The sequence below is a fragment of the Pseudomonas sp. Irchel s3a12 genome (assembly GCF_900187485.1).
GTDB lineage: Bacteria > Pseudomonadota > Gammaproteobacteria > Pseudomonadales > Pseudomonadaceae > Aquipseudomonas > Aquipseudomonas neuropathica.
Genome location: NZ_FYDN01000002.1, coordinates 460160 through 517093, shown reverse-complemented (window position 1 = coordinate 517093; position 56934 = coordinate 460160). Strand labels below are relative to the sequence as shown.

The window sequence follows — 56934 nt, the reverse complement described above, 5'->3', positions numbered from 1 at the left end:
CTACTGTGAGGCGCTGGGTGCGCAGGGCGGGGTGCTGCGCACCGATGATCTGGAGAGCCTGCGTGATTTCGGGCCGTTCAATGTGATTCTCGATCCGGTCGGCGGCAATTATTCGGCGCTGAACCTCAAACTGATGGCGCTGGACGGCCGTTGGGTGTTGATCGGTTTGATGGGTGGCCGTGAGGCCAAACTGGATCTGGCGCAGGTCTTGGCCAAGCGTGTGCAACTGCTGGGCTCGACGTTGCGCAGTCGTGACGATCAGTTCAAGGCGGATCTGTTGAGTGATCTGGGCCAGCAGGTGTGGCCGTTGTTTGCCGAAGGGCGGTTGAGTCCGCAGTTGGCCAAGGCGTTTGCGGTGAAGGATGCCGAGGCGGCGTTTACGGAGCTGGCGAGCAACAAGGTGGCTGGCAAACTGGTGTTGGTGATTGACGAAAGTCTGAGCTGAGACCAGGGCAAAAAGCCCCTCACCCTAACCCTCTCCCAAAGGGAGAGGGGACTGACTGAGTTGTTCTGTCGAGGTACATCGACCTGACACATGGTGTCGAACTCGGGTTCGGAATGTCAGCCTGCAATTGCAGATTAAATCTTTGTCATTTCCACAGGTGGATTGGCCAGCCGGCTTTTTCGGCGTGCTCCAGAAGCACTGGATCCGGATTCACCACGTGTGGGAAATCCACCTTCAGCAACAACGGCAAATCATTACGCGAGTCGGAATAGAAACTCGCACCCTCCAGGTTTTCCTCTTCAGCATCCAGCCATTCCAGCAAACGCGTGATCTTGCCTTCGCGGTAGGTCAGGGTGCCGACGGTGTGGCCGCTGTAAACGCCATGGGCGACTTCCAGTTCAATCCCCAGAACTTCATCAATGCCCAATCGATCGGCAATCGGTCTGACCAGATGCGTGCCCGACGCCGAGATCACCAGAATCCGGTCTCCCGCCTTGCGGTGGGCGGCGATGGTCTTGGTCGCGTCGCTGAAGATGATCGGTTCGATAAAGTCTTCCACCCACGGCCCGACCAGATGATCGACTTCTTCTGGCGTACGGCCGATCAGCGGTTCGAGGCTGAACTCCATGTACTCTTCCATGCGCAATTTGCCATGGCTGTAGGCGTCCATCAGTTCGTTGTTCTTGCGCATGAACGACTCGGGATCGACCCAGCCCAGGCGCCCCATCTGCTCGCTCCAGAGGGTGGCGCAGTCGCCGTGGATCAACGTTTCGTCCAGATCAAAAATTGCCAGGGCCATCAGTGCAGTTCTCTCTTCAACGTCAGCAAAGTCATCAGGCTACCTCACACAGGGCCGTTGGATCGATGGAAAGTGCCAGTCGCTGACCGTCGGGATGCAGATCGGCCGCCGAGCGGTTAAGCACATCCACCACCAGTTCTACGCCGCGCGCTTCGATCCGGTAGCGGATGACATTGCCGAGCAGGCTGTGGCTGCGGATCTGCGCGTCGAGTTCGCCGTTGAAGCTCAATTCGATGGCTTCCGGGCGAATGGCGATGCGGTGGTTGATCGGGCGCTGCAACAGCTTTGATGCGTCATCAGCATCAAGCAGGTTGTAGTTGCCGATAAAGCCGGCGGCGAACACATCGACCGGTGCGGTGTACAGGGTTTCGGCGTCGCCGCTCTGGACGATTTTTCCCTGATTCATCAGGAAAATCCGGTCGGACATGGTCAGCGCTTCTTCCTGATCGTGGGTGACGAAAATCGTCGTCAGGCCGAGTTCGCGCTGAATCTGGCGGATCTGTTCACGCAGGTGTTTACGAATCCGCGCATCGAGCGCCGACAGCGGCTCGTCCAGCAGCAACAAACGCGGACGGGTGACTAGCGAGCGGGCGAGGGCCACGCGCTGACATTGTCCACCGGACAGTTGATGCGGATAGCGGCTGGCGAAGTCGTTCAGTTCAACCAGTTTCAACACTTCCGAAACGCGTTTATGGCTGTCGTCGGCGTTGACTTTCTGCATGCGCAGACCGAAGGCAACGTTCTGCTCGACGGTCATGTTGGGGAACAGCGCATAGCTCTGAAACACCATGCCGATCCCGCGTTTCTGTGGGCTCAACGGCACGATGTCGACGCCATCCAGCAGGATCTTGCCGCCATCCACTGGCGTCAGTCCGGCAATGCAACGCAGCAGGGTGGACTTGCCGCAACCGGACGGGCCGAGCAGGGTGACGAACTCGCCCTTGTTGATTTCGCAGTCGATATCGCTGAACACGGTGGTGCCGGCGTAGCTTTTCTGCAGGTGTCGGACGCTGACATAGCTCATTCGCTTTTGTCCTTGTTCAAGATGTTGGCGATCCAGGTCAGGACCAGCACGAAAAAGAAATACGAGATGACCAGCGCACTGGTGAAGTGACCGCTGCTGTTGCGCATGTTGTTCAGATAAACCTGCAGGGTTTCGTAGCGCGTGCCGACCAGAATGTTGGCGAAAACGAACTCCCCGAACAGGAACGAGAACGACAGCAGCAACGCGACCATCAGGCCTTTGCGCAGATTCGGCAGCACCACCAGAAACGCCGCTTGAAAGGTGCTGGCGCCAAGCAGTTGCGCAGCGTCCATCAGGTCGCGCAGGTTGATCGCTTGCAGATTGTTGGTGATCGCCCGGTACATAAACGGCAGGGCCACGGTGAAGTAGCAACCGATCAGAATCCACGGCGTGCCGACCATCGCCATCGGCCCCGAACCGTAGAGTTGCAACAGTCCCACCGAAGACACCACCGGCGGCACCGCGAAGGGCAGCAGGATGAGGATGTTCATCAGCGCATCGAGTTTCGGAAAGTGGTAATGCACCACGAACAGCAGCGGCAGGATCAGCACGACTGAAAGCACCAGCGCGCCAACGCACACCAGCAATGACTGGCCGAATGCGTGCAGGAAACGCGGATCGCTCCACAACTGGATGTACCACTTGAAGGTGAAGCCGCTGGGCAGAATGGTCGCCGACCAACTGCTGGCGATCGAATAAACCAGCGTGCCTACGAGTGGTAGCAAAAGGATCGCGAACAGCAGATAAACCACGACGCGGTGGTAGAGGCCGGCCGGGCCGGATTCAGCGCGAGACATGGTAGCTCCTCTTCAACAGCAGTTGATGCACGACGGTGACGATGGTCATCAGCGCCACCAGCACCACGGCCAACGCGCTGGCCAGATTCGGGTCGAGGGAAATATCGCCGGAGACCATCGCAGCAATACGGATCGGCAGGACGTTGAAGTTGCCCGTCGTCAGCGCATACACCGTGGCGTACGCACCGAGGGCGTTGGCCAGCAGGATCACGAACGTACCGAGCAGCGCCGGGGTCAGCACCGGCAAGCCGATATGCCGCCAGAATTGCCAGCCATTGGCGCCGAGCAATGCGGCGGACTCGCGCCAGTCTTCACGCAAGGCGTCGAAGGCTGGGTAGAGCAGCAGCACGCCGAGGGGAATCTGGAAGTAGGTATAGAGGATGATCAGGCCGGTTTTCGAGTACAGGTTGAAGTCCTGAATGATCCCCGACTGCTTCAACATGATGGTGATGCTGCCGTTGAAACCGAGCAGGATGATGAACGCGAAGGCCAGAGGCACCCCCGCGAAGTTGCTGGTCATGTTGGCGAAGGCGTTGACGAAGTTGCGCAATTTCGAGTCGACCCGGCGCAGCGAATACGCACCGAGTACTGCGATGATGATGCCGAACACACTCGACCAGAAACTAATCTCCAGGCTGTACTGAATCGCCTGCAAGTAAAATTTCGAGCTGAAGATTTTGCTGAAGTTGGCGAAGCCCCAGCCGAACTCTTCCGATTGCAAGCTGTTGATCATCACCCAGACCAGCGGGGCGATTTCAAAGACGATAAAGAACAGCGCGAAGGGCACCAGGCACAGCGCCGCCAGCCATTTGCCGCGAGTCATCGAGTTCACTTGAGCAACTCCCGGCACACAGGTTTGTCGTGGGGCACGCCGAGCAGTTCGCAGACGGTGCCGCAGATTTCGGTCTGCTTGGGTGCGGCGCCAGCGTCGAGGCTGAACGCGTCACCGAGGACAAACAGCGGCACCTGGCGTTCTTCCGGCAACAGGCCGTTGTGCGAGCGATCGTTGTTCATGCCGTGATCGGCGGTCACCAATACCTGATAGCCCGCGTCGAGCCAGCTTTGCAGATAGTCGGCAAGGATGATGTCGGCGAAGCGCGCGCTGTTGCGGTATTGCGAAGAGTCGAGGCCGTGCTTATGCCCGGCGTCGTCGATGTTCATCGGGTGGATCAACAGGAAATTCGGATCGTGGCGCAGGCGCAGGTTTTCCGCGTCGGCGAACAGATGCGAATCCGGGTAGTGATCGCTCCAGTAGAAATGCCCGTGCTGGATCGGCAGCGACAAATTGTCGGTGTGGCGGTCGCGGGCGGCTACGAACGGCGAACGGTTATACAACTCGCTAACCCAGTGATACGCCGCTGCAGCAGTCTTCAGACCGGCATCGCGGGCGTAGTGATAAATGCTGCGCTGATTGGACAAGCGCGAGACGTTGTTGTGGACGATGCCGCTGTCGATCGGCGGCACGCCGGTGAGGATGCATTCATAGAGGGGGCGGGACAGGGCCGGCAGTTCGCACTCCAGTTGATAGAGCGCGGCGCGTCCTGCGCCAACATAAGCCTGCAGATGCCCCATGGCGTGACGCGCGACTTCATAGTTGAGGCCGTCGAGCACGACAAGGATGACGTTGTGCTTCATAGGGGCAAAAACTCCGCGAAAACAGGAAATTTCAGATTCAGCCGAGATCCCCTGTGGGAGCGAGCCTGCTCGCGAATGCGGCAGATCATTCAACATTGATGTCGACTGACACGACGCCTTCGCGAGCAGGCTCGCTCCCACATTTGGATCTTCAACAGATCACGCAGTAGTGAACAGCCGGTTTATTTCATCTCGACGATGACTTCCTCGTTCCACTGCTGTGGCAGGGCTTTGGAGGTCTTTTCCCACGCATCGGCATCTTTGATCGGCGTGACTTTCTTGTACTGCTCGTTCGGCAGCAGTTTGGCTTTCACGTCTTCCGGCAGTTGCAGGTGTTCGGCGCGGATCGGACGCGCATTGCCACGAGCGAGGTTGGTCTGGCCGGCGTCGCTGAAGATGTATTCGCGGGTCAGCTTGGCGGCGTTCGGGTTTTTCGCGTACTTGTTGATGATCGTGGTGTAGCCGGAAATCACCGAACCGTCGGATGGGATCAGCACGACGTAGTCATCTGGATTGGCCATCTTGGCCTTGTAGCTGAGGCCGTTGAAGTCCCAGACCACACCGACTTCGATCTCGCCTTTTTCCATGGTGGCGATGGTCGGGTTGGCCATCGACAGGCGACCTTGCTTGGCGATGTCGGCGAACAGCAGCAGCGCAGGCTTGATGTTTTTCTCGTCGCCACCGTTGGCCAGTGCCGCAGCGAGAACGCCGTTGGCGGCTTGGGCGGCGGTGCTCACGTCACCGATCGAGACTTTGTATTTGCCGCCCTTGAGATCAGCCCATTTGGTTGGCACTTCGGAGCCGTGCAGCAGTTTTTTGTTGACGATGAAGGCGATGGTGCCGGTGTAGGCCAGCGCCCAGTTGCCGTCCTTGTCCTTGGCCCAGTCCGGGACTTGATCCCAGGTGCTTGGCTTGTACGGTTGCACCACGCCTTGCTTGACCGCGATCGGGCCGAAGGCCGCACCGACGTCGCCGATGTCAGCGGTGGCGTTGTCTTTCTCGGCGGCGAACTTGGCGATTTCCTGGGCAGAGCTCATGTCGGTGTCGATGTGTTTCAGGCCGTAGGTTTTGGCCAGGTCTTCCCAGGTGCCTTTCCAGTTGGCCCAGTCATCGGGCATGCCGACGCTGTTGACGGCACCTTCCGCTTTCGCAGCGGCTTCGAGGGTTTTCAGATCGGTGCCGGCCGCCATGGCGGAGGTGCACATTGCAATGGTCGAGCCTAACAGTGTTGCCAGGAAAAGCTGTTTCATTCCGAAGCTCCTTGGTCGTGTTCAACGCTGCGATTGCGGTGTGTGTTGGTCTAGGTCAGCAATACCTGAGCCAATTTAAGGGGGCTGGATGACACTTTGATGTCGGCGGCCTTGTGGCAGGCCTTTTATTTGCCCGGTATTGGCGGGTGTCAGATAAGCGTAGACCATGCTCAAAGGCCCGCAGGGCAAGGGACTTGGCCGATGTATTGCAAGTCGTGAAGACGACCGTTCGGTAGTTTTGTCATCTCTCGGTCATCTGCACTGCCTAGGCTTGCAATATCAGGAAACGGCTCGATTGCCGTGCGGTTTTGCCCCGAAACAGTGCTGGTCTAGTCCAGATAGGTAACGTTGATGCGCGATGAGGCAACAAAAGCGGTGACAGCGATTGGCCAGGTGTTGCAGGAGCAGCTTGATCACGGGTTGCTGGCGGCGGGCAGCAAGTTGCCGGCCGAGCGCAAGCTCAGTGAGTTGTTCGGCACGACACGGATTACCGTGCGTGAGGCGTTGTTGCAGTTGGAGGCGCAGGGGCAGATTTATCGCGAGGAGCGCCGTGGCTGGTTCGTCTCGCCGCCGCGTCTGGCCTACAACCTGATGCAGCGCAGTCACTTTCACGCGATGGTCAGTGCGCAGGGGCGGGTGCCGTCGACCGAGGTGATTTCGGCGCGTTTGCAGCCGGCTTCGGCGGCGGTGTGTGCGTGGTTGCAGTTGCCGGCGTTGTCGAGCGTGATTCAGATTTGCCGGTCACGACGCATTGATGGGCGGTTGGTGTTGTATGTGGAGCACTATTTGAATCCGCAGTTTTTTCCGGGGATTCTTGAGTTTGATTTGAATCAGTCGATGACCGAGTTGTATGCGCGGCATTACGATTTGCACTATGGGCGGGTGCGGTTTGAGATTGTGCCGACGTCATTGTCGGTGGATGCGGCGGCGGCTTTGCGGGTGTCGGTGGGGAGCCCGGGGTTACGGATTGCTCGGGTCAATTATGATCAGCATGAGCGGTTGATTGATTGTGATCTGGAGTTTTGGCGGCATGATGCGATTCATGTGGGTGTCGATGTAGTTTGATCATCAGTCAACAGAAGGACAACGAGACCGCTTGTCCTTCTGTTTCGATGTTTTATTTATTCAAAATTCGGTTGAGCAGAAACTCCAGCCCTTCCCCTTGTTTGAATTTCCAGTCGACTGGTACTCCTCCACCTGAATCAAATTTTTTCGTGTCGCTACCTTTATAAAAGGGTAAGGATAGTTGGCAGAATGCGGTCAGTCTGGCGAATATATCCCGGTACTTGCCGGATGAAACTTTTGCCAGGAAGCCGTCTGTCAAAAAGGCCGAGTAGGTCAGCTCCCTATGATCGAGTAATTTACTGTGTGAAGGACTATCTGGGTCTTTGAGCGCATCGTTGAACGTTAGGTACTTTTTCAGTGCAGATTGAGGGCACCAAAATGACCATATCCCGCAAACGATGATTGGCACGTTGCAATCTGCGGTGCGTGGATGGGCTAGGGGGGTCTCCCACGCTGGTGAAATATCTTCATACCGCAGTTCATTAAGGTCCGCATTGCTGCGATACTTGAAATATTCTGGAAAACAGTCGATTGCATCTTTCAGTGCTTCGGCAAAAAAGCTTGCGTGGAGATTGCTGGTCAGAGCGTCATTGGCTTCATCAATTATTTTTTGTTTGTTGGGCTTTTTTCCTGAATGCAACCCGCCAAACGGACCGTCTAAAATCCAGGCACTAGGCGAAGTGTTTTTCAAGTCGCTTAATTTGTAGTGCTGAATGGGCACTACGAATTTTCTGAATAAGTTGGAATAGCTTTTTGGAAAGTATCTCGCGGCAAACAGCCAGCCAACGATGCTGTCTTTGTCGAGTAGCTTTGATTCGATGTCAGAGTTTTTTAGAATTTCGTAATCAAAGGGGATGGTTCCACTGTTTTTAATTCCTTCCAGTTTGGTTACAAGTGCGGAGCTTGGGGCTGAGGAGTAAAAGCCAATAAATTTCGAGCAGCCATTGGAATAAACTGCGGAAAGCGGGTCTAGTTCTTGATCAGCCCCTACGGCATTATCTGAGTGAGCATAGTGCTTGCAACTAATCAGTACTTTTATGCCGTTTATAGATACCTTGAGGTCCAGGTCGTTATCGGGGCCTCGAGTTGTTCTATTGATAATAGTGGCCCCGACTATTTTTTCAAAATACTCTTCTGCGAACTTTTCAAAGGCATCAAGATCCTCTTTTTCCAAGTTTGCTTTTCTCGCTTTTCGTAACTTTCCACTGGCGGAAGGGATCTCGCGAAAATCTAAAATTCCCATATTATTTCCTTATGATTGACTGAGTTATTCCTTCGGCTGGCCACCACCGGCGGTGATCACTTGTACGCTCATGCGTGGGGTCGCCAGATCCAGTCCCGCCTCATCCAGATGCCGCTTGAGCGACAAATTGAATGCCCTTGAGACTTCCCACTGTTTGATCGGAGCAGTCTTGAACCGCGCCCGCAGAATTGCGCTGCCGGACTCGAAACTCTCGACGCCTTGGATCTCCAGCGGCGACCAGATGTTGCGCCGCTGCAACGGATCGGTGCGCATCTTCTGGCCTACTTCGCGCATCAGTTTGATCGCGTCGTCGATTTCCATGTTGTACGGCACTGCGACGCGGAAGATCGCGTAGCCGAATTCCCGTGAGTAGTTCTTGATGCTTTTGATTTCGCTGAACGGGATGGTGTGGACGATGCCGTCGATATCGCGCAGGCGCACGGTGCGGATGGTCAGGCCTTCGACAGTGCCGAGGTGGCCGCCGACGTCGACGTAGTCATCGATGGCCAGCGAGTCTTCGATGATGATGAACAGACCGGTGATCAGGTCCGCGACCAGTGACTGCGCACCGAAACCGATGGCCAGACCGATCACACCGGCACCGGCCAGCAGTGGCGTGACGTTCATGCCCATGTTCGCCAGCGCGACGATCAGCGCAATGATGAAGATCGCCACGAACAGCACGTTGCGGATCAGCGGCATCATCGTCTGCGCCCGCGCATTGGCCAGGCCTTTGCGCGAGCGGGTCAGGGCGTGGTGCACGGCGGTGTCGGCGAGGATCCAGATCAGCCAGGAGAAAACCAGTGTGCCAATCAGGCTGAACAGTTTGACGCTGATGTCATGGCCTTCGCCTTCGGCAAAACCGATCAGCGACTGGCCCCACACGCGCAGGCCAAGTTCGATGAAGACCAGCCAGACCAGCAAGTGCGCGAGCGTGTAGAAGAAGTTTTTCAGGCGTTCGGAGTAGAGCGCGTGACGTTTCGGCCCGCGTTGCGGTTTCAAGGAATGACGGCGCACGAGGCCGTTGATCACCATGCACAACACCAGCAGCACGGTGCAGATCAGCGACTGGCGCAAGGCGGTGCTGGTGTCGCCGGCGGAGACGAAGGTGGCGAATAGCGAGATGCCGACCAGCACCAGCGCCGGCACGTACCAAAAGGTGCCGAGGATTTCGATGGTATCGCTGAGGGCGCGGCGGGTCAGTCGTCGTGACAGCGGCTGATTGCGAATCAAGTGTGCGATCGGCCGGCGGAAACGCAGGATGAACAGACCGGTCGACAGTGCCGCGAGGACATTGGCGATGGTCGCGGCGGTGTGGGCCAGATGCACGCCGAGGCTTTCGATCAGGCGTGGATCATTCAGCGCCTCGCCGAACGCGGCGAAGCTGCCGATCAGCCAAAGCGGCCGGAACGCCTGATGACGGAGGATGTACAGTGCACGATGGCGGTGCGGGCCGTCGAGCAGGGAAAACGCAATCACGCAGATCGCCGAGAAACAGGTGCCGACCACCAGCGCATAGGCCAGCACCATCGCCAGGCTTTTACCTAGAGACGACGGCAAGGCGTAGCTCATGTAAACGGTCATCACTAAAGCGATCAGCCATGGCCCGAGCTTGCGTAATGCAAAGCGCAGCATGTCGAGGGCTTTGGGGTGTTGCGGCAGTTCTTCGGTGAGGCCGAAACGCATGCGTACCCGGTGACCGAGCCAGATCAGTGCGGCGGCGAGCAGACTCCACACCGCGAGGATCATGGCGAAGCCGAAGATGATCGGCAGCCATTCGTTGGCCGGCAACATCATGCCGCTCAGCTCTTCCTTGGCCAGGTCGAACTCGTTGCCCCAGCGGTTGAGCGGGCTGTCGGTACCGGTGAATTGCTTTTCGAAGTTGGCGAGGGTCCCGCCGATCAGGCCGAGTACGCCTTCTTCGGGGCTGGCCTGGGCCTTTTTGGTGGCGTCGCGCAGCTTCTTCAGGTCGGTCAGCAGTTGCGCGCGTTGCTTGTCGTTTTCCAGCGACTTGATGACTTCGTCGAGGGACTGGCCGAGCGGTTCCTGGGCTTCGGGTTGCGCCTTGTTGGTGTTGAGCAGGCCCGGCAGACCGACCGCGTGGGCGGACGCCATCGGCAGCAGTGTCATCAGGCAGACAAGGAACAGACTGGGCAAAGCAAAAAGACGAGCGAACACTAGGCGGTCAACCTCGCAAGGGGCGGATTCGCTGGAGTGTACGAGGCCCACCCATTCAATGCGAGCCGGGCGCGGATTTATTCGTTGAGTTTGGCGAGGATCTTGTAAACCACGGTGGCGAGGATCGTCAGCATGCCGATCCACATGGCGAACACACCGGCGTTCTTGTCGCGGAAGTTGAAACCGATGGCCAGCAGGATCATTCCGCTCAGAATCGGAATGAGCATGGCGTGGAACGAAGACATCGAGATCATGGAGACTGCCTTGTCGAAATGAATGATGTAAGTCTAGGTCGGTTTCTGCCGACCGCTATTGATCTGAGTAGGAGCTGCCGAAGGCTGCGATCTTTTGATTTTGTTTTTAAGATCAAAAGATCGCAGCCTTCGGCAGCTCCTACATTGAATCGCATTTTGCCGAAGCTTTTAAGGCAATTCGCGGCAGGCGTAGAACGCGCTCAGCACTTTGACCAGGTGCGCCAGGTCATGGCTGCCGCACAGTTCGCGGATCGAGTGCATGGCGAAGGTCGGCAGGCCGATGTCGACAGTGCGCACACCGAGGTGGCTGGCTGTGATCGGGCCGATGGTCGAGCCGCAGCCCATGTCGCTGCGCACCACGAAGCTCTGTACCGGGACTTCTTCGGCCATGCACAGATGGCGGAAGAAGCCGGCGGTTTCGCTGTTGGTGGCGTAGCGCTGGTTGCTGTTGACCTTGATCACCGGGCCAGCGTTGAGTTTCGGGCCGTGGTTGGCATCGTGCTTTTCCGCGTAGTTGGGGTGCACGCCGTGGGCGTTGTCGGCCGAGACCAGCAGGGATTTCTGGATGGTGCGGACGAACTCGTCACCTTCCGGCAACAGACGGCGCAGTGTCTGTTCGAGCATCGGGCCGTCGGCACCGCAGGCCGAGCAGGAGCCGACTTCTTCGTGGTCGTTGCACACCAGCACGCAGGTTTCGTCGGTTTCAGCGGTGAGCAAAGCTTGCAGGCCGGCGTAGCACGACAACAGGTTATCGAGGCGCGCGCCGGCAATGAAGTCGCCATTGAGGCCAATCACTGCAGCACTTTGCGTGTCGTAGAAGCTCAGCTCGTAATCGAGTACGACATCGGCGTTCAGGCCATGTTCGCGGGCCAGTTGATCGGTGAGCACGGCGCGGAAATCGACGCGCTCGTCACCAGCAAATTGCGCAAGGATTGGCGGCAGTTCGGTCTGTGCGTTGATCGCCCAGCCTTGATTGGCTTCACGATTGAGGTGAATCGCCAGGTTGGGAATGATCGCGATCGGCGCCTTGAAATCGATCAGTTGGCTTTCAACCTTGCCGTCGCGGCGAAAGGTCACGCGGCCGGCCAGCGACAGATCACGGTCGAACCACGGTGCCAGCAACGCACCGCCGTAGACTTCAACGCCCAGTTGCCAGAAGCCCTGACGCTGCAGTTCCGGCTGCGGCTTGACCCGCAGGCACGGGCTGTCGGTGTGCGCGCCGACCAGGCGGATGCCGCCGTGCAGTGGCGAAGTGCGGCCCATTTTGATCGCGACAATCGAGGAGTCGTTGCGGGTGACGTAATAGCGGCCGTTTGGCTCGGTGGTCCATGGCTCGCGCTCGTCGAGGCGCACGAAACCGGCAGCCTCAAGACGCTGCACCAGACTGGCAGTGGCGTGGAACGGGGTAGGGGAGGCCTTGAGAAAGTCGATCAGGCCTTGGTTCAACTCTTCGCGCATAAGAAACTCCAGACAGCAATGGGCGGGAGTTTAACGCATCGGCCGGGGAATTGAATCTGCACCGGGTCCCTTCGGCAGCTCCTACATGGTTTCGGCGGTGTCCGTCAGAACGGCGCGGGGCACTCGAAGCGCAGGCGTTCGCCGGTTTGCGGGTGGGTGAAGCTGAGCATGCTCGCGTGCAGGCACAGGCGCGGCCATGCCGCCAGCGCTTGCTCGTGGGCGTAGAGGCCATCACCGAGCAGCGGATGCCCGATCGACAGCATGTGCACGCGCAACTGATGCGAACGGCCGGTGATCGGCGTCAGCTCAACGCGGCACCAGTCACCGCAACGCTCCAGCACTCGCCAGAAGGTCAGCGCATGCTTGCCGAATTCGTGGTCGACGACATGGCGCGGTTTGGTCGGCGGGTCGTAACGCAAGGGCAAATCGATGCTGCCACTGTCGAGTTCCGGCTGACCCCAGGCCAGTGCGGTGTAGGCCTTTTCAGTTTCGCGGTCATGAAACTGGCGCGACAGTTCGCGATGCGTATCGGCGTCACGCGCCAGCAGAATGATGCCGGAGGTTTCCCAGTCCAGGCGATGGACGATGCGCGCTTCCGGGTAGCCGTTTTCCTGCAGGCGGGTAATCAGGCAATCCTTGTTGTCGTCGGCGCGACCGGGCACCGAGAGCAGCAAGGTCGGTTTGTCGACCACCAGCACGGCGGCGTCCTGATGGATGATGCGGATGTTGGACAGCGGCATTAAAACAGCCTCGTAACAAATGCCAACGGCGGTTCAGGGCCATCCCGCATGGGGATGGCCCTGAACCGCCGTCGTACCTGCCGGATCGACTCAGCGATCAGGCAGGGTGATGTTGAGTTCCAGAATCGAGCAACTGCCCTGGCTTTCCAGTGCAACATGTACGTCGTCGTTGCCGATGTTGACGTACTTGCGGATCACGTCGACCAGTTCCTTCTGCAAGGCTGGCAAGTAATCCGGCGTGCTGCGCTGGCCGCGCTCATGCGCCACGATGATCTGTAGACGCTCTTTCGCTACCGAGGCGGTACTTGGCTTTTTGTTGGCACGAAAGAAGTCAAAAAGGTTCATTACCTACCTCCAAACAGGCGCTCGAAGAATCCCTTCTTCGTAACATCGAGGAAACGATGTTCTTTTTCTTTGCCCAGCAGACGATCAACGGCATCGCTGTACGCCTGACCTGCATCGCTCTGGTCGTCGAGAATTACCGGGACGCCCGAGTTGGACGCCTTGAGGACGGCTTGGGATTCCGGAATCACGCCAAGCAGGGTGACGGCTAGAATTTCCTTCACGTCTTCGACGCCCAGCATCTCGCCGTCGCTTACGCGTTGCGGGTTGTAGCGGGTCAGCAGCAGGTGTTCCTTGATCGGCTCTTCGCCTTTTTCGGCACGACGCGATTTGCTGGCCAGCAGGCCCAGCATACGGTCGGAGTCACGTACCGAGGACACTTCCGGGTTGGTCACGATGATCGCTTCGTCGGCGAAATACATGGCCAGGTGAGCACCTTTCTCGATGCCGGCCGGGGAATCGCAGACGACGAAATCGAAGTCTTCCTTCAACTGCATCAGGACTTTTTCCACGCCTTCGACAGTCAGCGCGTCTTTGTCGCGGGTCTGACTGGCGGCCAGTACGTAGAGGTTTTCCAGGCGCTTGTCTTTGATCAGCGCTTGTTGCAGGTTGGCTTCGCCGTTGACCACGTTGACGAAGTCATACACCACGCGGCGCTCGCAACCCATGATCAGGTCAAGGTTACGCAAGCCCACGTCGAAGTCGACGATCACTGTTTTGTGGCCGCGCAGAGCGAGGCCGGTACCGATAGCGGCGCTGGTGGTGGTCTTACCCACACCACCCTTGCCGGATGTAACCACGAGAATCTTGGCCAAGGTGTTTCACCCCTAAGGAAGAAGGACTTTTTAGCCCCTGAAAAACATCTCTTGAAAACTACTGCAGTCGGACAGCCTTGGCTGGAATTTGGCTTTGAGCCTTTTTCCTACTTCGTTTGAGCCGTTTTCGCTACGTTTTAGAGATGCTTGGAAAATGCGGCAGTATCCGTTAAAGCCGAATGATGTTCAACACGTCGCCCGACAGGCTGACCTGTACGCCCGAGCCCCACATAGGGTCGCGACGCAAATCTTCGGAAACCTTGTAGTGACCGGCGATGGAGATCAGTTCAGCGCTCAATTGCTGACAGAAAATCCGTGCCTTGGTGTCACCCTTCACGCCGGCCAGCGCCCGACCACGCATCGGGCCGTATACATGGATGTTGCCATCGGCGAGAAGTTCCGCCCCCGGACTGACCGAAGACACCACGACCAAATCGCCACCCTGGGCATATATCTGTTGGCCACCACGTACTGGCGTGGTGATGACGCGGGTCGGTTTGACCGTTGGCTCAGGCGGCTTTTCCGGTTTCTTTTTGACTTCGGCTTCGGGTGTTTCCAGCGGCCGTTCGCGGGCGCCCGACGGCGGCAGCACCGGAATGTCGATAGCGATGGCGGCGGCAATGTCTTCGATGCGACTGGCGCGAATCGCCAGGGTGCGCAGGCCATGTTGACGGCAGACGCGCATCAGGCCTGGCAGATCGACGGCGCCTTCGCTCGGCGGCAGTTTGTCCAGCGCCAGAACCAGCGGCGCGTTGCTGAAGAAGTTCGGCGCCTGGGCAACTTTGGCGGCCAATTGCCGATCGAGGCTTTCGAGGTCGTTACGGGCCAGTTCCAGCACAGTAATGGCCAGCATGCTGCCCTTGAGCTGGAATACGGGATCTTGGTCTAACGGTTCGGTTTGGCTCATGTCGGCATACAACGGCTTGTCACTAAAAGTGCCGAGACTTATAACGAGAACGCCCGCAGGCCGCAAGCCGGGTCGAACGATGTAGAATGCGCGGCCACTGTATTTACGGAAGCTTTAATGGATCGCCCGCGTTTTCGAAAAGCATTTCTTGCTCCACGCTTCTGGCCGCTCTGGTGCGGTCTGGGGCTTTTATGGCTGATCGTGCAGTTGCCGTATCCGGCCTTGCTGACCATCGGTCGAGTTTTGGGCGCGCTGATGTATCGCGTGGCCGGCGACCGGCGGCGCATCGCCAAGCGCAATCTTGAACTGTGCTTCCCGGAAAAATCCGCCGCTGAGCGCAAACGCCTGCTCAAGGAAAATTTCGCCTCCACCGGCATCGCCTTTTTTGAAATGGCTATGAGCTGGTGGTGGTCGCGCGAGCGTCTGGCCAAGCTGGCCCACGTTGAAGGCCTGGAGCATTTGCAAAAGGCCCAGCGCGAAGGCAAAGGCGTGATTTTGATGGCGGCGCATTTCACCACGCTGGAAATCGGCGCGGCGTTGCTCGGCCAGCAGCACACCATCGACGGCATGTACCGCGAGCACAAGAATCCGTTGTTTGACTATGTTCAGCGTCAGGGCCGCGAGCGGCACAACCTCGATTCGCTGGCGGTGGAGCGTGACGACGTGCGCGGCATGCTCAAGCTGCTGCGTTCCGGTCGCGCGATCTGGTACGCACCGGATCAGGACTACGGCGCCAAACAGAGCATCTTCGTGCCGCTTTTTGGCATTCAAGCCGCGACCGTGACTGCGACCACCAAGTTTGCTCGTTTGGGTAAAGCGCTGGTGGTGCCGTTCACGCAGGAGCGTCTGGCCGACGGCAGCGGTTATCGCTTGGTGATTCATCCGCCGCTGGAAGATTTCCCCGGCGAAACCGAAGAAGCTGACTGCATCCGCATCAATCAGTGGGTCGAGAGCGCTTTGCGTGCCTGCCCCGAGCAGTACCTGTGGGCGCATCGGCGCTTCAAGAGCCGGCCACCGGGCGAGCCGAAGCTGTACGCCAAACGCGGTTGATTCCCCCATCCTTTCAAGCACCATGGAGTGTTGCGATGAGCCCAACTGAACCGGTCACAGGTTTGATTCTTTCCGGCGGCGGGGCTCGGGCGGCGTATCAGGTGGGGGTGCTGGCGGCGATTGCCGAATTGCTGCCGTTGGGCGCGGACAATCCGTTTCCGGTGATCGTCGGCACCTCGGCCGGTGCGATCAATGCGGTCAGCCTCGCCAGTGGCGCTACCGATTTTCGCGCTGCGATCGAGCGTCTCACCTTGTTCTGGCAAGGCTTTCGCAGCCATCGCGTGCTACGCAGCGACTGGCCCGGGGTTATCCGTCAGGCCAGCCGTTTTGTCAGCCACAGCCTGCTCGGCCTCGGCCGGCAACTGCCGGTGGCGCTGCTCAACAGTTCGCCGCTGCGCGCACTGCTCAATGAAAAGCTGCACATGCCCGGTATCGCCGAATCGATCGCGCGCAAGCAATTGCATGCGGTGGCGGTGACGGCGTTCGGCTACGAATCCGGGCAAGCGGTGACGTTCTATCAGGGCGGCGGCAAGATCGATTCATGGCTGCGGCATCGGCGCATTGGTGTGCCGACGCAGCTGTCGGTGGATCACCTGCTGGCCAGCTCGGCGATTCCGTTGTTGTTCGCGCCGGTGAAAATCGGTGATGAATATTTCGGTGACGGTGCGGTGCGGCAATCGGCGCCTATCAGCCCGGCGCTGCACTTAGGGGCGAGCCGGGTGCTGGTGGTCGGTGTCAGCGGCAACCCGCGCGGGTTTGATCCGCAGCAGCCGCTGGAGCGCGCCTACACGGGGCAACAGCCGACGCTGGCGCAGATTGGCGGGCACATGCTCAACAGCACGTTCATTGACAGCCTCGAGAGCGACATCGAGTTGCTGCAGCGTCTCAACCAGTTCAGCCACTTGATGCCTGCCGGCACGCCGACGCGCGAGTTGGGCGTGGCACCGGTGGAGGTGTTGGTGATTTCGCCGAGTCAGCCGATCGATGAGATTGCGGCACGGCATCGCCAGGAGTTGCCGGCGGCGTTACGTCTGTTTCTGCGCGGGCCGGGGGCGACCAAGACGAGTGGGGCAGGGGTGTTGAGTTATCTGTTGTTCGAGGCGGGGTACTGCAGCGAGTTGATTGATCTGGGGCGGCGTGATGCGTTGGCCAAGCGCGAGGAGTTGTGCCGGTTTTTGGGCATATCCAAAGCGGTGGTTCCAGCCTGAGATCGGTGGTGCGGCAATCGCTGGCAAGCCAGCTCCCACAGGGCTTTGCGTCGTAAACAGATTTTGTCTACACCAAAGAACTTGTGGGAGCTGGCTTGCCAGCGATGGCGTCCTCGCAGACGCCACTTACACCCGCATCAGAAGTGGAACTTCACCAGGAAGCTCGTGGTGCTCTGATTGGTCTTGAACGCACCGGTGTCGTCGATGCCGTACTTGTCTTTCCAGTAGTCGTACTCCACACCGACGTACAACTGCTTCTCGCCGAAGCTCAGCGCCTTGCCCAGGTCGTATTTGACTTGCGGGTTGAAGTGCAGGTTGGCGTGGTAATCACCCTTGGAGTTGGAGTCGTTGTCGGTGACCCAGTCCATGAAGCCGTCGATCAGGATATCCGACTTGCCGACCGGGATGGTGTAGGACCAGACCGGGGTAATCTGCCAGACGTTGTCACCGGCGCGAGCACCCTGGGTGTGGCGCTGGTAGAAGTTCAACTGGAAGTAGTCGAAGCCCGGGATCGCCAAGTCGAAGCCTGGACCGATCAGGTACGACTCGGTGTCGCCTTCGCCGAACTCGTAAGTCATCGCCACCAGGACGTCTTTGATCGGGCCGAACTCGATCTTCTGGTCGAGCACTTTACCCAGCGAGATGCGCGGGCTGAACTCACCGTAGTAGGTGTTCGGACCATTGCTGAAGTCCTTGCCACCGTTGTAGAAGATCTTGTCGAGGAAGAAGAAGTTGTCCCCGTACTTCCACGCATCGGCGTGCTCGAAGGTGACGGTCTGCTGGATGCGCGGGTTGACCTGGAAGTCCTTGCCATACAGGTAGGTCAGGCTGTTGTTCTGCCACTGCAGCAGGCCTTCGGCCATGGCCTGGCCGCCGGCCAACATCGATCCCGCGAGCATCAGGCTGGTGCACATACGTTTCATTCGGTTGCTCCCAAAGTAGGTGTTCCACGTTATTTTTTTAAGATCGGCGCTCTGGTGTGGCGCCTTTTTTCGTTGCTGCAAAAAACTCATCCGATCGGTCAGCTTCGTTGCTGTTAGCAAGAGCTGAGCCAAGGCTTTCGAAAAGCAAAAAAACACCCGCTCGGCTGCTAAAAAACAGTCGATTGAGTGTGTTTTCGGGATGCCTCGGTACTGACCGGGGCCGGGATAAGTTGGCTTTTCGGTCAGGAATTAAATCCGGGCTTTTTTTTAGACCGAATTCAGGAGGCCGCGGAGAATACTGACTCCTCGGCCAGCTCTCAAGTGCCCCGCAACAGAGCACCGACGACAGGTATGGGGCACGGTTGCGGGCCATCTTAGAAGTGCACCTTGACCAGCAGGCTGGCGGTGTTCTGATTGGTGTCGAAGTTGTGGGTGTTTTCGACGCCGTATTTATTTTTCCAATAGCTGTATTCGGTGCCGACATACAGTTGCTTGTGGCTCCAGCCCAAAGCTTTGCCCAGGTCATATTTGATCTGCGGATTGATGTGCAGGTTGGCGTGGTAGGTGCCGCGTGAGTTCTCATCGTTGTCGACTACCCAATCGAGGTAGCCGTCGATCAGCACATCGGAATTGCCCAGGGGAAAGCTGTAGGACCAGCCGGGGGTGATCTGCCAGACGCCATCGCCGGGACGCGGGCCTTCGGTCTGGCGGCGGAAGATGTTCAGGGTGACGTAGTTGAAGCCGGGCACTTTGAGGTCGAAGCCTGGGCCGATCAGGTAGGCCTCGCTGTCGCCTTCGCCGTACTCGTAAGTCATGGCGAGCAGCACGTCTTTGATCGGGCCGAACTCGAGCTTCTGGTCGAAGATCTTGCCGAACGAGAAGCGCGGGGTGAATTCACCGTAGAAGGCGTGCGGGCCTTTGTTCGCGTCTTCCTTGCCGTTGTAGAAGATTTTGTCGACGAACAGGAAGTTGTCGCCGTACTTCCATTTGTCGGCGTGCTCGAAGGTCAGCGTCTGCTGGATCGACGGGTTGATCGCGAAGTTCTTGCCGTACAGATAGCTCAGGCTGTTGGTCTGCCACAGCAGTAAATCGCCGGCCATGGCCTGACTCGCGGCCAGCAGGCCGCCACTCAACAGAACGTTGGTTTGTGTGCGAATCATCTGTTGCTCCCTCTTGTTTTTATTGTTTGAGGCGCAGAGCTTTTTTTGCCCTTGTAGGAGTGAGCCTGCTCGCGATAGCGGTATGACATTCAACACATCAGTTGACTGAAAAAATGCTATCGCGAGCAGGCTCACTCCTACAGGGGGTACATCGGTGTTGCTGTTAGTGCTGGTGTGCGTGGCAGTCGTTGATCGCCGCGCGCTCTTTGCCGCCGAGAATGTTGAACAGCAAGTTCAGCGTCAGCGCGCTGAGCGTTGCCATGGCGATGCCGCTGTGGGTAATCGGGCTCATCCACATCGGCAAATGCGCAAAAAACTCCGGACGCACCACCGGGATCAGGCCCATGCCGATGCTCACCGCGACCAGCAACTGGTTGCGACGGTCACCGATGTCGGCTTCCTGGAGAATCTTGATGCCGGTGGCCGCGACCATTCCGAACATCGCAATCGCTGCGCCGCCGAGTACCGCCGGCGGAATCGACGCCACCAGAAACGCTGCTTTCGGCAGCAGGCTCAACACGATCAGCAAGCCACCGGCAACGATGGTCACCGAGCGGCAACGTACTCCGGTCATCTGCACCAGACCGATGTTCTGGGCGAACGAGGAGTGGGTAAACGTGTTGAAGAAACCAGCGACAAACGAGGCGCCGGCATCACACAGCAAGCCGCGACGCAGCATGCGCGGGCAGACTTCCTGGCCGGTGATCTTGCCCAGCGCGAGGAACATCCCGGTGGATTCTACAAAGATGATCACCACCACCAGACACATCGACAGGATCGGTGCCAGTTCGAATTTCGGCATGCCGAAATGCAGCGGAGTGACGAACTGAACCCATGGCGCGTTGGCCATGCCGCTCAGGTCGACCATGCCAATCGCGCCGCACAGGATGTAGCCGAAGCACATGCCGATCAGTACTGAAATGTTGACCCAGAAACCGCGCATGAAGCGGTGGACCAGCAGAATAGTGCCCAACACCAATGCGGCGATGGCCAGATAAATCGGTGAGCCGAATTGCGCAGCGGCAGCGCCACCACCGGCCCAGTTCACGGCCACGGGGAACAGCGACAAACCGATCGAGGTGATGACCGTGCCGGTCACCAGCGGCGGGAAAAAGCGCACGACCTTGGACATGAACGGCGCGATGAGCATGCCGAAGAAACCGGCGGCGATCGTGGCGCCGAAGATGCCTTGCAGGCCGATACCGGGCATGCCGGCCATGGCGACCATGCTGCCGACGGCAGCAAAACTGGCGCCCATCATCACCGGCATGCGAATGCCCATCGGGCCGATGCCCATGGACTGGACGATGGTGGCGATACCGGCGACCAGCAGGTCGGCGTTGATCAGGAAGGCAATTTCTTCACGACTCAGGCCAGCGGCCTGTCCAATGATCAGCGGCACCGCGATGGCACCGCCGTACATCAGCAGAACATGTTGCAAACCGACCAGGATCAGTTGCAAAAGGGGCAATCGCTGAATGGCGGGTGCGTCGGGGATGCGCGCTTTGGACAGCTCGGACATGCAACACCTCGGATCTTTTTATTCTTGTGATTGAACAGCTGTCGGGTTGCTCACAGCTGTTTCTGTGCATCAGGTAACAACCGCGTTGCGGCGAATCGCTGGCAAGCCAGCTCCCACACAGGCAGTGCAAAACCCTGTGGGAGCTGGCTTGCCAGCGATGCTTTTACTGCTTAGTTGGTCTGTGCTCCCTGGGCGATCCATGCACCGATCAGGTCACGTTCCTGCTGGGTCATCTGCGTGATGTTGCCCAGTGGCATGATCTGCGTGGTGATGGCCTGCGCCTGGATGCGCGCCGCGTTCTGGCGGATCTGCTCAGGGGTGTCGAGCATCACACCCGCCGGAGCTGCGCTGAACAGCGGGCTGGTCGGTTTGGCCGAGTGGCAAACCGCGCAACGTTCTTGAATCACGTTGTGCACTTTGTCGAAGGCCGGACCTGCGTTGGAGGCTTGCGCCGGTGCTGCTGCAGGTTCGGCAGGGGCTGCCGGTGCTGCTTCAGCCGGTTTCGCGCCACCGCCCAGTGCCGTTTCCGGCAGCGGTTGGTACTCGATTTTGGCTGGCGCCTTGGCCACTTCCGGCGCGGTCGACATTGGCATCGGGCCGGTGACGTACGCCAGACTGATCATGCCCACCGCTGCCACAGGCAAGGTCCAGGCAAACTTGTGGCTGTCATGACGGGTGTTGAAGTAGTGACGCACCAACACCGCCAACACCGCGATCCCGGCGAGGATCAACCAGTTGTACTGGCTGCCATAGGTGCTCGGGAAGTGGTTGCTGATCATGATGAACAGCACCGGTAGGGTGAAGTAGTTGTTATGACGCGAACGCAGCAATCCTTTGGCTGGCAGCGCCGGATCCGGCGTACGGTTTTCGGCAATCGCCGCGACCAGGGCACGCTGCGCCGGCATGATGATGCGGAACACGTTACCGACCATGATGGTGCCGATGATCGCGCCGACGTGCAGGTATGCACCACGACCGCTGAACACTTTGCTGAAGCCATACGCCGCGCCGATGATCAGCACGAACAGAATGAAGCCGAGCAGAGCAGGGCGTTTGCCCAGTGCCGAGTCGCACAGGAAGGAGTAGATGAACCAGCCGATAAACAGCGAGCCGATACCGATGGCCACGCCTTCAGGGCCGCTCAGGGTGCTGCCCGGAGCCAGCAGGTAGAGCGTTGGATTGGAGTAGAACACCACGCACAGCAGCGCGATACCCGACATCCAGGTGAAGTAGGCTTCCCATTTGAACCAGTGCAGGTTCTCCGGCATCGCCGGTGGGGCCAGTTTGTATTTTTCGAGGTGATAGATACCGCCACCGTGGATCGCCCACAGGTCACCGGCCAGGCCGGTTTTCGGGTTGACGCGGTTGAGGTTGTTCTCCAGCCAGACGAAGTAGAACGACGCGCCGATCCAGGCCACGCCAGTGATCATGTGAACCCAGCGCACGCTCAGGTTCAGCCATTCCAACAGATGTGCTTCCACAGTCTTTACCTCTCGCCTGTCACTCTTGTTGTCGAGTGATCAGACCTTCTCTTATTGGTGGGGGGCGAGGATCAAACGCTCATCCTCTTTGAAAAAATGCTCATCGCAGTTATTGCCTGTGCCACTGCGATCAACCACCAGGAAGTCATCCCGCTTTTCGATCGTCAGCACCGGATGGTGCCAAACGCCGCGATGGTAATTAATGCCCTGCCTGCCGTTGGTGACGAAGGCGCGGACCAAGCCTGATACAGGTTCATCGCCAACTGGCGCGACCACGATCAGAAAGGGGTTGCCGAGCAGCGGAATGAAAGCCTGGCTGCCCAGCGGATGGCGTTCCAGCATGCAAACGGTCAGCGGCATGTCCTGCGCGTCGGCGCGGAAGATGCTGATGATCGCGTTGTCCTCAGGCTGAGCGGTTTCGACCGTCGCCAGTTTATGGAAGCGCATGGTCGAACCGTTGTTGATCATGAAATGATCGCTGCCGTCGGTTTCGATCACGTCACCGAAAGGGGCGAAGGCTTCTTTGCTCAGCGGTTCAATCGTTAGTGTGCGCATGCTGTTCTTCTTTTCGTTGAGTGATCGTTCCCACGCTCCGCGTGGGAATGCAGCCGGTGACGCTCCGCGTCACATCCTGAGTGGACGCAGAGCGTCCAGTGATGCATTCCCACGCAGAGCGTGGGAACGATCATTGCGTTGTTATTTAGCGACCTTGCCGAGAACGCGCAGGCGGCTCACACCACCATCCGGGAACACGTTCAGGCGGATGTGGGTGATCGGGCCCAGCGCCTTGATCTGCTCGACGAAGGTGTGTTCGGCGTGCATTTCCAGTTTCTGGCTTGGCAGCAGTTCACGCCAGAAGAGCGACTGGGTTTCGATCTGGCTGTCAGTACCGCCTTTGACGAACGCGCCCTGGATCGAGCAAGTGTCCGGGTAGTTGCCTTTGAAGTGCAGGGTGTCGACGACGATCTTCTCGATCTCGCCCGGGTGACCCAGCGCGACGATGACCCAGTCATTGCCTGGCGTGCGACGACGTGCAGTTTCCCAGCCGTCGCCCATGTTGATGCCACGGCCCGGGTTGAGGATGTTGCTCATGCGGCCGAAGTGTTCGTCGGAGCAGGCGAGGGCGCGGCCACCATTCAGGGCCGCAGCCAAGTCGACTTGCTCGTTGTCGCCAACCGCCGACCAATCGCGGAACGGAATGCCGTACACGCGCAGACGGGCAACACCGCCGTCCGGGTAGATGTTGAAGCGCAGGTGGCTGAAAGCTTGGTCGTTGCTGATTTCGTGGTAGTGATGGCTGTTGCCCTGCAGCTCGACGGCCGACAGCACTTCAGTCCACTGGGTGTTTTCATCAGGCTCGCCCGACGCCAGGAAGCACGCTTCCAGAGAGGCCGATGGCGGGAAGTTGCCGGTGAAGAATGAAGTATCGATGTCCACGCCTTTGATCGAGCCCGGTACGCCCAGACGAATTACGGCGCTGTCGAAGCCTTCGAAGCGCTTGCGGCGTGATTCCCAGCCGTCCATCCACTTGCCGTTGTCATCGAACACGCCCTCCTTCCATACGGCCGGGGTCGGTTGGAACAGACGATTGGCGTCTGCGAACCAGTCATCGGTGACCGAAATGATTTTGGTGCCCAGACGGGCATCGGCCAGGTTGACGAATTTTTCGAAAGGTACGGCGTAAGCTTTCATTCTTCTTGTCTGCCTTTAAAAAAGTGGCTGGGGATGCTTGCAGGACCCTGGGTACTCTCCGCGTTTGATGTACTCGGGTCAGGCTTGCTAAAGAGTCAGTAAACGGAACAGGGCGATCTTGTTGATCTCCGCCAGCGCGCATTTGAATTCGGTATCGACCGAGTTGTGAATGCGCGTTTCGAACGCCGCGAGGATCTGATGCCGGTTGCTGCCTTTTACCGCCATGATGAAGGGAAACTTGAACTTGGCTTTGTAGGCGTCGTTCAGCTCGGTGAAGCGCTGGAACTCTTCGGCCGTGCATTGGTGAATACCGGCGCCAGCCTGTTCATTGGTGCTGGCTTCGGTCAGTTGGCCCTGGACGGCGGCTTTGCCGGCCAGGTCCGGGTGAGCGTTGATCAGGGCCAGTTGACTGGCATGATCGGCGCTCAACAGGATGTCGCTCATGCGCTGGTGCAGGGTTTCGATCTCGTCGATCGAGGCATCTGCGCCCAGGTCGTAGGCCTTCTCGGCCACCCATGGCGAATGTTCGTAGATGTCGGCGAAGGCGTTGACGAAAGCGTCGCGGCTCAGGGTCGACGGTTGCAGGGTTTGAAAGCGGCTCATTTCGCGGCCTCTTGGTACGGGTGAGTTTCGTGCCAGTGACGCGCGATGTCGACGCGACGGCTGAACCACACCTGTTCATGACTTTTGGCGTATTCGATAAAGCGTTTGAGCGAAGCGAGGCGACCCGGACGACCGATCAGGCGGCAGTGCAGACCGATCGAGAGCATCTTCGGCGCTTCGGCACCTTCGGCGTAAAGCACGTCGAACGCGTCTTTGAGGTATTCGAAGAAGTCGTCACCCTTGTTGAAACCTTGCACCTGGGTGAAGCGCATGTCGTTGGTGTCGAGGGTGTACGGGATCACCAGATGCGGCTTGCCGGTCGGGTTGTTCGGTTCCCAGTAGGGCAGGTCGTCGTCGTAGGTGTCGCAGTCGTAGAGGAAACCACCTTCTTCCATGACCAGGCGACGGGTGTTCGGGCCAGTGCGGCCGGTGTACCAGCCCAGTGGGCGCTCGCCGGTGATTTCGGTGAGGACGCGGATCGCTTCGAGCATGTGCTCGCGCTCCTGCGCTTCGTCCATGTACTGATAGTCGATCCAGCGGTAGCCATGGCTGCAGATCTCGTGGCCGGCATCGACCATTGCGCGGATCACGTCCGGGTGGCGCTGGGCGGCCATGGCCACGGCGAAGATGGTCAACGGAATGTCGAATTCCTTGAACAGTTTCAGAATCCGCCAGACCCCGGCGCGGCTGCCATACTCGTAAAGCGATTCCATGCTCATGTTACGCGCGCCTTGCAGCGGCTGAGCGGCCACCATCTCGGAGAGGAAGGCTTCGGACTCTTTATCGCCGTGCAGAATGTTGCGCTCGCCGCCTTCTTCGTAATTGAGTACGAAAGACAGGGCGATGCGGGCATTGCCCGGCCAGTGTGGGTGAGGAGGGTTACTGCCGTAACCGATCAGGTCGCGTGGGTAGTCAGCGCTCACTGCAGTCTTCCTTCTTATTCGTTGACAGATGGGTGTGGCGGCCTGGCAGGCTGGCGTCACAGCGATGGGCTGATTGTATACAACTTTATTCGCAATTTGTAAGCCTGAATTTTCGCATTTTTCGCCGACTGTCATCTTTTCCTGGTATTGGCGTGAGCCTGCAAGAAACCTGCCTGACCAGTCAGTTAATGGATAGAAGGTGCAATGTATAGGCGTGTTACTGGCAGAACGCGGGGAAACCCCCGATTGGCGGGGGTGGTGTGAAAAATGTCGTTTTTATTGTGTACAATTTTTTTGAAAAGTGTCTTAATCAGTCGCTCGCCGCAGCTTTTCGTGCTCCGAATCGGTGCGGTCTCCTTTTTATCTGACTTCGGGAGGCGCGAGGTCTGACTGCTTCCACGCAGGCAGGCGCGCAGAATCAATGGGACGTTTGACAACACACGTTTTGGACGCTGCACACGGTTGCCCGGGCAGTTCGATCAAGGTCGAGCTGTACCGCGTTGAAGGTTCGCACCTGGAATTGGTCGCCAGTGCGATAACCAACAGCGATGGCCGGGTCGATGCGCCGCTGCTGCAAGGCGATGATTATCGTACCGGGGTTTATCAGGTTCAGTTCCACGCTGGCGATTACTACCGCGCCCGCGGCGTTCAGTTGCCGGAGCCGGCATTTCTGGACGTGGTTGTACTGCGCTTCGGCATCTCTGCCGAACAGGATCACTACCACGTGCCATTGCTGATTTCGCCTTACAGCTATTCCACGTACCGGGGCAGTTGACCCCCAAGCAGCTGCCCCCCGCCGGGAAGCGACTGCGCATATAGCTTCTTTGGTCTTTCGCCCGCTCACACTGCGGGCTTTTTTATGCCTGAGTAATCTGCCCGCCTGTGCTGCAGAGAACTCCGGAGCTCATTCAGCTGTGTCGGGTGACAATAAGGTTATGTTCGTGAGTGGGGAGAGGCTCGTTGGTGCCCAGCAAAAAAATGATTCTGTTGGTGTGCAAATGCACCATCAACTCGTCTTTGACCTGCACGTCCATGTTGTCGACAAAGACTCTTTTCTTGAGCCAGGCAACTGGATCAGGGAGAAAAACAGTGTTGTTTTGAATCCTGTCCATGAACAGGATGAAAACAGGATCAACCCCCGTTCGCTTGATCAATAAGGCATTCCCCTGGTTGGCGCCGAAATCATGGGCAATGTAGTAGCCGTGTGCGCTAAGAAGATCTTTGAACAGTGTTCGCGTTGTTCGGCGACCCCTTTGGTGTTGCGAGCCGGAGAACAATTTCGGGTTGAAGTCGATTCTTCGCAGACCTTCAGCGGAAGGTAGCGGCATACGCATGTAGCCATTTACGTCAGTCGCAAGCGGCGAGAGGAGCATCAGCGGGTCGCTCAAGTCTTGACGAGCGACTCTGTTATCGCCCGTGAAAATAGAGCGATTTTCCCAGTACTTGAAAGTCTCGAACAATGCACTGATCCCGGACCCTGTTATTTTCTCGGAGTGACTGGCTCGATTGAACATCTCCCGTGCGGCTTTACTTGCAGAGTGATCGGAAAGGTAGGGGAACTGATCGCTGACATATTGCGTCAGGGTTTTTTCAAATGGCCGACTCTCCACGATTCTCCATGCCGGATTGCCATGCCCCGTATTGCCCTCCCACTTCACCGCCGCCCTGGGTTGCAACTCAGGATTGGTCAGCAGCAACTGTTCGAAAGCATCGAAACGAGTAGCAGAAAACTGTGGCGGCTTGATGAAGGCAAAGGTGTCAATGGCGTGGCTCGGCTGGTCAAGTATCGCAAAGTGCTTGCCGCCGATTTCGATGGAGTCGCCGGCTGACGGTTTCGTCGTGGTTCCCCAGCCTTTCCATAATTCACTGATGCCCATGAGTACGAAGGGATTGAGAGGATCACTGTCTTCTGGCAGTCGAGGGCGTTTACTTGGGCTCGGGCCGGGCCTTTCCGACCGGGGGAGGGCACGGGAACTGCCTGCTTTTGGAGCTTGTTGTGTATCTGTAGTCGTCTGCAATTTACGGCGCCAGACGAATTGCCCGGGAATCTGCTCGAACGCTATATCCGGCACATTGATCGTTGTTGCTGAAGCCAGTTTGTATTCGCCTTGTTCGTTCCTGCGAACCAGAACGGTTCCTTCGGCGATATCGACATAGGTTTTCCCACGCGGCCCTTTGCGAATACCGTCCAGGGACTCCCGCGCGGCAGGCAGAAGGGTCGCCAGGTGCGGGTCGACGAGGATGATCGCTTGTAGTGGTTCGGCAGTCCGTTGCTGCGCAGACAGACTCCTCTGTCTGGAGTGAGCCGCGTACCACTGTGCCTCGATGCGCCAACGTGACTGGCCGTGGATTTTTTTCAGAATGGGTGGTGTCACGCCCGGGGCCGCGGGCCAGGGAATCTGGTAGTGACCGGCGGTGTTGAGTTCAACCCGGTAATGCCGGCCGTCTTCCAGGTGCGCGTAAATCTGGCCGCCCGGGGTCACGAATAACCCGTCGACGGACATGTGCGGCTGTAGAAGAGCGGTTTGTAATACCGGCAGGGATATCTCGGCCAGTCTGGCATTGGTTTCGGTGAGCAGCGGATCCGTTATGTAACTCACCACCACGCGTGGGGCGCCTGCCATTTCACTGCCAGACGTATTGGGAGTGGAAGTGTCGGGCGGTTGCTTCGTACCTGGCGCAAAAATGTCAGAACCCTGGGTGTTTTTGAGGCTGCCATTGCCAGCGGTAGATCTGTTGATCGCGGAGGTGTCGGGCGAAGCAGGGCGGACTGTAGTCTTTGTGGGTTTGGTCATTGAAGTGTCTCTTAGCTGTTCATGTTTTTTGGTTGACTGTCCTGTGCGGTCATTGGTCTTTGAAAATGAACAGCGTTGTCTGCCCCAGAACATCTGTTTGGGTGCCGCCGAGCAGGTAGCTGATCTTTTTTTCTGTGCGGTAAGTCGACAAAGGCTTTGATTCGCTGCTGGATGTTTGCAGCACGACTTCATTGTTCTCAAAAGGCTCAGGCCGAAATCGCTGCAGGCGCCCGTCGTTAAGAGGTGGCAGTTTCAGTACGAACACGTGATCGATTTTCTCGCGGTGAAACAACAATTCGTTTTCCGCAAGCGTGTTTGTCGGGCTGCTCACCACGTAACCGTCATCCTCCAGAACCTGCCTGAACAGCCTTCGCAGATTGGCCGCAGTGGGCGTCGTGGCGTACTCGTTCCAGTGGCGAGAGAAGCGCCCGGGATCAAAACCCAGGCGCATCAGGCCTTCACCCAGCGAGGCAGGAATCGCCAGGGTTGGTTCCGGTCCGGACAGAGGGCGCAACATGAGGAGCGGGTCGGCCAGCTCTCGATTCGGTGCTCTGCGCCGATCCCTGTTGGCCCAGTAACGAAACACTTGGTTCATCAGCGCCAGACCGGGGGCAATGATGATTTCCGATCGGTTCGCCTGATTGAACATGGCCCGGGCGAGTGAATTGACGGATTGATCCGACAAGTATTTGAAGGTTCTGGCGATGTACCGGGTGATCGGCATCTCGAAGGGCACGACACTGTCGAGGACCGTCCATTGGTGGTTTTGTTTAACCGCCCACTTAGGCTGCAGCGACGGGGTGTCCCGCAGCATGTATTCGAAAGCGTCATACAGGGCGGGTGAGAACAACGGATGCTGCAGGTAAACCAGTCGCGGGTTGGTATTCAGGTCTTGTTGCATCACCCGGTAATACTGCCCGTCGATCTCGATATGCTGGCCCAATGCTGGTCGGACACTGTGTCCCCAGTTTCGCCATAAACCGAAACTCAAGTTGATCGCGTCGGGGTTGTCCGAGAGCAGGCTTTCGGTCAGCGCCCGGGTGGCGTCTGTCCCCTCTTCCTGATGCGGGCGTTGTGTAGCCAAATCGGTTAGCCCGGTCTTGCGGCGCCACAGTCGCGTCCCGGGAATCTGTTCGAACAATAGAGCGGATACTTTGCGCGCCGTCGCGGAGGTCTGCTGATAGTGACCGTTGGCGTTTTTACGCACCATGACGGTTCCTTCTGCGGTATCGATATAGGTTTTTCGGTGCTTGTCGTAGCGAACGCCGTTCGGTGTTTGCAGGCGGGGGGAGAGCAGGGCGGCGGCATCGGGGGCGAGGTAGATCGGCTGTTCCCCGGGGATACGCTCAGCGGCTGCAACTGGCCCGTCATTGTCTGGGTTGTGCGCCAGCCAACTGGGTCGTTCGAAGGTCCAGACTGGCTGGCGCTCGGTTTTGATCAGGAAAGGACCCGCCAGATGCGGAGTGAAGTTGAAGGGAATCTGGTAGCGGCCATCGTGATGGATTTCGACCAGCAGATGCCCTGCATTTTCAACATGGGCGTACAGCTTTCCCTCCGGACTGGTGAACAATCCGCTGTCGGGATCCAGCCTTTGTAGCAGGTGCACTTGATCGGCAGGCCAGCTGATGGAGCGCAGAGCGGCCGCTACCGACACGGGGTAGACGGCGGATGCCTCGTGGACCCGCACCGGCGGTTGACGCACGGAATTGCTCGGCAGGTCTGCAGAGGGTTGCGTGTTTTCGCCGGGGATTCTGGGGACAATGCCAGCGGCATTTGGACGTGTGTCAGGCGCAATAACACCGGCCACACGCTTTGGTGGTTTGACCATTAACTGAATCTCTTGATTTGGATTGTGGGTGTGCAGGTGTCCGGACTTGCGGACGCACCGTTCAGGCGTTCAGCAGCGGCTCAGGCCTCTCTCACAATGAACAGCGTCGGGTAATCAGCGGATATGGGTTGTATACCCCCCACCAGATGGATGACTTCGGTGTGAGCCAACTGCACCTCAAGCGCCTGTTTTTGCGACACGCTGAGCCTCGTCAGATAGGCGGGGTCGATGAGTTCGGTACCTGCGGGTGTGGTGCGAGTAACCTGATTGCCAGCGATGGGTGGCAGCTTCAACACGAATAGAGCGGCAACGCCCGGGCGGTAAAAAATCAATGCACCTTCACTGAGTCGGCGCGTGGTCGGATTAATGCTGTAGCCGTTGTGTTGCAGGATGGTCGCCATCAATCCGCGCAGGTTTCCTGGCGTCGGCGCTGCTGCATAGGGGGCCCACTCTTGAGGAAACCGTTGTGGGTCGAAATCCAGGCGCTGTAATACGGCTGAGTTGTGCGCAGGCAGTGTGAGCAAGCGGCCGCCTGCCAGATGGCCGGGCGATGTCGGCAGTTTTGGCAGCATTATCAAAGGGTCCGCCAGTCCGTGTAGCGGGGGTTCGTGATTCACCCTGTCCAGCCAGTGGCGGAAGGTCAGCGCCATCACCGAAAGTCCATGGGCGTTGATGCCCTGAGGCAGTGAAAGCCGATCGAATAACGCCCGCGCGAGGTTGCTGGTCGCCTGCTCGGACAGATAGTTGTAGGCGGCGGAAACATATTGGGTGGCGGACATTTCGAACGGTGGAGCGTTGTCCAGAACCTTCCATTGGCCTTCGCGTTTCAGTGCCCATTTCGGTTGGCGCGAAGGCTCATGACGCAGCATGTTTTCGAACGCGTCATAGCGGTCCGGTGCAAATCCCGGGTGTTGCAAATAGACCAGTTCGGTATCGGCACTGACACCTTGCATGACGATCCGAAAGTGTTGCCCGTCGATCTCTATCGACTCGCCTGAATCGGGTTTTGTGGACTTCCCCCAGTTTCTCCACTGACCGGCGGAAAGATCCAGGGCGACGCCCGGCTGGGCTAACAGATGTTCGACCAGCGTGCTGGTACCGGTTGCAACATGGCTCTGTTCGTCCCGGCGTTGGCGCTTGCTCTGGCCGGGTATGGCATCGGTCGCTTCGGTGGACAGTGGATTGATTACGGCTGGGTCGCCTTGCTGCGGCGTGTCGATTTCACGCCAGAGTGTTGTCCCCGGAATCTGTTCCACTCTTTGTCCCGTCGGGGTTGATTCCCCGGCATGTGTCTGTCGCCAGCCTTCCGCAGTTTTGCTCACCATGACCATGCCGCCGACCATTTCGACGTAGGATTTCTTGCGTTTGTCGTAGCGAAACCCTTCTTCAGTGCCTGGTTGCAGCTTCAGTTGGGTTGCCGATTCGGGGTCGATATAGACCGGATGCGCTGGTCTTTCGCTGCTGGAAGCACCGGCCAGCGCAGACGGTCCGGTTTCGATGGATTGCTGCCTCACCCAATCAGAGGTTCGCGCTTCGCTCAATTGGCGATGCCGGGTGAACGGACGACCGACGATGACGCTGGGGCGGTCGGCGGGTGCTTCTGGCAACGCGTGTGATGAAGTGGCTTCGGTGTGCGGAGTGGAATGACCCGGTTCACCGGGAAGTGCTGCAACTGGAACAGGTAAAGGATTGGTTGCTCGGCTAGACGCCTCCGGTGACGCCGTGCGAGGAATTTTCCTGGGTGGTTTTGCCATGGACTTGCTCCGATGAATCGCTGATCAGTGATGCGGCCGGATATTCGGGAAGCGGATTCGATGTGCAATTGCGCGGCATCGTGTTTGCCCGACCCATTGGCTTCAAAGGCGTGATGTTCGGCAAAAACTCGCCACGGCGTGCGGTATATATGTATGGCGATGAGGGCAAGTGCTGCAGGGTGTTTCGAGGCGTTCGAAAGTCATGCCGACTCGCGCCGGCAGGGCCGGTGCGAGTCGTAGCGGGATCTCAGCGCTCCCTGAGCACGAACACCGAATCCGGAGTCGACTCAACCTTCAATACGCCCCCGATGAGCCAGACCACTTTGTTTTCCATGGTCGCGGTGGCCAGGGCGTGAAACGCCTCGTTGCCTATCCTGGCCGGCAGGCTGGGTTCTGCCAGTTCATTGCCCGGGGTGTGGGACAGGCCGACATGATCCACCACACCCAGTTTCATAAAATAAATCCGCTCACTGGTTCCGCGCCTGAATACCAGCGTTGGCATGCGGTGTTCGTATGTCAGGGGAAATATGTCATAGCCGCTGCGAACCAACAGGGCGCCAAGCAGGCGTCTGAGGTTCAGGTCGGTCGGGTAGGTTTTGTAGTGGTTCCATTCGACGGGAAAATGCTTGGGATCGAAGCTGAGTCGTTGCAGTTCGCCGTCGACCTGGGAGGGCATACGGATGAGTTTTTTACCGCGGAAATCGGTGGAAGGTGCCACTGCTAGCATGTTCAGCGGGTCGGCATACGCAGGTGCGGTGGGAAATGGCCGTTGTTTCCACTGATGCAGGACTGCCTGAATGTTGACCAGCCCGGTGCCGGTAATCATCGGTGTGTTGTCCGCGAGTTCGAACAGCCTTCTGGCGACGGCCCGTGCCGTGTCATCAGAGAAATCAGGGAATGTCTTGGCTACCGACTGCGAGATCGGTTCATCGAAGAAACGTTTTCCAGGGTGTATTTCTCCCGGATCGTTACCGATGCGAAATGTTGCAACAGGCTGCATCGAGGGCGCCGTACGGAGCATTTGTTCAAACGCATCGAAGTGTGTTGGCACAAAGTCAGGATGTTGCACAAAGTAGACTTTGGGGTGAGGGGTGGAACCCTTCGGCACCACCGGATAATGAAACCAGCCGAGCTGCACCGACTCCACCTGCGCTGGTTTGTTCAGATGGCCCCAGGGTAGCCAGAAAAACGGTGTTTGCTCGGCTGGAGCGCTGGCATCGAAGGTTATTGGTGCTAGTGGTTGTTCGGGGACGTTGACCCGCGCGCGTTTGCTTGGGCCGGGTTGCGGTTCGTCTGCTTCGGCCATTGGCCGCGACCTGCCTGCAGCGGGATGGTCGGGGGTTGGCAAGTGCGGATGCTTGCGGCGCCAGAGCACCGTTCCGGGAATCTGTTGAAAAAATACATCGGGCAAGTCTCTGCTTGTTGCCGAGGTCAGTTGATATTCACCTTGCAGGTTTTTCCGAACCATGACTGTGCCGTCTGCGGTATCGACGAAGGTATGTTTGAGTTTGTTGTATCGAAGTCCCCCCGTTGAGAGTTCTGCTCTGGTCAGCGTTTTTGCGTCATCGGGCGCAAGGTAGGTGAGGGACGGTGGCGTGGCAGGGGTGTCGGGTCGAGACTGTGTTGATTGCCAGCCAGGGCGCTGGATGTGCCAGCTGGCCTGGCCTTCAATCCTGGTCAGTACCGGGCCGGGAACACCGGGTGCAAAGGTCAGCGGAACGTAATAGTTGCCTTGCAGATCCCGTTCGACGACAAACCGGCCTTCGTTGCCGATTTGCGCATAGGTTCGTTGATCCGGGCCGGTGAACAGACCCGTGTTTTCTCCGCTTGGTATCAGCTCGTGCAATCGATCCTGTGGCCAGGCGATTGCACTGCGGGCGGCACGGTAGGTATCGGGCATATCACTGACGATGACGACGGGCGGGCGAGTGGTGGCGATACCGGGAGGTCCCGTGGTCGAGTCGACGCCAGGCAGTGCTGATTCAGGCAGGTTTGCAGTGACGCGATTACCCGAGCCTGACTGTGCAGGTCTGGTTGTAACAGTGGTATCTGCTGCCACTGTCACAGGAACTTTTTTGGGTGGTTTGGCCATGTGAAGTTACTCGTTGAGTGATGATGCGCGGGCACGTGCCTCAGCGCATTTTTCAGGCGCACTCGTCCGCATCCCTGTGGACACGTTCGGTTACTGCACTTCGGAGTGCGCACGTGGTTATCGGTTTTTGACGGGGGTGTGCGCGTCAAGCAGAGGGAGCAGTCATCAACGGCGGCTGTGCAAAGAGGGGGAGTTCTTGATGGCTGCACCGATTGACCACTTGCAGTGCTGAGTATTCAACGCGAGATTTGTCTCTGCGCAGGATCCAGCCGTGTGCGGGAAAGTTGTAACTCAGCGCCTCGGGACGGTTGTCGGCGAGCACGATGTTTCTCACTTTGATCTCTTGATTGGCCATTGCTGCAAAAGCCTCGGGCAAGTCTTTTGCCGAGCCGGGGTCTTCAAAGAAGCGGGCATCCAGACCATCCAGGTAAACCCTGTCGAAAGAGAGATCGACGGTATGGACAACCCCTTTCTCGGTAATGACTCGGACCTGATCGATCAGGTCTTCGCTTTCGTACTCCGGCAAATGAATAATGCAGGTGCCGATGTGCAGCTGGTTATTTTCCAGCCTGATCTCGACCTTGCCGAGTTTCGTCGCGTCGAGGTCCCAGGTGGAAGAGTAAGGCAGTCTGGCAGGGGCGTTTGCGAGTGCTCCCGGGGTAGACAATCTGATCGCTATATCGGCAACCAGGTGAATCAGGTAGGTGGAACCAGTACCTTCAAGATTCTGGATCGAGGTTTGCTCGGGATAGGAAAAAAGCGAACCGCATCCCGCCCTGTCGAATTTGAAGGGTTTGGTTTCAGGTAACTCAAAAGGAGTCTGATCTGTGCGCCGTGGCAGTGGTAGTGAGAGCTGCGTCGTCCAAGTATCAAAATCATTCGGATTATGGCTTTCAAGGGGGCAAACATCGGTTTCCGGTGTCAGTTGCAAATTGACCGTGACGCCACCTTTAAAAATGAGCACGACCCGGTAGTTGGGACGTGCGGCCATGGTTCGCAAGATCCTGATCATGTTTCTGGGGGCAAGTCCACCTTCCGCATAGGCGAACAAGCCAAATTTCAGTGTGTTGTGGCCGAAGTGATAAATCAGGTCGCATTCCGCAAAAAGTTCTCCATTTGACTTCTTCTCTCCCGAGGTGAAGTGCGCTTCAACCTGTGTCAGTTCGCTGATGTCGTAATCAAGATGCAGACGAACCACCGCTTCGGCACGTTTCACCAACCGGATTGTTGTGTTTTTCCTGGACCTTGGCAGGTAGTAACTCGCATCACGCTGATGATCGATCAGGCACTCGGGAGCGTGGAGGATAAGGGGGCTTTCGGGTGTTCCTTTTTTTACAACGACTACTTCGATTTCGAGGTTGTGGCCATTTTCGATGCTGTCGGGCAGGTCGGGGGCGTCAGGCAGTTTTAACGAGTAGCCGTCGCCGGTCATGAACGTGAATTTATTATTCTGCAATACGAAGTTGTTCGCGTCTTTCTTATACAGGCCTTGAATGATCACGACACTTTTCGGGTCGTCCGCAAATGCGAACCGGGAACTGATGATCAGCGCGCCATTCTCGATTGCCCAGCTTTCGATCAGTTCGTATTTCCAGTTGAGCAAAACAATACTTTCTTCTGTGCCGTCTTCGATGATGGCAATACGGCCTGGTTTGTGGTCAATGATGTATTCGTCAATGCCAGCCTCACCCGAGGCTGTTGCTCCGGGATACGTCAGATGGATTTGATCATTTCCGGGCCCCGCATTGATGGTGTCCTGGCCGCGCGAATTAATGATGTTGCGTTTATCCGAACCGGTCACAACACTGATGGCCCCGCTGACCGTTTCAACATTCTCGATACTTTCCAGAAGGCTGTGGAGAGTATATTTTTCACCCTCTTCTACAGACGGATCGGTTGCGATTACCTGCAGGGTTTGGGCCAGCAGATCGACGTCATAGCCTTTTCTATCGGTGCGGCGTGTGTAATTGCTTCCAGCCAGAACAAGCGTGTCGTTGCCTGCGCCGCCTTTCAGTGTTGAATACTCAGAAATCTGGGCATCCTGTACAAGCAGATCCCCTGCACCCTCGAACACGAAGCGGTCGTCTTTCTCACCCCCGGTCAGCTGTTTTTTTCCCGATCGGTAGTGAAAGCTGTTGGGTTTATTTTCAACGCCCTTGATTGAGTCCTGGCCCTCGCTGATGAACCAGAGAATGCCCTTGTTTTCGCCAACCGTACCCAACTCTGCACCTGGCGTATCCTTGGAAACCCCGTTGCGGGCGTCAATGATGTCATCGCCTCCCTTGATCTCGGGAACCTGGATCGTTTCCCAACGGTCCTGTTTGGTCCACCAGTTACGCTTGCGCACTCGGGAGGGTTTGAGGTGGACTTCAAACTTGCCATTAACGATGGCTTCGGTTGTGTCCTTTAGTTGCCCATCCAACAGTTTTCTGGCTGTTTCTTTCAATTGTTTCGCGTGTTGGAGCCTGGTTTTTGCCAGCAGATAGCGGTTTTGCACGGCCTGGTCAGGGTCCATCATGCAGAACGAAAACCAGCCTGTGCGCCAGCGCTCGTCCAGCGTCAGTTCGATGTAGTCATCAATGTCGTCGACCACGCGTACCGCGCCATAAATTTGCGATCCGATGGCCAGGATTGCTCCAGCTGCAAGCCCGACCGGGCCTGCAAATGAAAAGCCTGCCAACGCTGCCGCACCGAGGATGATCGTCATGGCGGCGCTGGTAATACTCAATCCAGCGCTCACGTAATGGTCCATGGCTTCTTTTCCGACGGCATTTTCAGCGGCATTGATCGATCTGACAGCGGTGAAGATATCGAACGGCAATGTCAGTGCGCCGCCGATCAAACCGCCGGAGCGACCCAGCCTCAGGGCAAACCGGGTTTTGGCAAAATCCATAAGGGCGCCTTGCCCGGCCGAGAGCATATTCGACGCAATTTTGCTGACGGCGATGTCAACAACAATGGAACCCACTTCCGTACCAATACCCAAGCTGTTGATGGCGACTTCGGTGGTGTTGTTTGCTTTGATAGCATCCACCACACCGCGTAAACCCATGAATATGCCGAAAGCTTGGATGCCGACACTCGAACCGAGCGCGGCGTAACTTTTCGCCAGGGACACCCAGCGAGGATTATGTTTGGGCAGGTTTGCGTGATACAGATCCAGTTTCTGTGCGGAATCCAGTAGTTTTACCAATTTGCTACGGTAGTTACCTTCGTCTGTAGAAACTTGCGAACTTTCTCTTATCAGGTGAGGGGCCGTCAGTGGGCGTTCGCTGGCCATTTCGAAAAGCAGTGTCGTCAACAAATAACTGTCCTTGCCTGTTGACGATTTCATATGGTGTTCAATGTCGACAGCACTGAACTGCAACGCGTTGATGAAAGATCGCTTGGGTACCCGGAAAAAGGTGCTTTTGCCACTCAGTGGTTGGCCGTCAAACGTGGCGCCCAAGGCATAAAGTGACACTCGTGTTATTGAAATATTGCCGATTTGCAGCGGGCCGAATACGGAGTCGACTATTTTCAATTGATCGACTTTGCTTTTTACTTTGATGCTGGTTGTTTCATCAGTTTCGGGTTTGAAATCAATGGTCGAAACATGATGTTCATTGCGCTCGAAACGCATGTCGGCGATGACGACGGCGTCGGTGATCTCTGCAGTTTCCAATGACGCTTTACGTATCAGGGTGGCCATGTGAACTTCCTTGTTCTGGCGGGTTTTTATTTATTTGAGTCGTGATAGTACGGTCGCCTTTTGAACGATGTACATCAACGGGTTGTTGCTGTGTATTGCGCTTGAGGGATGCAGTTGTTGCGGCGGGGAGATGTCGCGAGCAACACGAGCGGTCGCTGCGAATGCCATCCCTGACTTGAGTTTTTCAAGTCAGGGATGGCTATAGATAAATAAAAAGTTTGTGATCCAAATGTCTCAGTGACTGCTGAGCAACGATGCCGCGCCGGCGCCTCCGAACAAGCCGGCACTGATCCGGTTGAACCAGCTCTGTCCTTTGCCACTGCGCAAGTAACGCGCTGCGCCGTGGGCTCCGAGTCCGTAGGCCAGTTTGCACAGCAGATCCAGCAGAGTCCAGGTGGCGATCATCACCAGCAACTGCGGCAGGAAGGGCTGTTCGGCGCTGAGGAATTGCGGCAGGAAAGCGGCGAAGAACAGGATGTCTTTCGGGTTGCTGGCGCCCAGTACAAAGGCGCGCCCGAACAACGCGCGAAACCGTGGAACGGCGGCAGCTTGTGGCACGACGGCGCCGACCGATGGCTGGCGCGATTGCTGCCAGCTCTGCCAGGCCAGATAGAACAGATAGAGTCCGCCGACGATTTTCAGGGCACTGAACAGTTGCTCCGATGCCAGCAACAAGGCACCCAGCCCCAACGCCGAAGCACTGAGCAGGCAGATAGAGGCGAATACGCCACCGAGAAATGCCGGATAAGAACGGCGCAACCCATAATTCAGACTGTTGCTGATCATCAACAACGACAGTGGCCCCGGAATCAGAATCACCACCAATGCAGCGCCGCTGAACAGCAGCCAGGTTTCCAGACTCATCACTTTCCTCTTTTTTTGTTGTACTCAAGAATGTGCAAAAGCCCCACCCGATTGGGTGAGGCTGTGTTGAAGCTTGAACCGCGTGACGCTTACAAGAAGATGAACTTGGCGATGAAAATCGCGCAGAGCACCCACAGGCTCACGGAAATTTCCTTGTACTTGCCGGTACCAGCCTTCAACGCCACGTAGGTGATGAAGCCCAGCGCGATGCCGTCGGCGACCGAAAAGGTCAGTGGCATCATGATCGCGGTGACGATGGCCGGGATCGCGTCAGTGGCTTCGTCCCATTCGATGTGGGCCATGCCGCCCATCATCAGCATCGCCACATAGATCAGTGCACCGGCGGTGGCGTAAGCGGGAATCATGCCGGCCAGCGGTGCGAAGAACATCGCCGCTATAAATAGCACACCTACGGTGACTGCGGTAAGACCAGTCCGACCACCAGCGGCCACACCAGCGGCACTTTCTACGTAACTGGTGACTGGCGGGACACCGACCACGGCACCGAACACGCTGGATGCACTGTCGGCTTTCATCGCGCGGGAGAGGTTTTCGATACGGCCGTCAGCATTCACCAGATTGGCGCGCTGGGCGACGCCCATCAGCGTGCCGGCGGTGTCGAACATGTGCACAAAGAGGAAGGCGAGCACCACGCTGATCATGCTGACGTTAAACACGCCGGCGACGTTCATGGCCATGAAGGTCGGAGCCAGGCTTGGCGGGGTCGACATGATCCCTTCGTAGTGCACGATGCCCAGGCCCCAACCGGCCAGGGTCACGGTGATGATGCTGATGAGGATTGCGCCGAAGACTCGGTGGTAGCTGAGGATCGCGATCATCAGAAAGCAGATGGCCGCGAGCAGTGGGCCAGGTTCGCGCAGGGAGCCGAGTTTGATCAGTGTGGCCGGGCTATCGACGACGATACCCGCGGTTTTCAAGCCGATCAGGCCAAGGAACAGACCGACACCGGCACCCATCGCAAAGCGCAGGCTGACTGGAATGCTGTTCAGCAGCCACTCGCGAATTCGCGAGAAAGTCAGGATCATGAACAGCACACCGGAGACGAACACCGCACCCAGTGCAGTTTCCCAGTTGTAGCCCATGGTGCCGACCACGGTGTAAGTGAAGAATGCGTTGAGGCCCATGCCCGGCGCCAGACCCACTGGCCAGTTGGCGTACAGGCCCATCAACAGGCAGCCCAGCGCGGCGGCGATACAGGTGGCGACGAAGGCTGCACCGTGATCGATCCCGGCATCGGCCATGATGTTCGGGTTGACGAAGATGATGTAAGCCATGGTGATGAAGGTTGTCAGACCGGCAATCAGCTCGGTCTTCACCGTGGTGCCGTGCAAGCTGAGTTTAAACAGACGTTCCAGCAAGCCACTGCGTAATGGCGGCGAGAGGTCCAGCGTCGATGCTTCGGATTTGCGGCTTTCCACAGCGAGTACTCCTCAAGAGTTTTATTGTTATTTCCAGGGCCGGACCCATGAGGGGTGGCAGCGGCCCTTTGAGGCATACGCGAATTTGTTGACCATGCGGTCAGGAACTCGCACGCTGTGGATTATGCTTTTGTGTACAAATAAAGCAAATATTGTTTTTGGTTTTGTTTACGAAAGTTCCGTCGATAGCGATATATCGCCTGCACTGGCCCCTTCGCGAGCAGGCTCGCTCCCACGTTTGAAATGCGTGCCCCTGTGTGCGAGCTTGCCCGCGAAGAGGCAGTCCCATTCAGTCGAGAGCCGTCTGACTTTTCCCCAGCGCCATATTCACCGCCAGCCAGCCATTCACCGCCGCCTCGCCAGCCTCGGCAAACACTCGCTCCAGCAATTTCACCTGCTCACGCCGCAGCGCCTGTTCAAACTTCGCGCCTTCGGCCGTCAACTCCAGCAGACGCTTTCGCTTGTCGGCCTCGGACGCCACGCTGTCGACCAGATGCATTTCCTGTAACTGTCGCAACGGCATGTTCAAGGCCTGCTTGCTCACGCCAAGCAATCCCAGCAATTCCTTCACGCTCAAATTCGGGTATCGAGCGATGAAAAACACAATTCGCTGATGTACCCGCGACAGCCCACGGCGCTCGAGCATTTCATCAGCCTTGGCAGTGAAGGCCTGATAGCCGAAGAAAAACGCTTCCATCGCCTGTTGTTGGCTCGCGGGGTTTTTAAGGTCAAGCATATTGACGTACTCGCTCAAGCTGTCGTAATTTCAGTCAATCAGTTTGACTCATTATTCCCATGCCTCGCTACCGGTGACTTCCATGGCCTTTTCCGAACGTGTCGCGCGCCTTAAAAGCTCTTTGATCCGTGAAATCCTTGCCGCCGCCCAGCGCCCGGAAGTCATGTCGTTCGCCGGCGGATTGCCGGCCGAAGCGATGCTGCCGAAGGTCGAGTGGGCTGACATGCCGCTGTCACTCGGCCAATACGGCATGAGCGAAGGCGAACCGGCATTGCGCGAAGCCTTGGCAGCGGAGGCGAGGGCGCTGGGCCTGGAGTGCACCGCAAGTCAGGTACTGGTGGTCAGCGGCTCGCAGCAAACCCTCGATCTGGCGGCCAAGCTGTACATCGACAAGGGCACGGAAATTCTGCTTGAAGCGCCGACCTATCTCGCCGCATTGCAGATTTTCCAGCTATTCGGCGCCGATTGCCTGACCGTGCCGCAAGAAGCCGACGGCCCGAATCTGGCGCAATTGCGCAGTCGTCTCGAACAGCACCGGCCAGCGTTCATTTACCTGATCCCGACGTTCCAGAATCCGTCCGCCGTGCGTTACAGCGAAGCCAAGCGTGCAGCCGTAGCGGCATTGCTCGACGAATTCGGCGTCACCCTGATCGAGGACGAACCCTACCGCGAGCTGACTTTCGATGGCGGCAGCGCCAAGCCGATTGCCGGGCGTCTGCAGAAGGCGAGCTGGATCTACACCGGCACCGTGTCGAAAACCTTGTTGCCCGGTTTACGCGTCGGTTACTTGATCGCCAGCCCGGACCTGTTCCCGCATCTGCTCAAACTCAAGCAATCGGCAGATCTGCATACCAACCGCATCGGTCAGTGGCAGGCCCTGCAATGGATCGGCAGCGACAAGTATCTGCAGCATCTGAGTGAGTTGCGCGGCTTCTATCGGCAACGGCGCGATGCCTTCCAAACGGCGCTGGAAACGCACTTTTCTGATCTCGCCGACTGGAACATGCCGCAGGGCGGGCTGTTTTTCTGGCTGACGTTGAAGCAGCCGCTGGATACGCGAACGTTGCTCAATGAGGCGTTGGCCAATGACGTGGCGTTTATGCCGGGGGAGCCGTTCTTTCCGGATCCGGATAACCATCATGGGCATTTGCGCTTGAATTTCAGCCACATTGATCCGGCGCGACTGGATGAAGGGCTCAAGCGATTGGCGGCGGTGGTGCGCCAGGCGCTGCTAGAGAAAGCGGCCTGAAAACAATAAACCGGCTCGAGGGCCGGTTTATTTTTGTCTGGGATTTGCGGTGGCTGAGAGGGTCCCTTCGCGAGCAGGCTCACTCCCACAGTGGAAATGCATTCCAAAGGATGGGAGCGAGCATGCTCGCGAAGGCGTCAATCAACCCACAACATAATCATCAGACAGCGGCAAACCGCTTATCCAGATAATCAATAATCACCTTGGACTCATACATCCAGGTTGTCTGGCCATTCTCTTCAATGCGCAGGCAAGGCACCTTGATCCGGCCACCCTGATCCAGCAGCGTCTGACGATCCTGCTCGTTGTTCTTCGCATCCTTCAGCGCCACCGGTACATTCAGGCGACGCAGTGTGCGGCGGGTTTTCACGCAGAACGGGCAGGCATGGAACTGATACAGGGTCAGGCCTTGCGCGGCGGCGTTGACCTGGGCCTGAGTTTCGGCAGGACGCTGTTTCTTGCCCGGGCGGGTGATGAAGTCGATGAAGATAACCAGTTGGCCGAGGCCGACACGAAGCGCTTTGACGAACACGTTTAAAGCCTCACGGTGCAAATTGAGAAAGGCGCGCAGCTTACCCGATTTTTCACGGACGAAAAAAAACCGGCGATGAATGCCGGTTTTCTTCGCGCAACGAATTACTTGATGAGGCTGAGGAATTCGCTGCGGGTCGCTGCGTTTTCGCGGAACTCACCGAGCATCACCGAAGTGATCATCGACGAATTCTGCTTCTCGACACCGCGCATCATCATGCACATGTGCTTGGCCTCAATCACCACGGCTACGCCCAGCGCGCCGGTGACTTGCATCACTGCATCGGCGATCTGACGGCTGAGGTTTTCCTGGATCTGCAGGCGACGGGCGTACATGTCGACGATCCGCGCGACCTTAGACAGGCCCAGCACTTTGCCGCTCGGGATGTACGCAACATGCGCCTTGCCGATGAACGGCAGCAGGTGGTGTTCGCACAACGAGTACAACTCGATGTCCTTGACCAGCACCATTTCGCTGTTGTCGGAGCTGAACAGGGCACCGTTGGTGACCTCTTCGAGCGTCTGTTCATAACCGCGGCAGAGGTACTGCATGGCTTTGGCGGCACGTTTTGGCGTGTCGAGCAGGCCCTCGCGGGACACGTCCTCGCCCAATTGGCCGAGAATCGCGGTGTAATTCTGTTCCAGGGACATGAAACTACCTGTGGGGATTTTCGCAAAGGGCAAGGGTACGGTGGCGGACACAACCCTGCAAGTTCGGTGTAACGCGATTATTCGTCGCGGCCTTCCATCATGGTGCGTTTGAGCATCACGTAAACCGCGCCGGCACCGCCGTGTTTCGCCTGACACGAGCAGAAACCCAGCACTTGGGCATGCTGGCGCAACCAGGTGTTGACGTGGCTTTTGATCATCGGCCGCTTGCCGTCCAGGCGCACAGCCTTGCCGTGGGTGACGCGTACGCAGCGGATTTCGAATTTAGTCGCTTCGGCAAGAAAGGCCCAGAGGGTTTCGCGGGCCTTTTCCACGCTCATGCCGTGCAGGTCGAGGCTGCCTTCGAACGGGATCTGGCCGACCTTGAGCTTGCGCATCTGACTTTCCTGCACGCCGTCACGGGACCACATCAACTCGTCTTCCGGGCCGACGTCGATCACGAACTGGTCGGACAGACCATCCACGGTAGCAGTGTCGGTGCGCACGGTGGCGGACTGGCGCAGCTTGGCGATCTGTGCGCGGTCAGCCTTGGGTTTGCCGGTGTCGGCGCGGTCGTGCTTGATCGGCTTGACGCCTTGGATCGCACTTTTGAACAGGGAAAAATCGTCGTCTTGCATGTCAGCCTCCGCGAAGGGCGGCCAGTTTACCCAAGTCGAAACAAAACGGCCCGGCAAAAAGCCAGGCCGGTGATTCAGTCGTGTTTTTTCATCAGGTGCGGGGACATGTTCAGTTCCCGCGATTGCCGGGCGCGACGCCGGCAACGACGCCACAGGGCGACACCGAAATACAGAAACAGCAAGCCGACTGCCAGAATGATCGCCGAACCCATCGGCGTGGCATTCAAATCACCGAGCGCTGGCGGGCGCCCGAGCAGGCTGGCGGCCCCGGCCATCGCCAGCAGCACACCGAACGTCGCCAGAATGGCGGCAATCGCCGCGCCGAATCGAAAACGCCAGTTGCTTTGGCCTTTGGGCCGCAAGCGGCGTGCGTCAAATCCATCGGATAACTTCATTCCGACCTTCCTCAATGGGTATCGGCCCTTCGACCGGGAGTTGACCGGGTTGTTCCTGAGGCTATGGCATTTGCGGCAAATGAGAGGATTTTGCAGATGAGCGGCGCCACGAGCCGCCCATCAGAGCCGATCAGATCAGGTCTTGAGTCAACGCGAGCGTGGCGAAATTGTCCGCCATGATCGCCATTTCGGCTTCCTGCACCACGGCGGCGCTGAGCACTCGGCCCTTGAATGGCAGGTCGCGGGTGGCGCAGGCGTCTTCGACCAGAGTGCAGCGGAAACCCAGATTCTTCGCCGCACGTACGGTGGTGCTGACACTGGAGTGGCTCATGAAACCGCAGACGATCAGGTCCAGTGAGCCAAGGTTTTGCAAACGGTCCAGCAACTCGGTGCCGTGGAACGCGCTCGGCAGCAGTTTGCCGATAATGGTTTCATCGCCCTGTGGCTCGAGGCCAGGGATGAATTCGCCGCGTTCGCCCTGCGGGTCGAACAGGCCGCCGACGGTGCCGAGGTGACGCACGTGCACGATCGGCCGACCGGCTGCACGGGCTGCGGCAACCACTTGCTTGATGTTTGCGACGGCCGCGTCCATGCCGCTCAGGGCCAGCGGGCCACTGAGATATTCTTTCTGGGCATCGATGATGACCACGGTGGCATGGCTCAGTGTGGCCGCTGCGTAACCGCGACCGCTGAGTTGAAACATCGTTTTTGGAACGGACATTCTGGGGCTCCTTGGGGTGGGGCTTTTGCGACATTGTCCTCTGGCTGAGCGGTTCTGTGAATCGCTACCATCGTAGGCACCGTCGTTATTGGCCTGCAGCCTTGTCAAGTTACACGTTCTGTTCAATAGCCGATGCAAAAAACAGAAAACTCCTACCGTCGGTGCGATGTTTTTCCTGCGTCGTCGTCGCGCGTTTTGGCTGCTAGAATCGCCAGTCGTTTTTTCTGGAGTTCTGCCCCGTGATCACTTCCCGACTTCGTACCCTGCGCGACCATATTCGTTGGGCCGTCAGCCGCTTCCATGGGGAGGATCTGTTTTTCGGCCATGGCACCGACAATGCCTGGGACGAAGCGCGGCAGCTTGTGCTGGGAGCTTTGCACCTGCCTTGGGAAATCGCCGACAGCTACCTCGATTGCGCGCTGGAAGACGACGAGCTGGTCAATTTGCAGCGTTTGCTCAAGCGCCGTATCGAAGAGCGCATTCCGACCGCTTACCTGTTGGGTGAGGCATGGTTCTGCGGCATGTCGTTCATCGTCGATGAGCGTGTGTTGATCCCGCGCTCGCCGATTGGCGAACTGATCGAAAACCGTTTCGCCCCGTGGATCGGCAGCGAGCCTGCGCGGATTCTCGACCTGTGCACCGGTTCCGGTTGCATCGGTATCGCCTGTGCCTACGAGTTTCAGAACGCCGAAGTGGTGCTGGCCGATCTGTCGTTCGAAGCGCTGGAAGTGGCCAACCAGAACATCGAGCGCCATGGCGTCGATGAGCGCGTCTATACCGTGCAGGGCGATGGGTTTGATGGCTTGCCGGGCCAGCGTTTCGACCTGATCGTGTCGAACCCGCCTTACGTGGATGCGGAAGATTTCGCCGACATGCCGGACGAATATCAGCATGAACCGGAGCTGGGCCTGGCGTGTGGCGACGATGGCTTGAACCTGGTGCGACGCATGCTCGCTGAAGCGGCCGATCATCTGACCGAGAAGGGGTTGTTGATTGTCGAGGTGGGCAACAGCCAGGTACACGTTGACGCGTTGTACCCGGAAGTCGATTTCGCCTGGCTCGAATTCGAGCGTGGCGGGCATGGCGTGTTCATGTTGACGGCGGAGCAGTGTCGCGATCATCAGGCGCTGTTCGCTGCCCGCGTCTGACCCGTTAAAAGCAAAAGATCGCAGCCTTCGGCAGCTCCTACAGGGATTACCGCATTCCAATGTAGGAGCTGCCGAAGGCTGCGATCTTTTGATCTACCGGTGCGTAGCAATCCAGATCAACAGCCCCGCCTGAAACACCGCAAACGCCACCAGACAGGTAATGGTGAAACGCAGCCCGGCGTCTTCACGCTTGAACTTGCTGACCTTCTCTTCCTGTTTCTTCAGCTTCACTTCCTGCTCAGCCAGATTCTGTTCGGCCTGCTGCAGCATCTGTGCCGCTTCAAGAATCTCGACGATCTGCAGCTTTTCGCTGTTCCAGTCGCCGAGCAAATCGCCGACCAATACATCCTTGACGCTGCCCTTCAAGTGCTGGGCATCGGCGTACACCACATCAAAACCATGCACCCGCAGGAAATGATCGCGACGCAGACGGGTGTCTTCGTTCAGCGCGTCCTTGTTGTTCAAGTCCATGCCGTCAACGGTGTAGGTCGGCCAGCGCTTTTTCGCCCAATTGATGCCTTGCGCGGCCATGTAACGGCCGATGCCACGGTTCATTGGTTCGATCTGCAAGCCACTGTCGGGGCCGAAGTGCACACGTTTGGTCGTGTGATCGACCCACACGTCCAGCTGATTCTGCTCTTTGCGCACACGCTGGCCGGGCAGCTTGATCGTCATGCGCATCAGGCTTTTTTCTTTGCTGTTGCGCTCGGCATAGCCGAATTCGACGAAGCGCAAGGGGCGGCCGCCAGTGTTGCGGTCGGTCTGCAATGGGGCCAGGCGGAGCATCTTGTGGTGCTCGACGTGGACATCCGCCCACGGCAGCTCGACCGCTGGCGGTGCGTCTTTTTCAGCGGTGGTGTCGGGTGAAGTCGGGGTATCAGTCATAACGGCGAGATCCTGTCCAAGCCCTGCTTGTCGCCAGCCGTTGCGCTGGCGACAAAGGCTTATCGGCCGTTTTTTGCAGGACTAGAGGGTAAACCGCGCTTAACGGGTGCGAAGTCCGTCAATAAACTCGATGATCTTCGCGCCAAGTTCCGCCGCCAGTGGCAAATTCGGATCCTTGTACGAAGCCAATTGCCGCTTCATATCGTTGTGGACGATGCGCATGACGTGGTTCATGCCGTCGATCACCGCCAGTTCGGCGTCGGGTTTGGCGGCTTTCAGCGCCCGCGCATCGCCAACGCCGACCTGCATGTCGTTGCTGCCCTGGACGATCAGCGCCGGCATCTTCAATTGCGCGAAGGCTTTCGCGGGATCCTGACGGAACAGCGAAATCAGATACGGCTGCACGCTCGGGCGGAAAATCACCTGCAGCGGTTGCGGCACATTGTCGTCAGTCTGGCCGGCCTTGAGGCTGTCGAGCAATTCATTGCTGCGTAGCATCAACGGAGGTGGGAGGCTGCGAGCCAATTGCTCGCGGATCACCTGATCGACCGGGCGCGCGCTGCCGGACAGGGAAATCACCGCAGCGGCGTCCACTTTCGGCGCGGCGAGGCTGGCAATCAGCGCGCCTTCACTGTGGCCGAGCAGGATCAATTTGCCGAAACGCGGGTCGGCCTTGAGTTTCTGCCCCCACGCCACTGCGTCCGCCGCATAGGCCTCCACCGATAAATTGCGCTCATCCGGCGTCGCCGCCAGGCTCGTCGCAACACCGCGCTTGTCGTAACGCACACTGGCGATATTGTGTTTGGCCAGCACCCACGCCAGGCGCTTGAGGCTGTCGTTGCGCCCGCCGTCGGGGTTGTTTCCGTCGCGATCCGTAGGACCGGAGCCAGAAATAATCAGGACAACCGGCACAGGGTTGTCAGATTTTGGCAGCAGCAGCGAACCGAAAAGTTCGCCGGTGCCGGTATCCAAAGTGACCGGGCGTTGTAGGACCGTCGCTTGGGCAAAGCCCGTAAAGAGGGTAAGACTCAAGATCAAAACTCGCAGCATCATCACGCCATCATTCGCCAAGGTGCCGGTTGGACTCGCCAGCACCACTAAGGTTCGAGGATGAACTACTCGGTTAGCCTGCGTATACTGGCGCGCATCACGAATTTGGGTTTGATTTCACGGAGCGTCCTGCATGTCCGGCAATACCTACGGCAAGTTGTTCACTGTCACCACCGCTGGCGAGAGCCATGGTCCGGCGTTGGTCGCCATTGTCGACGGCTGCCCGCCGGGCCTGGAGATCTCCCTCGAAGACCTGCAGCGCGACCTCGATCGCCGCAAGCCAGGCACCAGCCGCCACACCACCCAGCGTCAAGAAGCCGACGAAGTCGAAATCCTCTCTGGCGTATTCGAAGGCCGCACCACCGGTTGCTCGATCGGCCTGCTGATCCGCAACACCGACCAGAAGTCCAAGGACTACTCGGCGATCAAGGATCTGTTCCGCCCAGCCCACGCCGACTACACCTACCACCACAAATACGGCGAGCGCGACTACCGTGGCGGTGGTCGCAGCTCGGCGCGCGAAACCGCGATGCGCGTGGCGGCCGGTGCGATCGCGAAGAAATACCTGGCCACCCAAGGCATCGTCATTCGTGGCTACATGAGCCAGCTCGGCCCGATCGAAATCCCGTTCAAGACCTGGGATTCGGTGGAAGAGAACGCTTTCTTCTGCCCGGACCCGGACAAAGTGCCGGAGCTTGAGGCCTACATGGATCAATTGCGTCGCGATCAAGACTCGGTTGGGGCGAAGATCACTGTCGTTGCCGAAGGCGTGATGCCGGGTCTGGGCGAGCCGATCTTCGATCGCCTCGATGCTGAACTGGCCCACGCACTGATGAGCATCAACGCGGTGAAAGGCGTGGAAATCGGCGCCGGTTTTGCCTCGGTTGCCCAGCGCGGCACCGAGCACCGCGATGAAATGACCCCGGAAGGTTTCCTCAGCAACAACGCAGGCGGCATCCTCGGTGGTATTTCGTCCGGTCAGCCGATCGTTGCGCATCTGGCCTTGAAGCCGACGTCGAGCATCACCACCCCGGGCCGTTCGATCGATATCCACGGCAACCCTGTGGACGTGATCACCAAGGGCCGTCACGACCCGTGCGTCGGCATCCGCGCCACGCCGATTGCCGAAGCGATGATGGCCATCGTGCTGATGGATCACTTGCTGCGTCACCGTGGCCAGAACGCCGATGTGCGCGTGAGCACCCCGGTGCTGAGCCAGCTTTGATGGCGGGCTCTGAAGCCGTCGCGGCATAACCGTGACGGCGCTCCCTTACTGGCGGCTGTCCAGTTTCTATCTGTTCTATTTCGCCTTGCTCGGGTCGACAGCGCCGTTTCTGGCGCTGTACTTCGACCACCTCGGCTTCAGTCCCGCGCGGATCGGTGAGCTGGTCGCAATCCCGATGCTGATGCGCTGTGTGGCGCCGAACATCTGGGGCTGGCTCGGCGATTACACCGGCAAACGCCTGGCCATCGTGCGCTTCGGCGCGGTGTGTACGCTGCTGACTTTTTCGTTGATTTTCGTCAGCAAAACCTACGCCTGGCTGGCGATGGTCATGGCGCTGCACGCGTTCTTCTGGCACGCGGTGCTGCCGCAGTTCGAAGTCATCACCCTGGCGCATTTGCAGGGGCAGACCTCGCGCTACAGCCAAATCCGCTTATGGGGCTCGATCGGTTTCATCATCACCGTGGTCGCGCTTGGCCGATTGTTCGAATGGCTCAGCCTCGATATCTACCCGGCGGCGCTGGTGCTGATCATGGCTGGCATCGTCCTCAGCAGCTTGTGGGTGCCGAACGCGCAACCGCCGCAAGGCAATCGGCCGAGCGGGGAGGGCTTTCTCAAGCAACTGCGCAACCCCGGCGTGCTGGCGTTCTATGGCTGCGTGGCGCTGATGCAATTGAGCCACGGCCCGTATTACACCTTTCTGACCTTGCACCTTGAACGCCTCGGCTACACCCGCGGCACCATCGGCATGCTCTGGGCCGTGGGTGTCGTTGCCGAAGTGCTGATGTTCATGGCGATGAGCCGGATTCTTGCGCGGTTTTCCCTGCGCCGGGTGCTGATGGCAAGTTTTCTGCTGGCGGCGCTGCGCTGGTTGCTGCTAGGTTCGTTCGCCGAGTTCTTGTGGGTGCTGTTGTTTGCGCAGGTGCTTCACGCGGCGACCTTCGGCAGTTTTCACGCCGCTGCCATCGCTTTCGTGCAACGTAGCTTCGGCGCGCGCCAGCAAGGGCAGGGCCAGGCGCTGTACGCCGCACTGGCCGGCACCGGCGGCGCCATGGGCGCGTTGTATTCCGGCTACAGCTGGAATGCCCTCGGCGCGACATTGACCTTTAGTATTGCCAGTCTCGCGGCGCTCGCTGCTGCCGTTATCATTGCCACACGTATGCAAGAGGACAGGCCATGAGCCTTACGCGTGAACAACTCGCCCAGCAAATCGTCGATGCCGGGCGCTTTCTTTATGGTCGCGGCTGGTCGCCGGCCACCAGCAGCAACTATTCGACGCGCCTCTCGCCAAGCGAAGCGCTGCTGACCGTGTCGGGCAAGCACAAGGGCCAGTTGAGTGTGGACGATGTGCTCGCCACCGACCTTTCCGGCAATAGCCTGGAACCGGGCAAAAAGCCGTCCGCCGAAACCCTGCTGCACACCCAGCTGTATAGCTGGCGGCCGGAGATCGGCGCAGTGCTGCACACCCATTCGGTCAATGCCACGGTGCTGTCGCGCCTGACTCCGCAAGACTTTATCGAGTTCGAAGACTACGAGCTGCAAAAAGCCTTCAGTGGCATCTCGACCCACGAATCGCGGGTGCGCGTGCCGATTTTCGACAACGATCAGGACATTGCGCGCCTCGCCGCCAAGGTGCAGCCTTGGCTCGACGCCCATCCTGATTGTGTCGGTTACCTGATTCGCGGCCACGGCCTCTACACCTGGGGCGCGCAGATGAACGACGCGCTGCGGCAGATCGAGGCCTTTGAATTTCTGTTTGAATGCGAGTTGAAAACCCGCAGCGTCATGAACCGCCAAGGCTGACTTCACCAGAAGTAGCCCATTTGCCTGATGAAATGCTGTGCCCGACCGGTCTGCAAGAACCGGACGGCAAGGCCGATACCGAGGAATTGCCCCAATGAGCAGCCTGTCCGTCTATCACGTCTCAAGCCCTGAGATTCCGAACAAGGTGCTGACCCACTTTGAAGACATCGCCTCGACCCTGGCCGAGCAGGGCGTGCGCTTCGACCGCTGGCAAGCCGCCGCGAAAATCCAGCCCGGCGCCACCCAGGAAGAGGTGATCAGTGCTTATAAAGAGCAGATCGATAAGCTGATGACCGAGCGCGGTTACATCACTGTCGACGTCATCAGCCTGAACAGCGATCACCCGCAAAAAGCCGAGCTGCGCGCCAAGTTTCTCGAAGAGCATCGCCATGGCGAAGACGAAGTCAGATTTTTCGTCGCCGGCCGTGGGTTGTTTACCTTGCACATCGATGATTACGTCTACGCCGTACTCTGCGAAAAGAACGATTTGATCTCGGTGCCGGCCGGCACCAAGCACTGGTTCGACATGGGCGAGCATCCGCACTTTGTCGCGATCCGTCTGTTCAACAACCCTGAAGGCTGGGTTGCCAATTTCACCGGCGAAGACATCGCCGGCCGCTTCCCGCGTCTGGAGGACTGATTCGATGTCGATCAAAGCCATTGTTACGGACATCGAAGGCACTACCAGCGCGGTGAGTTTCGTCTTCGACGTGCTGTTTCCGTATGCCGCTAAACACCTGCCGGAATTTGTCCGCCAGAACGCCGAGCGCCCCGATGTGGCCGAGCAACTGGAGGCCGTGCGCCGTGACAGCAATGCGCCGCAGGCCGATGTTGAACGGGTTGTTGAAATTCTCTTGAGCTGGATCGAGGAAGATCGCAAAGCCACGCCGCTCAAGGCCTTGCAAGGCATGGTCTGGGCGCAGGGTTATCACGCCGGGCAATTGAAGGGGCATGTTTACCCGGATGCCGTTGAAGCGCTGCAGCGCTGGCATGCTGCCGGTTATCAACTATTTGTGTACTCGTCGGGTTCGATTCAGGCGCAGAAACTGATTTTCGGCTGCTCGGAGGCGGGGGATCTGACGCCGTTGTTCAGTGGTTATTTCGACACGACTTCAGGGCCCAAGCGTGAGGCGCAGTCCTACACCAATATTCAGAAAGCCATCGGCGTTGAACCGGGGGAGATCCTGTTTCTCTCGGACATTGTTGAAGAACTCGACGCCGCTCAGTCGGCAGGCATGCAAACCTGCGGCCTAGCCCGCGAAGGCGGGGAGTTGGGCAGCCACATCACCGTCGACACGTTCACCGGAATAGAACCCGAAGCCTTCTGACCTCACCGATCTAGTGTGGGAGCGAGCCTGCTCGCGAAAGCGTGCGTTCAGCCAGCATTTTCAGTGGCTGACACACCCTATTCGCGAGCAGGCTCGCTCCCACAGGTTTTGCATAAGCCACAAAAAACAGGCCGTGAAGCGAAAGCTCCACGGCCTGTTTTGTTTAATGCGCTTTAAAAATTACAGCGAGTGATATGTCGGCAGAGCAAAACGCTGCTGGCTCTGCAGCATGGCAATTTGCGGCAACTCACTGGCTTGTTCTGCCAGGTCACGACGAATTGCACTGATCGCCCACGACAGTTGGTCGCCGGCATGCAGTTGTTGATAAGTCAGTGCGCGTTTGAACACTTTGCCGTCGCTGCTGCGCAGGGTCAGCAGGATCCCGCCATCGGGACGTGGCGTAGTGGTGACGTCGAAGTTGGAGAACAGGGAGGTAAATTTTTCTTGGATCAGGCTCATGTCTTTCAGCTCCGTATGCACTTGAATGGCAAGCATGCAGAGGAGGTTGCAGCGATTGTGCCAGCATTTGAAAATAAAATAATCGTTATAAATCAAAGACTTAAAAATAATGAAAATTCAGGTTGTCGTGCAAAGTGCATGAATGGCCATCGTGCATCCTGCATTTTGCGGGATCGATATCGATTCGATTGAACCAATCGCAGATCCGCAGATCCGCTGCGCTCGCTAAAGAGCAGCGGATACAAAACATTGCAAAAACCGCGTGTACAGCCCGAGAAGCGCTGACGTATTTTCGACCTCGACCTGTGCTCGAATGCGCCGGTTGCTTCAAGTCAAAGCCCGAAAAATAAAAACATCGACCTGCACGTCAAGGTCGAACGGGGAGTTGTCATGAGTCACGCGCCAAGCGACACGATTACCTGGGGCATGATGCTCCGCAAACTGCCGATGATTGCCAAAGCCATCCCGCGGGTGGTCAAGGGCATGAAGGTGGCCAACGTCACGGATCCGACCCAAAGCTGTGGCCTTGGCTGGACATTCGAGCAAGCGACACTGCGCAATCCCGAGGGGCCGGCGTTATTGCACGGCGATGTGCGGCTGACCTATGCGCAGGTCAACCAGTGGGCCAACCGCATCGCTCACTATCTGAACGGGCAGGGCATCGGCAAGGGCGACGTGGTCGCGGTGTTTATCGAAAACCGCCCGGAACTGCTGGTGACCATTCTGGCGCTGGCCAAGGTCGGCGCGGTCAGCGCGCTGCTCAACACCTCGCAGACGCGTGACACACTTGTCCACAGTGTGAATCTGGTGGCGCCGGTGGCGATTATTGTGGGCGAAGAACTGCTTGCGGCGTATGCGGCGATTCGCGATCAAGTAGCGATCACTGCACCGCGCACCTGGTTTGTCGCCGATCAGGACACCTACAGCCATCCGGGCATTGCGCCCGACGGGTACGTCAACCTGATCAGCGCCAGTGCCGACGCCTCCAGCGAGAATCCGCCGAGCAGCCAGCAGATCTTCTTCGACGATCCGTGTTTCTACATTTATACCTCCGGCACCACCGGCCTGCCCAAGGCCGGGGTGTTCAAGCATGGGCGCTGGATGCGCAGCTCCGCCAGTTTCGGCATGATCGCCCTTAACATGAGTCCAGACGATGTCGTCTATTGCACTTTGCCGCTGTACCACGCCACCGGTCTTTGCGTGTGCTGGGGTTCGGCGGTAAACGGTGCCTCGGGCTTCGCGATCCGTCGCAAGTTCAGCGCCAGTCAGTTCTGGAGCGACGTGCGCCGCTACCGTGCAACCACCATTGGTTACGTCGGCGAGCTGTGCCGTTACCTGGTCGATCAACCGGCCAGCGCCGATGACAGCCGTCACGATGTGCGCAAGATGATCGGCAACGGCTTGCGCCCCGGCGCTTGGGCCGAGTTCAAGACACGTTTTGCCGTCGAGCACATCTGTGAGCTGTACGCGGCGAGCGACGGCAACATCGGATTCACCAACATTCTCAACTTCGACAACACCATCGGTTTCTCCCTGATGGCTTGGGAATTGGTCGCCTACGATCATGACAGCGGCGAGCCGATCCGCAGTCCTGACGGATTCATGCGCAAGGTCGGCAAAGGCGAGCAGGGGCTTTTGCTGGCACGGATCGATGAAAAAGCTCCATTGGACGGCTACACCGATCCACAGAAAACCGCCAAGGTCGTGTTGCACGACGTGTTTAGCAAAGGCGATCGTTTTTTCAACACCGGCGACCTGCTACGCAACATCGGCTTCGGCCACGCTCAATTTGTCGATCGCCTCGGCGACACCTATCGCTGGAAGGGCGAAAACGTCTCGACCACCGAAGTCGAAAATCTTCTGCTGCAACACCCGCATATTTCCGAGGCGGTGGCTTATGGCGTGGAGATCTGCAATACCAACGGCCGCGCCGGTATGGCGGCGATCACCCCGGCGGAATCCCTTGCGACGCTGGATTTCGCCGAGTTGCTGACTTTTGCCCGGGAGCGCATGCCAGCTTATGCCGTGCCGTTGTTCCTGCGAGTGAAGGTCAAGATGGAAACCACTGGCACCTTCAAATACCAGAAAACCCGACTCAAGAACGAGGGCTTCGATCCCGGCCAGACGGGGGATGACCCGATCTTCGCATGGCTGCCCGGCACGCAGACTTACGTTCGGGTCACCGATGAAGTGTTGGCGGAAATTCATCAGGGCAAGCATCGTTATTGAATCTGGCTATGGCTCGACTTGAGAAAAAGGGGGTGACAGCCACCGTCTCGCTCGGGAAACTGTCGGCTTTCCGATTGACCGAAAGTGGAGTTGCCCCATGTCCGACCAAAGCCGCCAGATGACCCCTGAAGAAGCTGCCGAATTCACCGAGCAGGTTTTCAACAAGGCGCGCGACGGTGATGCCGAGATGCTTGATCGCCTGGTCACGGCCGGTTTGCCAGTCAACCTGAAGAACAGCAAGGGTGACACGTTGTTGATGTTGGCCAGCTATTACGGCCATCTGGATGCGGTGCAGGTGTTGCTTAAACACAAGGCCGACCCGGAAATGCGCAATGGCAACGGCCAGAGCCCGATTGCCGGCGCCGCATTCAAAGGCGATCTGCCGGTGGTCAAGGCGCTGGTCGAAGCGGGCGCAGAGATCGAAGGCTCGTCGTTTGATGGGCGTACGGCGCTGATGATGGCGGCGATGTTCAACCGCGTTGAAATCGTTGATTACCTGATCAGCAAGGGTGCCAATGCGCAAGCCAAGGACGCCAATGGCGTGACAGCGCTGGATGCGGCGCGCACGATGGGGGCGGTTGATACCACCGCGCAGCTGGAAAAACTGCTGGCCTGACGGGCCTCAAAAGATCGCAGCTTGCGGCAGCTCCTACATTGAACGCGTTGGCCTGCCATTCCGTGGATGAGCGCTGAACGTAGGAGCTGCCGAAGGCTGCGATCTTTTGCTTTGTGCGCTATCCTCCGCGCCCTCGAAATTCACCTTCGCCACAGGATCAGCCCTCATGAAAGCCGCACTCGTCGAACTCATCAGCAAAATCAGCTCTGGCTGCATGGGCGAGGACGAGATCGTGAAAGTGGCTGACGAAGCCGCGCAAGCCTACGCCGATGCCGATGCCTTTCTGGCAGCCAACCCGGACATCAACTACGACGACACATTCCCGATTGCGTTGGGCGAGTGGGTCGTGGTCGGCAGCCTGCCGGAAACCGTGCTGTTCCAGGCCGACACCTACGTTGACCTGTTTGCACAGATCGTCGCCTCGTTCGGCCCTGGTGTGGATTTCAACCTCAAACCCAAGCAACTGGCCAAGACCGAAGCCCTGACTGCACTCAACCGCATCCAGGTGCAAATGAGCAGCATGAACAAGGAAAACGGCGGTTACACGCTGATGGACTTCAGCCAGTTGCTCGACGACGAACTGCAGGTGGTACTGGTCTACGGTAACGATGTGTCACGGGTGCTGGAGTTGTGCGCCGAAGTCGGTATCGCCGCTGCGCCATCGCTCGAAGCGCTCAAGATCGCCGTGCACGTCTGAGCGAGATAGCAATAAAAGGGAACCCTGCGCGCGACCGTCTATCCTAAAAGTGCATGCCACTATTCTGGAGCGACACCATGGGTTCCACGTTCAACGGTCTGATTGGCCTGATCATCCTCGCCCTCGACATCTGGGCCATCATCAATGTGCTGAAAAGCGGCGCCACCACCGGGATGAAAATCGTCTGGGTGCTGCTGATCATCCTCCTGCCAGTGCTGGGCCTGATCATCTGGGCGATTGCCGGACCGCGGGGCAACGTGCGGATCTAGCCACAAACTTCGTGAGCATCCCAAAACCTGTGGGAGCTGGCTTGCCAGCGATAGGATCACTGCGGTGTCACTGATGAACCGAGTTGACCCTATCGCTGGCAAGCCAGCTCCCACAAGGATTGTGGTGGGCCGATGAAGTGAGGTTCGACCTGTCATCTTCGGCAACGTAGAATGCGCGCCTTTCCCGGGCAATCGTCCCCACGATTGGCGCCCGCGCATTCATCGGAGCACTTGACCATGACCGTCACCAAAACCAGCGAGTACCTGGAAACCCTCTACGAAGGCTACGGCCAGCGTTTTCGCATGGAAAAACTGCTGCACGAAGTGCGCACC

The 56934-nt window shown here is 58.1% G+C and carries 55 protein-coding genes (2 of these 55 only partly in view); 17 read left to right on the top strand and 38 right to left on the bottom strand.

The window, feature by feature from the left end:
• Positions 1-445, top strand: partial view of a zinc-binding dehydrogenase gene (locus CKW14_RS05795; protein WP_095050905.1) — the 3' end only. Its footprint begins 518 nt before the window's first position; the window shows 445 of its 963 coding nt (coding positions 519-963); the start codon falls outside the window, past its left edge; it ends in the stop codon at positions 443-445.
• A gap of 145 nt (positions 446-590) precedes the next feature.
• Here the strand turns inward: CKW14_RS05795 and CKW14_RS05790 are convergent, their stop codons facing one another.
• The 6 genes from CKW14_RS05790 to CKW14_RS05765 form a co-directional block, all read right to left on the bottom strand.
• Positions 591-1244: an HAD family phosphatase gene (locus tag CKW14_RS05790; protein ID WP_095124942.1), complete on the bottom strand. Its 654-nt coding sequence runs from the start codon at positions 1242-1244 to the stop codon at positions 591-593.
• Positions 1245-1278: 34 nt separating this feature from the next.
• Positions 1279-2268 carry an ABC transporter ATP-binding protein gene (locus CKW14_RS05785; protein ID WP_095124940.1) on the bottom strand — a complete coding sequence of 330 codons (990 nt, stop codon included), beginning with the start codon at positions 2266-2268 and terminating at the stop codon, positions 1279-1281.
• A complete protein-coding gene (locus CKW14_RS05780) occupies positions 2265-3065 on the bottom strand; it encodes an ABC transporter permease (protein WP_007916333.1) in 801 nt (266 codons plus the stop codon). The genes CKW14_RS05785 and CKW14_RS05780 overlap by 4 nt, the downstream gene beginning before the upstream one ends.
• The gene (locus CKW14_RS05775; RefSeq protein ID WP_172604543.1) at positions 3052-3888 is read right to left on the bottom strand and encodes an ABC transporter permease subunit; all 837 of its coding nucleotides are present in this window, start codon (positions 3886-3888) and stop codon (positions 3052-3054) included. Before CKW14_RS05775 ends, CKW14_RS05780 begins: the two co-directional genes overlap by 14 nt.
• 5 nt (positions 3889-3893) lie before the next feature.
• Positions 3894-4700 (bottom strand): alkaline phosphatase family protein, encoded by an 807-nt coding sequence (locus CKW14_RS05770; RefSeq protein ID WP_095050908.1) that lies wholly within the window; start codon positions 4698-4700, stop codon positions 3894-3896.
• Positions 4701-4882: 182 nt separating this feature from the next.
• Positions 4883-5950 (bottom strand): ABC transporter substrate-binding protein, encoded by a 1068-nt coding sequence (locus CKW14_RS05765; protein WP_007916337.1) that lies wholly within the window; start codon positions 5948-5950, stop codon positions 4883-4885.
• 351 nt (positions 5951-6301) lie between these two features.
• On the opposite strand from CKW14_RS05765, the gene CKW14_RS05760 reads away from it, so the two are divergent.
• Positions 6302-7015, top strand: a complete 714-nt coding sequence (locus CKW14_RS05760) for a UTRA domain-containing protein (protein ID WP_007916338.1) — start codon at positions 6302-6304, stop codon at positions 7013-7015.
• 52 nt (positions 7016-7067) lie between these two features.
• Here CKW14_RS05760 and CKW14_RS05755 read toward each other — a convergent pair whose 3' ends face one another.
• The 8 genes from CKW14_RS05755 to minC form a co-directional block, all read right to left on the bottom strand.
• Positions 7068-8258, bottom strand: a complete 1191-nt coding sequence (locus tag CKW14_RS05755) for a restriction endonuclease (RefSeq protein WP_095124938.1) — start codon at positions 8256-8258, stop codon at positions 7068-7070.
• Between the two features lie 24 nt (positions 8259-8282).
• Positions 8283-10436 carry a mechanosensitive ion channel family protein gene (locus tag CKW14_RS05750; protein WP_095050910.1) on the bottom strand — a complete coding sequence of 718 codons (2154 nt, stop codon included), beginning with the start codon at positions 10434-10436 and terminating at the stop codon, positions 8283-8285.
• Between the two features lie 77 nt (positions 10437-10513).
• The gene (locus CKW14_RS29930; RefSeq protein ID WP_163004785.1) at positions 10514-10690 is read right to left on the bottom strand and encodes a hypothetical protein; all 177 of its coding nucleotides are present in this window, start codon (positions 10688-10690) and stop codon (positions 10514-10516) included.
• Positions 10691-10858: 168 nt separating this feature from the next.
• Entirely contained in the window at positions 10859-12148 is a 1290-nt protein-coding gene (locus CKW14_RS05745; protein ID WP_007919200.1) for a M18 family aminopeptidase, read from the bottom strand.
• Between the two features lie 104 nt (positions 12149-12252).
• Positions 12253-12888 carry an RluA family pseudouridine synthase gene (locus tag CKW14_RS05740; RefSeq protein WP_007960625.1) on the bottom strand — a complete coding sequence of 212 codons (636 nt, stop codon included), beginning with the start codon at positions 12886-12888 and terminating at the stop codon, positions 12253-12255.
• Positions 12889-12978: 90 nt separating this feature from the next.
• Positions 12979-13233: a cell division topological specificity factor MinE gene (gene minE, locus CKW14_RS05735; RefSeq protein ID WP_003223146.1), complete on the bottom strand. Its 255-nt coding sequence runs from the start codon at positions 13231-13233 to the stop codon at positions 12979-12981.
• Positions 13233-14045 carry a septum site-determining protein MinD gene (gene minD, locus CKW14_RS05730; protein WP_038367005.1) on the bottom strand — a complete coding sequence of 271 codons (813 nt, stop codon included), beginning with the start codon at positions 14043-14045 and terminating at the stop codon, positions 13233-13235. Before minD ends, minE begins: the two co-directional genes overlap by 1 nt.
• A 169-nt stretch (positions 14046-14214) precedes the next feature.
• Entirely contained in the window at positions 14215-14952 is a 738-nt protein-coding gene (minC, locus tag CKW14_RS05725; protein WP_026000431.1) for a septum site-determining protein MinC, read from the bottom strand.
• Between the two features lie 117 nt (positions 14953-15069).
• On the opposite strand from minC, the gene CKW14_RS05720 reads away from it, so the two are divergent.
• Both CKW14_RS05720 and CKW14_RS05715 read left to right on the top strand, forming a co-directional pair.
• Positions 15070-16002 (top strand): lipid A biosynthesis lauroyl acyltransferase, encoded by a 933-nt coding sequence (locus tag CKW14_RS05720; RefSeq protein ID WP_095050911.1) that lies wholly within the window; start codon positions 15070-15072, stop codon positions 16000-16002.
• Positions 16003-16037: 35 nt separating this feature from the next.
• Positions 16038-17210: a patatin-like phospholipase family protein gene (locus CKW14_RS05715; RefSeq protein ID WP_095050912.1), complete on the top strand. Its 1173-nt coding sequence runs from the start codon at positions 16038-16040 to the stop codon at positions 17208-17210.
• A gap of 137 nt (positions 17211-17347) precedes the next feature.
• Here the strand turns inward: CKW14_RS05715 and CKW14_RS05710 are convergent, their stop codons facing one another.
• From CKW14_RS05710 to puuE, 8 genes are all read right to left on the bottom strand, one after another.
• Positions 17348-18133 carry an outer membrane protein OmpK gene (locus CKW14_RS05710; RefSeq protein ID WP_007913962.1) on the bottom strand — a complete coding sequence of 262 codons (786 nt, stop codon included), beginning with the start codon at positions 18131-18133 and terminating at the stop codon, positions 17348-17350.
• Positions 18134-18507: 374 nt separating this feature from the next.
• Positions 18508-19293 carry an outer membrane protein OmpK gene (locus tag CKW14_RS05705; RefSeq protein ID WP_016982869.1) on the bottom strand — a complete coding sequence of 262 codons (786 nt, stop codon included), beginning with the start codon at positions 19291-19293 and terminating at the stop codon, positions 18508-18510.
• A gap of 163 nt (positions 19294-19456) precedes the next feature.
• Entirely contained in the window at positions 19457-20815 is a 1359-nt protein-coding gene (locus CKW14_RS05700; RefSeq protein ID WP_095114338.1) for a nucleobase:cation symporter-2 family protein, read from the bottom strand.
• A 170-nt stretch (positions 20816-20985) separates the two neighbouring features.
• A complete protein-coding gene (locus tag CKW14_RS05695) occupies positions 20986-22296 on the bottom strand; it encodes a urate hydroxylase PuuD (protein WP_095050914.1) in 1311 nt (436 codons plus the stop codon).
• Between the two features lie 51 nt (positions 22297-22347).
• Entirely contained in the window at positions 22348-22851 is a 504-nt protein-coding gene (locus tag CKW14_RS05690) for an ureidoglycolate lyase (RefSeq protein ID WP_034151759.1), read from the bottom strand.
• A gap of 141 nt (positions 22852-22992) precedes the next feature.
• Complete coding sequence (gene alc / locus CKW14_RS05685) at positions 22993-23988, bottom strand: allantoicase (protein ID WP_007913974.1); 996 nt, start codon at positions 23986-23988, stop codon at positions 22993-22995.
• An 87-nt stretch (positions 23989-24075) separates the two neighbouring features.
• Positions 24076-24591: a 2-oxo-4-hydroxy-4-carboxy-5-ureidoimidazoline decarboxylase gene (gene uraD / locus CKW14_RS05680; protein WP_047292945.1), complete on the bottom strand. Its 516-nt coding sequence runs from the start codon at positions 24589-24591 to the stop codon at positions 24076-24078.
• Positions 24588-25514: an allantoinase PuuE gene (gene puuE, locus CKW14_RS05675; protein WP_093441662.1), complete on the bottom strand. Its 927-nt coding sequence runs from the start codon at positions 25512-25514 to the stop codon at positions 24588-24590. Before puuE ends, uraD begins: the two co-directional genes overlap by 4 nt.
• A gap of 421 nt (positions 25515-25935) precedes the next feature.
• Here puuE and uraH point away from each other — a divergent pair, with 421 nt between their 5' ends.
• Positions 25936-26289 (top strand): hydroxyisourate hydrolase, encoded by a 354-nt coding sequence (gene uraH, locus CKW14_RS05670; RefSeq protein WP_003223171.1) that lies wholly within the window; start codon positions 25936-25938, stop codon positions 26287-26289.
• 133 nt (positions 26290-26422) lie between these two features.
• Here uraH and CKW14_RS05665 read toward each other — a convergent pair whose 3' ends face one another.
• The 8 genes from CKW14_RS05665 to CKW14_RS05625 all read right to left on the bottom strand — a co-directional run bounded on the left by CKW14_RS05665 (position 26423) and on the right by CKW14_RS05625 (position 40713).
• Positions 26423-28309, bottom strand: a complete 1887-nt coding sequence (locus tag CKW14_RS05665; RefSeq protein ID WP_095124936.1) for a hypothetical protein — start codon at positions 28307-28309, stop codon at positions 26423-26425.
• A 49-nt stretch (positions 28310-28358) separates the two neighbouring features.
• Complete coding sequence (locus tag CKW14_RS05660; RefSeq protein WP_095124934.1) at positions 28359-30137, bottom strand: hypothetical protein; 1779 nt, start codon at positions 30135-30137, stop codon at positions 28359-28361.
• Between the two features lie 80 nt (positions 30138-30217).
• Complete coding sequence (locus tag CKW14_RS05655) at positions 30218-31891, bottom strand: hypothetical protein (RefSeq protein WP_095124932.1); 1674 nt, start codon at positions 31889-31891, stop codon at positions 30218-30220.
• A gap of 247 nt (positions 31892-32138) precedes the next feature.
• On the bottom strand, positions 32139-33983 hold the full coding sequence (locus tag CKW14_RS29315; protein WP_141231783.1) for a hypothetical protein: 1845 nt from the start codon (positions 33981-33983) through the stop codon (positions 32139-32141).
• Positions 33984-34128: 145 nt separating this feature from the next.
• Entirely contained in the window at positions 34129-37674 is a 3546-nt protein-coding gene (locus CKW14_RS30140) for a calcium-binding protein (protein WP_256587183.1), read from the bottom strand.
• Positions 37675-37908: 234 nt separating this feature from the next.
• Positions 37909-38538 (bottom strand): LysE family translocator, encoded by a 630-nt coding sequence (locus CKW14_RS05635; protein ID WP_038366975.1) that lies wholly within the window; start codon positions 38536-38538, stop codon positions 37909-37911.
• Positions 38539-38627: 89 nt separating this feature from the next.
• Complete coding sequence (locus CKW14_RS05630) at positions 38628-39977, bottom strand: NCS2 family permease (protein ID WP_007914003.1); 1350 nt, start codon at positions 39975-39977, stop codon at positions 38628-38630.
• Between the two features lie 289 nt (positions 39978-40266).
• Positions 40267-40713, bottom strand: coding sequence for a MarR family winged helix-turn-helix transcriptional regulator (locus CKW14_RS05625; RefSeq protein WP_093441687.1), 447 nt, complete (start codon positions 40711-40713; stop codon positions 40267-40269).
• Between the two features lie 82 nt (positions 40714-40795).
• Between CKW14_RS05625 and CKW14_RS05620 the strand changes: the two genes are divergently transcribed.
• Positions 40796-41962 carry a PLP-dependent aminotransferase family protein gene (locus CKW14_RS05620; RefSeq protein WP_095050920.1) on the top strand — a complete coding sequence of 389 codons (1167 nt, stop codon included), beginning with the start codon at positions 40796-40798 and terminating at the stop codon, positions 41960-41962.
• Positions 41963-42122: 160 nt separating this feature from the next.
• Here CKW14_RS05620 and CKW14_RS05615 read toward each other — a convergent pair whose 3' ends face one another.
• From CKW14_RS05615 to CKW14_RS05595, 5 genes are all read right to left on the bottom strand, one after another.
• The gene (locus CKW14_RS05615; RefSeq protein WP_093441696.1) at positions 42123-42494 is read right to left on the bottom strand and encodes a glutathione S-transferase N-terminal domain-containing protein; all 372 of its coding nucleotides are present in this window, start codon (positions 42492-42494) and stop codon (positions 42123-42125) included.
• Positions 42495-42598: 104 nt separating this feature from the next.
• Positions 42599-43144, bottom strand: a complete 546-nt coding sequence (gene folE / locus CKW14_RS05610) for a GTP cyclohydrolase I FolE (protein WP_003442011.1) — start codon at positions 43142-43144, stop codon at positions 42599-42601.
• A gap of 77 nt (positions 43145-43221) precedes the next feature.
• A complete protein-coding gene (locus CKW14_RS05605; RefSeq protein ID WP_038366959.1) occupies positions 43222-43779 on the bottom strand; it encodes a Smr/MutS family protein in 558 nt (185 codons plus the stop codon).
• A 74-nt stretch (positions 43780-43853) separates the two neighbouring features.
• Positions 43854-44174 carry a hypothetical protein gene (locus CKW14_RS05600; protein WP_007914024.1) on the bottom strand — a complete coding sequence of 107 codons (321 nt, stop codon included), beginning with the start codon at positions 44172-44174 and terminating at the stop codon, positions 43854-43856.
• Between the two features lie 130 nt (positions 44175-44304).
• Complete coding sequence (locus tag CKW14_RS05595; protein ID WP_007914026.1) at positions 44305-44895, bottom strand: cysteine hydrolase family protein; 591 nt, start codon at positions 44893-44895, stop codon at positions 44305-44307.
• 239 nt (positions 44896-45134) lie between these two features.
• Between CKW14_RS05595 and prmB the strand changes: the two genes are divergently transcribed.
• Positions 45135-46043 (top strand): 50S ribosomal protein L3 N(5)-glutamine methyltransferase, encoded by a 909-nt coding sequence (gene prmB / locus CKW14_RS05590; protein ID WP_095050922.1) that lies wholly within the window; start codon positions 45135-45137, stop codon positions 46041-46043.
• Positions 46044-46136: 93 nt separating this feature from the next.
• Here prmB and CKW14_RS05585 read toward each other — a convergent pair whose 3' ends face one another.
• Both CKW14_RS05585 and CKW14_RS05580 read right to left on the bottom strand, forming a co-directional pair.
• The gene (locus tag CKW14_RS05585; RefSeq protein WP_093441710.1) at positions 46137-46928 is read right to left on the bottom strand and encodes a hypothetical protein; all 792 of its coding nucleotides are present in this window, start codon (positions 46926-46928) and stop codon (positions 46137-46139) included.
• A gap of 99 nt (positions 46929-47027) precedes the next feature.
• Positions 47028-47981, bottom strand: coding sequence for an alpha/beta hydrolase (locus tag CKW14_RS05580; RefSeq protein WP_095124993.1), 954 nt, complete (start codon positions 47979-47981; stop codon positions 47028-47030).
• A gap of 130 nt (positions 47982-48111) precedes the next feature.
• On the opposite strand from CKW14_RS05580, the gene aroC reads away from it, so the two are divergent.
• The 5 genes from aroC (at position 48112) to mtnC (ending at position 52331) form a co-directional block, all read left to right on the top strand.
• A complete protein-coding gene (aroC, locus tag CKW14_RS05575) occupies positions 48112-49203 on the top strand; it encodes a chorismate synthase (RefSeq protein WP_095050923.1) in 1092 nt (363 codons plus the stop codon).
• Between the two features lie 31 nt (positions 49204-49234).
• On the top strand, positions 49235-50380 hold the full coding sequence (locus CKW14_RS05570; RefSeq protein ID WP_095050924.1) for an MFS transporter: 1146 nt from the start codon (positions 49235-49237) through the stop codon (positions 50378-50380).
• A complete protein-coding gene (locus tag CKW14_RS05565; RefSeq protein WP_095050925.1) occupies positions 50377-51003 on the top strand; it encodes a methylthioribulose 1-phosphate dehydratase in 627 nt (208 codons plus the stop codon). Before CKW14_RS05570 ends, CKW14_RS05565 begins: the two co-directional genes overlap by 4 nt.
• Before the next feature lie 94 nt (positions 51004-51097).
• Positions 51098-51643: an acireductone dioxygenase gene (locus CKW14_RS05560; protein WP_039763876.1), complete on the top strand. Its 546-nt coding sequence runs from the start codon at positions 51098-51100 to the stop codon at positions 51641-51643.
• A gap of 4 nt (positions 51644-51647) precedes the next feature.
• Positions 51648-52331 carry an acireductone synthase gene (mtnC, locus tag CKW14_RS05555; protein WP_095124928.1) on the top strand — a complete coding sequence of 228 codons (684 nt, stop codon included), beginning with the start codon at positions 51648-51650 and terminating at the stop codon, positions 52329-52331.
• A gap of 180 nt (positions 52332-52511) precedes the next feature.
• On the opposite strand, the gene CKW14_RS05550 is transcribed toward mtnC, so the two are convergent.
• Positions 52512-52790 carry a DUF3509 domain-containing protein gene (locus CKW14_RS05550; protein WP_095124927.1) on the bottom strand — a complete coding sequence of 93 codons (279 nt, stop codon included), beginning with the start codon at positions 52788-52790 and terminating at the stop codon, positions 52512-52514.
• A 390-nt stretch (positions 52791-53180) separates the two neighbouring features.
• Between CKW14_RS05550 and CKW14_RS05545 the strand changes: the two genes are divergently transcribed.
• The 5 genes from CKW14_RS05545 to speE all read left to right on the top strand — a co-directional run.
• Entirely contained in the window at positions 53181-55019 is a 1839-nt protein-coding gene (locus CKW14_RS05545) for a long-chain-acyl-CoA synthetase (RefSeq protein WP_095050928.1), read from the top strand.
• Positions 55020-55116: 97 nt separating this feature from the next.
• On the top strand, positions 55117-55635 hold the full coding sequence (locus CKW14_RS05540; protein ID WP_095050929.1) for an ankyrin repeat domain-containing protein: 519 nt from the start codon (positions 55117-55119) through the stop codon (positions 55633-55635).
• A gap of 166 nt (positions 55636-55801) precedes the next feature.
• Positions 55802-56332 (top strand): hypothetical protein, encoded by a 531-nt coding sequence (locus CKW14_RS05535; protein WP_095050930.1) that lies wholly within the window; start codon positions 55802-55804, stop codon positions 56330-56332.
• Positions 56333-56409: 77 nt separating this feature from the next.
• Entirely contained in the window at positions 56410-56601 is a 192-nt protein-coding gene (locus tag CKW14_RS05530; protein WP_007914053.1) for a PLDc N-terminal domain-containing protein, read from the top strand.
• A gap of 237 nt (positions 56602-56838) precedes the next feature.
• Positions 56839-56934: the 5' end (the start) of a polyamine aminopropyltransferase gene (gene speE / locus CKW14_RS05525; RefSeq protein ID WP_016982904.1), read on the top strand. It continues 780 nt past the right edge of the window; only the first 96 of its 876 coding nucleotides appear in the window; the start codon lies at positions 56839-56841; its stop codon lies beyond the right edge, outside the window.

Excerpts from the sequence above, each read along its gene's own strand:
- CKW14_RS05745 (WP_007919200.1), bottom strand. The coding sequence starts at position 12,148 with ATGCGCGAAGAGTTGAACCAAGGCCTGATCGACTTTCTCAAGGCCTCC.
- CKW14_RS05595 (WP_007914026.1), bottom strand. The coding sequence starts at position 44,895 with ATGTCCGTTCCAAAAACGATGTTTCAACTCAGCGGTCGCGGTTACGCA.
- uraD (WP_047292945.1), bottom strand. The coding sequence starts at position 24,591 with ATGAGCCGCTTTCAAACCCTGCAACCGTCGACCCTGAGCCGCGACGCT.
- aroC (WP_095050923.1), top strand. The coding sequence starts at position 48,112 with ATGTCCGGCAATACCTACGGCAAGTTGTTCACTGTCACCACCGCTGGC.
- CKW14_RS05755 (WP_095124938.1), bottom strand. The coding sequence starts at position 8,258 with ATGGGAATTTTAGATTTTCGCGAGATCCCTTCCGCCAGTGGAAAGTTA.
- CKW14_RS05740 (WP_007960625.1), bottom strand. The coding sequence starts at position 12,888 with ATGCCGCTGTCCAACATCCGCATCATCCATCAGGACGCCGCCGTGCTG.
- CKW14_RS05790 (WP_095124942.1), bottom strand. The coding sequence starts at position 1,244 with ATGGCCCTGGCAATTTTTGATCTGGACGAAACGTTGATCCACGGCGAC.
- CKW14_RS05690 (WP_034151759.1), bottom strand. The coding sequence starts at position 22,851 with ATGCGCACACTAACGATTGAACCGCTGAGCAAAGAAGCCTTCGCCCCT.
- CKW14_RS05720 (WP_095050911.1), top strand. The coding sequence starts at position 15,070 with ATGGATCGCCCGCGTTTTCGAAAAGCATTTCTTGCTCCACGCTTCTGG.
- CKW14_RS05700 (WP_095114338.1), bottom strand. The coding sequence starts at position 20,815 with ATGTCCGAGCTGTCCAAAGCGCGCATCCCCGACGCACCCGCCATTCAG.
- CKW14_RS05635 (WP_038366975.1), bottom strand. The coding sequence starts at position 38,538 with ATGAGTCTGGAAACCTGGCTGCTGTTCAGCGGCGCTGCATTGGTGGTG.
- CKW14_RS05540 (WP_095050929.1), top strand. The coding sequence starts at position 55,117 with ATGTCCGACCAAAGCCGCCAGATGACCCCTGAAGAAGCTGCCGAATTC.
- CKW14_RS05660 (WP_095124934.1), bottom strand. The coding sequence starts at position 30,137 with ATGGTCAAACCACCAAAGCGTGTGGCCGGTGTTATTGCGCCTGACACA.
- CKW14_RS05550 (WP_095124927.1), bottom strand. The coding sequence starts at position 52,790 with ATGAGCCTGATCCAAGAAAAATTTACCTCCCTGTTCTCCAACTTCGAC.
- CKW14_RS05565 (WP_095050925.1), top strand. The coding sequence starts at position 50,377 with ATGAGCCTTACGCGTGAACAACTCGCCCAGCAAATCGTCGATGCCGGG.
- CKW14_RS05620 (WP_095050920.1), top strand. The coding sequence starts at position 40,796 with ATGGCCTTTTCCGAACGTGTCGCGCGCCTTAAAAGCTCTTTGATCCGT.
- CKW14_RS05715 (WP_095050912.1), top strand. The coding sequence starts at position 16,038 with ATGAGCCCAACTGAACCGGTCACAGGTTTGATTCTTTCCGGCGGCGGG.
- CKW14_RS05605 (WP_038366959.1), bottom strand. The coding sequence starts at position 43,779 with ATGCAAGACGACGATTTTTCCCTGTTCAAAAGTGCGATCCAAGGCGTC.
- CKW14_RS05530 (WP_007914053.1), top strand. The coding sequence starts at position 56,410 with ATGGGTTCCACGTTCAACGGTCTGATTGGCCTGATCATCCTCGCCCTC.
- CKW14_RS29315 (WP_141231783.1), bottom strand. The coding sequence starts at position 33,983 with ATGGCCAAACCACCCAAAAAAGTTCCTGTGACAGTGGCAGCAGATACC.
- CKW14_RS05785 (WP_095124940.1), bottom strand. The coding sequence starts at position 2,268 with ATGAGCTATGTCAGCGTCCGACACCTGCAGAAAAGCTACGCCGGCACC.
- CKW14_RS05780 (WP_007916333.1), bottom strand. The coding sequence starts at position 3,065 with ATGTCTCGCGCTGAATCCGGCCCGGCCGGCCTCTACCACCGCGTCGTG.
- mtnC (WP_095124928.1), top strand. The coding sequence starts at position 51,648 with ATGTCGATCAAAGCCATTGTTACGGACATCGAAGGCACTACCAGCGCG.
- folE (WP_003442011.1), bottom strand. The coding sequence starts at position 43,144 with ATGTCCCTGGAACAGAATTACACCGCGATTCTCGGCCAATTGGGCGAG.
- CKW14_RS05760 (WP_007916338.1), top strand. The coding sequence starts at position 6,302 with ATGCGCGATGAGGCAACAAAAGCGGTGACAGCGATTGGCCAGGTGTTG.
- minE (WP_003223146.1), bottom strand. The coding sequence starts at position 13,233 with ATGAACCTTTTTGACTTCTTTCGTGCCAACAAAAAGCCAAGTACCGCC.
- CKW14_RS30140 (WP_256587183.1), bottom strand. The coding sequence starts at position 37,674 with ATGGCCACCCTGATACGTAAAGCGTCATTGGAAACTGCAGAGATCACC.
- CKW14_RS05705 (WP_016982869.1), bottom strand. The coding sequence starts at position 19,293 with ATGATTCGCACACAAACCAACGTTCTGTTGAGTGGCGGCCTGCTGGCC.
- CKW14_RS05580 (WP_095124993.1), bottom strand. The coding sequence starts at position 47,981 with ATGATGCTGCGAGTTTTGATCTTGAGTCTTACCCTCTTTACGGGCTTT.
- uraH (WP_003223171.1), top strand. The coding sequence starts at position 25,936 with ATGGGACGTTTGACAACACACGTTTTGGACGCTGCACACGGTTGCCCG.
- CKW14_RS05665 (WP_095124936.1), bottom strand. The coding sequence starts at position 28,309 with ATGACCAAACCCACAAAGACTACAGTCCGCCCTGCTTCGCCCGACACC.
- CKW14_RS05775 (WP_172604543.1), bottom strand. The coding sequence starts at position 3,888 with ATGACTCGCGGCAAATGGCTGGCGGCGCTGTGCCTGGTGCCCTTCGCG.
- CKW14_RS05545 (WP_095050928.1), top strand. The coding sequence starts at position 53,181 with ATGAGTCACGCGCCAAGCGACACGATTACCTGGGGCATGATGCTCCGC.
- CKW14_RS05770 (WP_095050908.1), bottom strand. The coding sequence starts at position 4,700 with ATGAAGCACAACGTCATCCTTGTCGTGCTCGACGGCCTCAACTATGAA.
- CKW14_RS05600 (WP_007914024.1), bottom strand. The coding sequence starts at position 44,174 with ATGAAGTTATCCGATGGATTTGACGCACGCCGCTTGCGGCCCAAAGGC.
- CKW14_RS29930 (WP_163004785.1), bottom strand. The coding sequence starts at position 10,690 with ATGATCTCGATGTCTTCGTTCCACGCCATGCTCATTCCGATTCTGAGC.
- CKW14_RS05625 (WP_093441687.1), bottom strand. The coding sequence starts at position 40,713 with ATGCTTGACCTTAAAAACCCCGCGAGCCAACAACAGGCGATGGAAGCG.
- CKW14_RS05585 (WP_093441710.1), bottom strand. The coding sequence starts at position 46,928 with ATGACTGATACCCCGACTTCACCCGACACCACCGCTGAAAAAGACGCA.
- CKW14_RS05710 (WP_007913962.1), bottom strand. The coding sequence starts at position 18,133 with ATGAAACGTATGTGCACCAGCCTGATGCTCGCGGGATCGATGTTGGCC.
- CKW14_RS05765 (WP_007916337.1), bottom strand. The coding sequence starts at position 5,950 with ATGAAACAGCTTTTCCTGGCAACACTGTTAGGCTCGACCATTGCAATG.
- CKW14_RS05560 (WP_039763876.1), top strand. The coding sequence starts at position 51,098 with ATGAGCAGCCTGTCCGTCTATCACGTCTCAAGCCCTGAGATTCCGAAC.
- CKW14_RS05655 (WP_095124932.1), bottom strand. The coding sequence starts at position 31,891 with ATGGCAAAACCACCCAGGAAAATTCCTCGCACGGCGTCACCGGAGGCG.
- minC (WP_026000431.1), bottom strand. The coding sequence starts at position 14,952 with ATGAGCCAAACCGAACCGTTAGACCAAGATCCCGTATTCCAGCTCAAG.
- alc (WP_007913974.1), bottom strand. The coding sequence starts at position 23,988 with ATGAAAGCTTACGCCGTACCTTTCGAAAAATTCGTCAACCTGGCCGAT.
- CKW14_RS05535 (WP_095050930.1), top strand. The coding sequence starts at position 55,802 with ATGAAAGCCGCACTCGTCGAACTCATCAGCAAAATCAGCTCTGGCTGC.